The following is a 57,291-nucleotide window of genomic DNA, read 5'->3' as shown; positions in this document are numbered from 1 at the left end:
GTATGTCCTGGCGCCCTCGCTCCACTTTCTGCGCCAGGTAAGCATCGTAAGCCCGGCTCTCGGTCTGGCGCCGGATGTAGTCCCGCATCAGCTCGCGTATTACCTGCGAGGCTGGTCTGTCACTGGCTTTCGCTGCGGCGATAAAGTCTTCCCGCAGCGAGCTTTCCAGCTTCATCGTGAACACCGCTTCTTTAGGCATGGTTCTTTCTCTCATTCCGCTTAAGTACTGACCAAGTATATACCTTATCATTACCTTTACTCCATATTGTCTGGTTTCTCGCTGTCCCCCTGCTCCGCAGGATGCGTACGCGCATGCACCGCCTGCAACGCCCGGATACTCACCTGCGTGTAGATTTGGGTTGATTCAACGCTCCGGTGGCCCAGCATCGCCTGTATCCATCTGAGGTCCGCGCCGTTCTCCAGCATCTGCGTGGCCATCGCATGGCGGAACAGGTGGCAGCTCCCTTTGTCGATACCCGCCGCTCTTAAGTAAGGCACCACGGCCATGGTGATGCCGCTGGCCGTCAGACCTGCCAGACCGTCCATGGCCAGGAACAGCGCCTTACAGTCCGCTGCCGCCAGCAGCTCTGGCCGCACATGATGCAGCCAGCGGTTAAGCCACCACAGCGCCCGCTCACCCACCGGTATCACTCTGTCCTGCTTTCCTTTGCCCTGCACGATGGTCAGTATCTTCCGCCTGAAGTCCACGCTGTATATCTCAAGGCTGGCCACCTCACCCCGCCGGATACCCGTTGACCACAGCAGCTCCAGCAGCGCCCGGTCACGGATACCCTGAAGCGTGCTCAGGTCGCACAGGCTCACGATATCCTCCACCTGTTCCACGCTCAGTATCGTCCGGGGCAGACGTTTCTCCAGTCGTGGCAGCTCCAGGTCGGCGGCGGGATTCGCCAGTATCAGCCCCTGTTTCGCCATCCAGCTGAACCACACCTGAAGCGGCTGGAGCGTGGTGCGCTGCGTCCGGCTGGTAAGCGGTTCGCCGTTGCTCTTGCGGTAGCCGTACAGGTAACGCTGGTAACGCTCCAGCACCGGGCGCGTCACCTCTGCCGCGTAGTGGATACCACGCTCGGCGGCCCACAGGATAAAGCGGTAGCTGTGATGCGTCTGGGTCTTCAGCGTGGTCTCTGACCAGTTCCGCTCACGCCGCCACTTCACGAACCGCAGCAGCAGCGCGTACAGGCTTTTCGGATGCGTTGCCGGACCGACCGGCTGGCGGTAGATTTCATTGACGGTAAGCAGGCGGTTTGAGCTGGGTTTGCGGTTGGCCATGTTGACGCTCCGGTGTCAGGGCTGGCGGCTAAGAAGAGGTTCCGGGTAACGAGGGCGAAGGTGGCAGCACGATTTTATTTTTCTTCCTGATTACTGCGTTTTCGTCAGGGCAGACTTGCGGAGCGCCCGGCCCCTGTGTCATCTGCTCTGAGGCCACTTTTTGCCGGTCAGACTTAGCCCCGACTTGCCCCGGACTTAAGGCAGACTTACTTTCATCTTTATCAGACTTGCCTTTATCAGAGCCAGACTTGCGTTCGTCGCCTTCGTTATTCTCCACATCCAGCAGCCCGCACAGGTGCGCCTCTTCACCGTTACCGCCGTCCCACAGCAGCTCATAGCGCAGCAGGTGCCCGCGACAGCCGCCGTGCAGCAGCAGATACTCCATCTCCGTCAGGCGCAGGCAGTGATTCTTCAGCTGGCTGTCGCTCCAGTTCGTCCACGCCCGGATATCACGCCGCGTGAAGCGTATTTCTGAAGCCGGACAGTTTTGCACGCTGGCCATCGCCTCCACCATTTCGCGTAACAGTATCAACAGCTTCCGGGTCTGTGGCGGCATCTCGTCCAGTGTGCGACCCAGTATTTCATGTGACAGCCGGTTGGCAAGCCGGATGTCTGACGGCTGTACCCGGATGTATTCAATGAACGAACCCCGGTGCTCAGCCCGCTTAACCTCCCGCTGATACTGGTGCAGCAACGCAACGCTCTGTATCAGCGTCAGGTATTTCATATGGTCGCGCCGCGTCCGGGTTTTATCACTGAGGAAGGTGAGCCGTTCAGCATAAGGATTCACCACTTTTAACGGCCTGAGCAACCGCTGCGCGTTCTGGTGCAGCCGGGTCAGATACTGCTTTTCATTCACCGCCAGTAACCCGGCCAGCGTCTGCGCCCTGCGCTGAAGCGCGTGTATTGCCTGCGTCTGCTCCCTGGACTCGTTCACCGTCAGCACCAGGCAGCGGTTCAGCAGCTCTTCGTCCACGTCAGACGCCGTGGTCGTCAGCATCAGCATCACCGGCCCCTTCACGCTGTACTCCCGCGTCACCAGCTCGCCGCTGGACTCATCCTTGCCGGTTGATGCTATCTTCAGCTCCCCGTCACTCTGCAACAGCTTCAGCGCATACGCTGCCTGGCGCACCCCTTCCTCCTCTGCTATCGCCAGGATTTTGTGCTGGAGCGAGGTTTCACCCAGGTAGTACAGGCTCTGCCCGGTCATGGCGCTGTACTGCACCCGCTCTTCCTCCGGCATCAGGCCGAGCACGGCGTCCATCAGCGACGACTTGCCCGCCGCCGAGGAAGACTGGATAAGCACCGCAAGCGGCCTGTCCAGCTTGCGGGACGTCGCCGCCAGATAGCCGGTCAGCAGGTTGGTCGATTCACCCACCACCCCGCAGGCTGCCAGGTCACTGACGATGCGCTCTGCCAGGTCAGGGGATTTCAGCAGCGCAAGGGCTGCGGCTTCATCCTCACCCGATACCGTTAACCACAACAACTATACGAGGTAGTTATCATGGCTGCGCAACATCATAAGTCAGAACACGTTTCAACCAAAGCCCGGCGTTATACCGTGGGCTATATCCGGGATCAGCGGAAGTTTCAGCCGTCACCATCCATCACCCTAAAGGGCCACTGGATGGGGGATCTGGGGTTTGAGACAGGCAGGAAGATTGAGGTGATTTGTGAACAGGGTGAGTTGCTCATCCGGCTGGCTGAGGAGTAAGCGGCGGGTAAAATAATCCCGGCCAGGTTGGCCGGGATTTTCTTGTTTAACCTTTACAACGACTGAGCGCTAACCGTAAGCCTGCGCCGATTTCAGATGGGGAGCTGTCTGAAGAAAGAATAACATCTTCAATCCTATCTCCTTTCGTTCGTCCCCAGGCTTCCAGTTTTTCATGGCGTGTAGGGGAGATAGTGATTGAGTCATTTACCAGATGAATGCCACAGTTTTTCATATCTTTGAAGAGTGCTTTTTTAGATTTATAGCCATATTTTTCCATCAACATAGCTATCCAGGCCGCGTATTGCTTTTTGCCTTTTTCGAGATCAAAAAAATCAACACGCTCTTCCAAAACATTCAATGTACGACTATCAGATAGTGCCTGGAATATTGTCTCTCCAATATCACGTTCATTGGCATCTGGCTGTAATAAATAGGATGGAAAAAGAGGATCTGCCGCAACCATACCCAATCCAGATTGAGTTTCAATAAGCAAAAATTCATTGGTGCAGTAGCAGCTAGCCCAATAATCCTGATCTTTATTAAAGTCCATCATTTCACCTGAGTTACTGTCACTTTGACGCCCTGAGCTTTACCATATTCTATGGCCCGGTTTATCTCTGTCCACTGTGTTTTAGTTGTATTAGCAGGAACAGCAAGTTGGATCTCTCTGTTAGAAATCATAGAAGAATTAATTGTTTTTCTGGAAAGAGTGTATGTTTCAAATTTCGCAGCAGCATTAATATTCCCTTTGATCGAATTGTAAACCTGATTCGGATTAGCCAGTTTCGCCATTGTCTGAGTATCCATTGACTTAGCGCTTACTGCGGTTTTGGTCGCACCGTCATAATAATCAAAGGTTTTAAAGTTCTGGGGCAAACGGGCATCAGCAGGTAGCGATTTACCAACATAATCCTCCCACGGCATTCCCTGTTTCATATTTCCCTGCCCCCACTGCATCCCGACTGCTGAGGCTTTGACTGTAGCAGTTGCGGTATTACGGCTCATAAACGATATAGCCGCTTTGGTTATATCTTTCGCCAGCAGCCCACCGGAGACCAGCATAGCCTGATTATCCGGATCAGATGCGAACGCCGCATATTTCATCCATTCAGGACTATTTTGATCTATTTTCGCCAGGTCATGACCGTTCCACTGCTGAACGTAAGCTTTGGCTTCATCGCTAGTCATTACGTCCACGCCGGGGAAGTTACCCAGCCAGCCGGGGCGCTCTGTCATATCAATGCCGCCCTGCGCGCTGTCTTTATTAACCACAACGGCTTCCAGCGGATTATCCTTCAGCTTCTGATCGGTTTCGGCGCTCTGCTTATCGCTAATAGCCTTCCATTTATCAATAACGCCCTGACAGTCACCACCAGATTTCCGGCAGTCCGACAGCTCTTTATCAAAGTTCAGTGCCTGAGTACTGCTTAAATAATTATTCTCAACCGCATTCTTCCCTGCCTGGCCACCAGCCACCGCGGCCGATGTACTGTCTCCGGCTACGCCGCCGGCCAGTGCTGCGGCCAGCGTGCCCAGGGCACTTATCTTCTGCTTCTCTCCTTCAGTTAGTTTATCATGCGGGACGCCCGGGTAAAGCTGCTGGGCAATATATTCTCCCGCCGCTGCACCTGCCGCGCCCGCCAGCGCTGAGTTACCCTGCGCCTGCGCCACCACCGCGCCCAGTACCGCGTGCGCTATCAGATTCGCCTCGACGTTTATCACGTCCTTGCCGTCGGGGCCCTTTGTCATCGTTTCTTTATGGATAACTTCTGCCAGATACGGTGCCGCTGCACCCGCTATCGCCGCATTCAGGTTACCGCCCGCCAGGCCCTGCACCGCCGCCGTGGCGGCCTGAATACCCTGTTGCAGGCTGCCGCCCGTACCGAACCCGCTTTCTGCGAAAGCCTGATTATAGAAGTTTTGGTAAACCTGTTTTTCTATTTCCTGCGCATCATACTCTTTCGACGGGTCCTGCTTTTTCAAATCGGCCAGGGCTTTATCGCGGTCGTGCTGCGAGGCCCCGCTGATTTTATCATTTGCCGCACGGGTTGCCACTATCTCACCCTGCGTCCGTGCAATATCCCCGACCTGTGACCCTATCTCACCTATCAGCTGCGCCTGCTGTAGCCGCTTCTGCTCTTTCTCTTTGTCGAAGATTTGCTTCAGGCCCGGATTGGCATTCTCCGCATCACGGCTGAGGTTTGCCACGTCCTGCTGCTGGTTCTGCCGATCGCGGATCGCTACCGTGCCGTCCGAGATCGCGGCCTTTGTGGTGCTGGAATCGTGGCCGCTGTTGTTTGCGCCGGTCAGCAGCGCGCTCGCCATATTTCCCGCCAGCATCCCGGCAACGCCGCCGCCGGTGCTGATACCCACGCTCTGGTGTTCGGCTTTAAAGTCCGCCCTGTTGTCGATATCGCTCCAGCCCAGCGTGCCGGTATCAAGTTTATTTTTATCTGCCGCAGCCGTCGACCCGATAACCGCCCCGTCCAGCTGCGTATGGTTGCCCACCGTCACGTCGAAGCCGCCCTGACCGGCAAACAGACCGGTCTGGTCCGTCACGCTGTCGTAGTTGCTGTGCAGTTTGTCACGGCTCAGGTTGACGTTGACCGAGCCGTTCAGGCCCGCGCCCGTTGAGCCCAGCCCGATGCCCACCTGCCCACCGGCGCTGACGCTCTGCTGTTTGCTGTCATAGCGGTCGCTGTCCTGTTCGCTCTGCAGCGACAGGTTGCGCCCGACGTCCGCCGTCACTTTCTCGCCGCTGACCTGCGCCCCTTTCAGCGTGGTGTCGCGGCCGCTGTTGAGCGTAACGGCCTGCCCCGCATCCAGCGTAGTGTTGGTGTGGGTCAGGCCGTTGCCCTTCTCACTGCCCCGCCCCTGGTTGATGCTGGCTGAGACGCTGACGCTGGCACCGCCGGAGCCTATACCCAGCCCGACGCCCGCGCTGCTGCCGTGGCTTTCATTTTTCCCGTCGGTACGTTCGGTGTTCTGGGCTGACAGCAGGGTGATATCGCGCTTCGCATCCAGGCCCAGATTCTGCCCGGCTTTCAGCTGGCTGCCGGTGACCGCGATATCCCCCTGGCTGCCCGCTGCCTGGCCGTTCGCGGTGATTTGCAGATTATTCCCGGCGTTCAGGGTGCTGCCCTGTGCCTGGGTGCTCTGCGTCAGGGTTTCGCTGCGCGAGGACTGACTGCCATAGGTAAGACTGATCCCCACGGTGTCATTATTTTTATTGTCGCCCGCGCCTTTTGCGGCATCCAGCGCCACGGCCTGTGCCGCCTGAACGCCACTCAGGGCCGCTTTGGTCGCCTGCAGGGCCTGCAGGCGGCTGTCGTCGGTATCCTGGGCCTGATGCGCGGTTTGCACCGCCGTGTTGACTGCCGAACCGGCCGCACCGGAGAGCGCCAGCGTAAAGCCGCTCTGTTTCTGTTCGGTTTTAGTCAGCGCGGTGTGGCTGTTTTCCGCCGCGGTGATAGAGACATCGCTGCCGGTGACCGTCAGATCTTTCCCGGCGATAACATCGCTGCCGTGCACCTGCACCTGGTTATTGGCGGTCAGGGTCACGCTGCCGTCGCTGCTGCCCACCGTGCTGCCTTTACTGAGCGAGCCAGTGGTATCGGTGGTCGTCTTCTGCTGCGCCTGGCCGTAAGTGAGGCCGATGCCGCCGGTGCCCATCAGGCCGGTTTTTCTCTCGTCGACGAGATGCGTTTCATCATGCGCCTCAGCGGCGGTGGTCACGGTCAGATCGCGACCCGCCGAGAGGTTAACGTCCTGCGTCCCCGCGACGTTGCTGCCGCTAATGGTGATATCACGTCCGGCCTGTAGCTGCACGCTGTCGCCGCTCAGCGTGGTGCTGAGCGCCTGCTGGTCGTGCGCCTCATCGTGGGTTTCCACGCTGCTGCCCGACATAAACCCTTTGCTGCTCTGCTTACTGTGTTCAGTCAGATCGCTACTGCTGCTGCCGGTGCTAAGCGCAATATCGCGCCCGGCGCTGGCGGTGAGCGCGCCACCCGCGGCCACGTCCGCCGCGCTGGCGCGGATATCCTGCCCGGCGCTGAGCTGCAGGTCGCCTGCGGTCGTTATACGGGTGCCGACGTCGGTCTGCTGAGAGAGGTGACGATAGTTGTCGCGTCCCCAGGTATCGTTTTCACTGTGCCGGGTGGCAACGGTGCCCAGGGTCAGATCGTTCCCTGCCTGTAGCTGCGTGATACCGTTTTTCCCGGCGTTACCGATATCGCTCCCGCTCAGAGTGATATTGTTCATCGCACTGAGCGTCAGCGCACCGTCCGGGTTCTGCACATAGATCCCGGCGGCACGATCCACCCAGCGGTCAGTACCGTCGCTGCGCAGCGTCGTCTGGCTGGTGATATCGCGCCCGGCCAGCAGCGATACGCTATCACCACCGGTAATCTGGCCGCCGAGGTTATTGATGTCCTGACGGGCGGTCAGCGCGACCTGGTTGCCGTTAATATAGCCGCTGTTGGTCAGCGTTTGCGCCGTCAGCTGCGTCACCTCGCGACCCTGAATGGTGCCGCTGTTGGTAATGTCGTTCTGTGCGCTGAGCGCCACGTTATTGCCGCCCATCAGCGCGCCGTCACCGGTCAGATCGCCCTCTTTAACCTTCGCATAGACCTGCGGCACCAGCACCGTCTGCTGCGTGCCGTCCGGCAGCGTCACCATCTGGTTAACCAGCCAGACAATGTCGCTGGTCAGCAGCGCCATCTGGGCAGGCGTCAGCGCCACGCCAAGTTCCAGCTGATACTGCTGACCAAAGGCCACGCCGTTATTCATCAGCGCACGGTACTGCTCTTCATCATTGTTGTAGCCGCTGATATAGCGATTACCGGTCATCTGAATAATCTGGTCGCGCACCACGCGCTGTTCGTAGTAGCCATCGCCAAGCCTTTTGAGCGTCTGCCCGTTGGACGACGGCAGGGCCGTCTGCATGTAGTCGCTGCTTAGCCACTGCTTCTGGTTGGTGAAGCGCGGATCGGTCTCCACCAGATAGCGGCTGTCGCTGGCGGGCTGCAGGGCAAACAGGCTGTTGTCCGGCAGTCGGGTGTCCGGCGAAACCGCGCGGATCACCGGCGTGATGCTCTGCCCGTTGACCACCGTGGCGGGAAGCGTCAGCGAGAACTGCTGCCCGGGCGGCAGAACCAGCGGATGATCCTTGATGCTGCCCAGATTTTCCAGGGTGATGGTGCCGCTGTAGCGCAGCGCGTCGCCGGGAAGCGCCGCGTCCGTGACGTCATGAGACGCCAGCGTCACCGCCTGGGTTGCCTGCTGCCCACCCGCCGCGCCGACCGCGCTGGCCTGGGTGGTAACCGTCTGCTGTTGTCGACTGCCGGTCTGATAGCCGCTCCCCTGCGGGGCCGCGTTAGCCTGCCAGGCGAGGGTTTTCAGATCGATAGTTTCGGTGACCACCGCCGGGCGATAGTTGCTGCTGCTTTTGCCCTGCGACGTCTTGGTGCCACCGAGTTTCTTTTTCTTTTTCTTTGAATACCAGCGTACGACCTTGCCGTCATCGGTGGTGACCCGCACGCCTTTGGTCGCCTGGTTATCCAGTTCGCCTATCTGACCGCCCAGCGTCGCGCCCGCCACAATCTGGCTATCCTGGTTAGCCAGCCGGTTGGCGGTAAAGGTCATGTTGCCGCCGGAGAGGATTTTGCCCGGATCGCTCTCTTTGATCTGGGTTTCGTTGACCACGCGCTTGTAGTTGTATTCGTAGAATTCGCTGCCGCTGGTGCCGTCCGGCATGGTAGCGCTATGCACGCCATATTTGTTTTTATGGCTGGTATTGACCTTATCCCAGTCGTAGCGGGTGGTCTTACCCTTCAGAACCGCCTCATGGTGCTGGGCGTTTTCCGTCATCACCGTCTCGGTAGTAAGCTGGCGGTTGGTGTTGTTCACCTCCGCCATCGCGATGGTCGCATTGCCTCCGGCCTCGATTGTCGCCCCGTGGTTATTAAGCTGACGGCCCTGCCCTGTGGCCTGGTCGTTTTCGTCCAGCTGGCCGCCAAAGCGCATCTCCCCGGCGCTGTAGATCAGCGCGTGATCGCGGTTATTGACCGTGTCGGCGGCGATGTCGAGCCGGTCGCGAGCGGCGATCACCGCTGCTTTGCCATTCGCGCTCAGGTTATTCAGCACCGCCGCCGCAATGGCGATATGGTCGCCGTAGATGCGTCCGGTGCCGGTGTTGTTAAGTACCCCGGCGACCAGATGCGTCAGCCCGCCGTCAATCAGACCGGTATTGTTAAGGGTATCGCCCGCGGTGATATGAGTGCTCTGCCCGCTGATTTCGCCCGTGGCCTGGTTATTGACGTTCTGCGCGGTCAGCCAGAGCGCCTGCTGCCCGGTGATGATGCCGTCGTTGGTGACAGTACCCGGCGTGGTCAGCCGCAGCGAACCGTTAGCTTTGACCTCCGCAAGGTTGTGGAAGTCCTTCGCCAGCGTGATGCCAAGGTCACCCTGCGACAGCACCTGCCCGTCGCCGCTCAGCGAGGCGGCGTTGATTTGCCCCTCCCTGCCGCTGATCATTACGCCCTGGAGGTTGTTTATCGCCAGCGTCTGGCCCTGGGCGGCATCCTGTACCTTCAGGGTATCCGTTGATGAGATAAGCCCGCTAACGTTTTGCAGCGCCTGCCGCACGGTGAGCGCCAGCCTGCTGCTTGCCCGCAGCGCGCCGTGGGTATTGTCCAGCGTGTCGGCTTGCAGGGTCAGGTTTGTCGCCTCTATGCCTTTGCCATCCTGCCGGGTTTCCCGGTTGATCAGCTGCGGCGTGGTGATATCCAGCCCCTGGCCGCCGCGTATCAGCCCACCGGTATTATCAAGCTGCCTGGCAAGGGTTACCCAGCCGTTGCCGACGCTCTGTAGCTGGCCGGACTGATTGTTTAGCTGGTCTGCGGTAAGCGTCAGTGTGCCCGCCGAAATCAGGCTGCCGCCCTGGTTGAGCAGCGCATTTTGTCCGGTGTTCAGCGTCAGGTCCTGGCCGCCCTGAATATGCCCCTGCTGGTTGTCCAGCAGCCCGCTGTTGATGCGGGTATTGGCCGAACCGGCAATGGTGCCGCGCTGGTTGATCAGCGTCTGACCGGCGGTGTCGATAATAATATCGCCCGCCGATTGCAGCCTGCCGTCGCTGTTATTGATGGCTTTGCCATTGAGCGTCAGGCCTGCGTTGCCTGCCACCTGTCCCTGGGCGTTGTTGAGTGCATCCGCCGTCAGCGTCGCCGCACCCTGAGCGGCGATAAATCCGCTCTGATTATTCAGCCCGGCGCTGCGCAGGGTGAGGTTTTTCATCGCGACAATGCCGCGACGATCGCCGCTGTCGGTGTTGATCAGCGCGCCTCCCTGCGTATCCAGCGTCATATCCCCTGCCGCCTGGAGCAGGCCGCCCTGATTCTGCACCTCTCCTACCATCAGGCCGAGCTGCCCGCTGCCGCTGGCCAGCGTGCCGCCGCGGTTGTTCAGCTTACCGCCGGTAATTTGCGTGTCGCCTCTGGCGGTCAGTACGCCGTCCTGATTATCAATGTCGCCGGTACGCAGCGTCAGCACCCCACCGCCCGTCACGCCGCCCGTCGTGCCGCTCTCCCGGTTGATCAGACTGTTGCCGTGGGTGTCGAGCTGCAGATCCTGAGCGGACTGGATCCGTCCGGCACGGTTGTTCAGCGTGCCGCTGTCCAGCTGCAATGTCCCCCGTGCGCCGAGCAGCCCCTGCTGATGGTCAAAGGCCTGCTGATGCGTATCAATAGTAACGTTCTGCCCAATAATCGCGCCCTTGCCGCCGTCAATCTGCCCGGTGGAGAGCCGCAGGTCACCGCCAGCGATAATGCCTGCGGTGTCGCCGCTGTCGGTATTGCTGAGCCGTGCGCCCTGGGTATCCAGCGACAGCGCAGTGCCCGCCTGGAGCAGGCCGCGTTGATTCTCCACCGCGCCGGTCACCAGGTTCAGCGCTTTATCCGATGACAGGATGCCATCGGTATTGGTCAACGTGCCGCCGCTGAGCTGCATATCGCCCGCTGCCGCCAGCAGGCCGCTGCTGTTATCCAGGTCGCCAGCGTTGAGAGTGAGGTCACCGCCGCTCACCAGGCCACCTTTGGTGCCGCTCTGCTGGTTGTTCAGGGCGCTGCCATGGGTATCAAGTTGCAGACTCTCGCCCGACTGAATGCGCCCGGCGCGATTATTCAGCGTCCCGCTGTCCAGTCGCAGCGTACCGCGCGCGCTCAGCAGGCCATTTTGCTGATCGAAGGCCTGCTGATGGGTATCAATGACAAGATTCTGCCCGAGGATTGCGCCCTGCCCACCGGCAATTTCCCCGGTCGCCAGCTGAATATCGCCCCGCGAGACAATACCGCCGTTTTCGCCGCTGTCGCTGTTACGCAGCGCGGCACCCTGGGTGTCGAGCGACAGCCTGTCACCCGCCTGGAGCAGGCCGCGCTGGTTATCCACGGCCCCGGTAAGGAGCGATAGCGCGCCACCAGCAACCATCGTGCCATCGCTGTTAGTGAGTGAGCCACCCCGGGTGTCGAGCGTCAGCGCCTCGCCCGCCTGGAGCAGGCCGTGCTGATTATCGACGTCATCGGTGGTGAGCGTCAGCCCGCGATCCGATACCAGCGTACCACCAGCGTTATTCAGTGCGCCGCTGTTGAGCTGGGCGGCATCTGCCGCAGCAAGGATCCCGCTGCGGTTATCCATATCGCCCGCATCGATCGTCAGCCTGCCGCCGCTGAGGATCCCAGCCTTGCCGCTCTGGGTGTTGCTGAGCGACTGACCGTGAGTATCTATCTGTAGATCTTTACCGGACTGAATGCGGCCCGCGCGGTTATCTACCGCGCCGCCAGAAAGAGTAAGGTCTTGCTGCGCCACCAGATTACCGCTGGCGTTGGCGAAGGGGCCATCCTGAGTATCGACGGCGATCTGCCGGCCCAGCAGGGTTCCGGCACTGTTGTCCAGCCCCTGACTGTGGGCGGTAAGTTGGGCCACGGCCTCAATCCGGCCCTGGCCGTTGTCAATGGCCTGCCGGGTATCCAGCCGGGCGTCACCGCCAGTGGCCGAGATAAGTCCCTGCTGGTTTTCCAGTCGGGCGGCGGAGAGACGCAGGTTTTGCCCCGCCAGCAGCGATCCCTGGCTGTTATTCAGGGCATTATCACTGGTCAGCAGCAGGTCGCCTGCGCCCGCCGCCAGCAGCGTACCGCGCTGGTTATCCAGGCTGCCGGCGGTCAGTCGCAGATTGCCGCCGCTTTCCATACGGCCATCCTGGTTGTTCACCCCGCCGGAGACGGAGAGCGCCATTTCGCCCGTTCCCCGCTGCGAAAGCAGCCCCTGCTGGTGATTGAGACTGTCCGCCGTCAGGCTCAGCGCCTGCGCCTGGGTACGCCCCCCGGAGAGATCGAGCTGCTTACCGGTCAGGCTTAGCCCACCGGCCGACATCAGAGTTCCCTGACTGCCGTTAAGCTGGTCTGCGTTGAGCGTCAGCGCGCCGTCCCCGGCCAGCTGAACGGTGCCCTGCTGGTTATCCAGCCGCTGGGTATTCAGACTGAGGTCGTGGCCGTTTCCGGCAATCAGCCCGCTGCGGTTTTCAATGCTGTCAGCCTGCAGGTAGGTGTCGCCCTGGTTAACAATTGTTCCCTGATTGTTGCTTAGCGTTCCGGTAGTAAGGGTTAACGCCTCGCCGTTTTGCTGGCGCAGCAGGCCGCCGTTGTTACTGATGGTTTTCGCGGCGATATTCAGGCGACCCGCCGAGATCTGTCCACCATCGTTGGTAAGCTGCGTGGCCGCCTGCGCGCTAAGCGCCGTGCCGGTGACCGTTGCGCCTGCGGTAGTGATATCGCCCTGAGCGGAGGTCAGCGCGACCCGCTCCGCCGAGGTCTGGCTTCCGGCCAGATCGACCCGGCTTCCGCGGGCGGCGATACGATCGCGCGCCAGATTTTTGCCCTGCGCTTTAAGCTCGCCCTGGCTGGTCAGTACCAGCTCGCCGGGCTGGGTCAGCGTGCCGCTGTCGTCCACGCCCGCCGCCAGCGTTCCGGCTGCGGTGCCGTCGATGCGGTTGCCCGTCAGGGTGGCGTTACCCTTGGCGCTGACGACGCCGCTGTTGCTCAGGGTGCCGCCGGAGGAGAGCGTCAGGTTCTGCTTAGAGAGCAGTTTTCCGCTGTTATTCTGATCGCCCTGGCTGGCAATTTGCAGGGCATCCTGGCTCTGGATCGTGCCGCTGTTTTCCAGCTGGCCATCCACGGTCAGGCGCAGTTCGCCCGCCCCCGCGCCCAGCTCACCCGCATTGCGCACGCCCACGCCTTTTTCGGTGCCGGTCAGGGTGATTTTATTGGCGTACATCCCGCCCAGGGCCGCCACGTCCAGCGCAAAAGCGGGACGCGTAGCGTCATCACCGGGATTGACGGCAGTGACGCTGCCGTCGGTAGCGACTTTGTTGCGCCCGGTAACCACCTTCAGCTCGCTGGCATGCAGCCTGGCGTTAACCGTTACCGACCGGGCGATAATCTGGGTGTAATCGGCATCGCTGCCGTTCAGGCCTTTGCCTTCGATATTGATCCGGCCACCGGTGACATCAAACCCCTTCAGCTGGCCGTTTTCCATAATGGCCTGGCCGGTCGTGAGGGTATTGCGGCTGGCGTTAATAAAGCCGCAGCCGTTGCAGGTGATGCCGGAGGGGTTGGCGATAATCACCTCCGCGCGCTTGCCGGCCACCTCGATAAAGCCGTTCAGCTGGCTGGGATTGCGGCTGTTAACCTCGTTGAGAATAACGCTGGCTTCATGCTTAGCAAGCCAGGGGTTAGCCGCCACCATCCCCCCCAGCTGGGTCTGGGTATTTTGATGGCTGTTGTTGAGGATCGCCCCCCGCGCATCGACATCAAGCTGGCTGTACTGGTTGCGAGAGACGCCGTTAGCATCGGGCGTCTGGATATTGATCTGCGGCAGTCCGTTGGCCGTTGACATTACCGTTGGCTGACGACTGCCGGGTGCGGAGCCGTCCGCGACAATGTCCGCCTGCGCAGGCAGGCTGACCATGCCAGCCGCCAGCCACAGCGCATAGCAAACCGGGCTGATTCGCACCCGCACCTCTGACCGCGCAGCGCGCTGGCGGCGACGGGCAACGCGGCTGTAGCCGCTGCGGGCAATATCGGGCACCACCATTAGCATGCCGCGAACTTTATTAAAAATAATGCGATAGCAAAGTTTGTTCATAATGCGCTCGGTCCATCGTTAGCAAAACAGGTCGGGATGCGGGGTTGGTCAGTAATTCCAGTTCAGGCTAAAGCCAAAGGTAACCGGATCGGTTTTGAACCCATCGGGCTTAGAGAGGGGGATCCCGGCAAAGAGGTCGTAGCTGACGCTGGCAGGCACGATGCTGCCGCGCAGGCCGGTCACGGCCCCCGCGAGGTGGTTTCCACGCAGGCCGCCCTGCGTGGTGCTGTTGCCTCCCACTTCGCCATAGTCCGCCCCCAGGTAGAGCTCCTGCGCGGGGATCGGCGTGCGCCAGGCCAGCGTGTTTTGCACCGTCCAGCCCCGGCTGGCGCTGAGGGTGCGTTCGCCGTCAAAACCGCGCACCGTCCAGCGGTTGCCAATAGCAAACTCATCCTGCGGCGTCAGCGGGGTGTTACTCATCTGGCGGCGATACTGGGTGCTGAAGCTGAAATTCTGTTTACCGAGGGCAAAGGGAGCGGTCAGTGCCGCATTCCAGCTGAGGATTTTCGACAGCGATGTTGCATAGGTGGCGTCCTGATAAGACTCTTCCCACGCCGGAAGTGCGCCAAACCAGCGCGTGCCCCGCTGATAGCTCACGCCCGCATCCAGGGTGGCCGGACCGATATAGTGCCGGTGCGCCAGCCCCAGCCGCCAGGCGCTGGTGCGGCGCTGCTGGCTGGTTATCTCCGTATCGTTCACAAAGTTGCGCGACTCTTTGACCAGTACGTCGTAAGTGGCGGTGGTTTTAGAGGTGGCATTGCGGTGGAGCACCCGGCTGACCTGAACGTCCAGCGAGCGGCTTTTCCCGGCATAGAGGAAATCCCGGCTGTATCCGGCCACCGTCTGGTGATAATCGTAGTCGTTGGCGGTCAGCCCCAGCTGCCAGTAGCCAATCGGCACCGAGTAGTGCCCGGCAACGCTTTTGCTGCTTTTGCGGCCCGCAAATCCCAGATCGCGGCTGGCGGTGAGATAGAACAGGTCGCTTAGCGAAGTGGGGTTATCCAGCGCCAGCATCACCCCGCTCTGATAGCGGCCGGTGCTTTCGGTGCCGGAGTCATCCAGCCATGCGCCGACGCGCCAGAAGCGCGGCTGGGTGCGCTCAATGACGATATCACTTTCGCCCGGTTTATCACCCGGTCGTAGCGCCATCCGCGCCTGAACGCCGGGCAGGCGCTGCATATTCTCCAGTCCCTGTTCGATATCACGCAGATCCAGCAGCGCGCCTGCATGTGCAGGCATGGTCGGGTAGAGACTGACCCAGGAGGAGGATTCAGGCGTGAGCATCACCCTGCGCACCCTGGCAGGCACGATCAGCAGCTTCAGTTCGCCCTGACGCAGATCCTGCTGGGGGGCCAGCACCCGCGTGGTGACCCAGCCGTGGTTTATCAGCCGGTTTTGCAGCGTACTCATCAGCAGGTTGATGCCCTGAACGCCCAGACAGTGGCCGACCGCCTGGTTTGCAAGTCGCGGTAAGGGAACCCAGTGCGGCAGCGCGTCCCGTCCTTCAAGGGTAACCTGATGAATAACAAAGCAGGGCTTTTCGTCGGGAAAGGCCAGATGCGAGGGAGCAGGCACCGGTTCAGACAAGCGCACGTCTGGCGCCTGCGGCATCAGGGTCTCATTACGCGCTTTTTGCTGTTCCTGCTGATGCTGGATCTGCTCGTCGCCCGGCGCGGCGCTGACGGCGCTGGAGATCGCTGCAATCAGGATGGCGACACCCCGTGCAGACAGGCGGCTGATTTTGTTTCCCTGCATGACACTTCCCGGCTGTGAAAAAATGTAAACAAATGTGTATTGCGTGCTTTTATGCGCACATTATGCACCGGGACAGGAAAACTTCAAGAAGAAAAATGAAGAAAAACTGACGATTCCTTTACATTTGAGAGCCAGGATAAAAATTTAATTCTAAAAAAAACCTTATTATTACTGGCCTGAATGGGATCTTTCCTGGCGAGTTAACAAGGCATACCGGGAGTTAAAATCCTCATACCCCGTTACGTATCTGACTTAGCGCCGCCAACAAATTCTTTTCATTCCACTGGATACGTCATATTTTGTCCTGGGCCTTAGGAATTTACCCAGGGCGCGCTCGCCAGGCGTATTTATTTTATTCAGGTCCAGAGGTGGCTGTTTTTATATTCCCGCTTAAATTTCCATTAAGTCAGAAGGAAGCTTTATGCAATTGCGTAGTCGGACAATAGAACAGCGTCAAGCTCGAAACATCAAATAGGGTAATCAACCTGGGCCTTGCGGTTTTTTTGCACTTCCCTCCGACCTTTTTACCCGGGAGGGCAAAAAAGGGTTTCGTTTCGGGAAAATATGCTTTTGTGCAGCGTCTCGCGGTCCCCTTAATGGGCGACTGGTATGCTCCGGCAGACTTTTTTCACCTGCCCGCAAAGAGGACGTAGCGATGAGCCAGATTAGCTGGACCGATGTGGATAATTTTTTTGTGGATACCCTGGTTGAACAGGATGAGGCACTGCTGGCCGCGCTGGAAAACAATAAAGCAGCGGGGTTACCCGCCATTGATGTGACGCCAAACCTGGGGAAGATGCTGCATATTTTTGCCCGGATGATCGGTGCCAGGCGCGTCCTTGAAATTGGTACGCTGGGTGGCTACAGCACCCTGTGGCTGGCGCGCGCCCTGCCCGCCGACGGCCTGGTGGTGACGCTGGAGTACGAGCCGCGCCATGCGGAGATCGCCAGACAAAATATCCTCCGGGCCGGGCTGGAGGATCGGGTGGAGATTCGCATCGGTGCAGCGCTGGAAAGTCTGCCTGCGCTTGCCGCGATCGCGCCTTTCGATCTGATTTTTATTGATGCCGATAAAAAGAATAATCCGCACTATCTGGAGTGGGCGATAAAGCTGTCGCGCAAGGGGACGGTGATTATCGGTGACAACGTGGTGCGTAGCGGAAGAATTGCCGACCCGGCCGCAGACGATGAGCATTTGCAGGGGCTGCGTCACTTTTTGCAGCTGCAGGCGCAGGACGACCGCCTGACGGTTACGGCACTACAGACGGTCGGCGCCAAGGGATGGGACGGATTTTCCATTGCGCTGGTTGAGAAGTAATCTCCAGGCGGATGTATCACTGGCGTCAGGCGCGCAGCCGCGCGCCTGAACGGGAAATTAGCTCACCAGCATCAGTTCGCGGTCTGCAATCATCGGTTTATTGAGCAGCGACAGCAGGATATTTTTCACCGCCTGGGCCGATGGCGAGAGGGGACGGCGGGCAGAGACGTTCAGCGACAGCGGCAGATTGAGGGTTGGGCTGGTGATGCGCGACATCCACGCATTGGTTGAACTGACCAGCGCGCGCGCGGCGGATTCCGGCAGCACGGTGACGCCCATTCCGCTGGAGACGGCAGAGCTAAGCGTGGCAATGGATTCGATTTCGCCTATTATCCGCGCGCTGAGGCGGCGCAGGGAGAAGGCTTCATCTACGCGCATACGAATAGCGCTGTAGTCTCGCGGCAGGAACAGATTCATCAGGGCCACATCGGCAAGATCGATGTTTTGCCCCGGACAGGTTGTCGCCCCCACCAGATAGAGTTCTTCTTTCATCAGCGGCATGCTGGTTATCCCGGCCGTTGGCGCACGGTCGTAGAGTACCGCCATGTCAAGCTGGCTATTCATCACTTTTTCGTTTAGTGAAGCCCCGCTGTTTTCATGCAGATAGACCAGCACCTCGGGGAATTGCTCGCGCACGCTTTGTAGCAGAGGCATGGTCAGCGATGAGGCTGCCGTTCCCGGTGCCAGGCCAATCGAGACCTGCCCGGTGAGCATCTGTCCGGCATTGATCACCGCCGCCTGAGCCTGTTCGCACTGGCGCAGGATGGTGCAGGCGTGGGAGTAAAGGATTTTCCCGGCTTCCGTGGGCGTCACGCCGCGCTTGGTGCGGATGAGGAGCTGCTGGTCCAGTTCGCCCTCCAGCGTGGCGACCTGCTGACTGAGCGCGGGCTGCGCAATGTGCAGGACTTCAGCCGCCTGGGTCAGGCTGCCGATATCGACGATTTTTACGAAGTATTTGAGTCGTCTTAAGTTCATGTTGCCTCCGTCACGGATCCCCGAATGCCAGACTCACTGGCGAGAAATATAAGTTTTCACTCTGGTGCGAGGGGGTGTTGCAAGCGTCATGCCAGAATGGTCTTAGTCTTTGTCTCCTGTGATGGACGTTGGCTAAGAGGCGGTTAAATAAGAGAATCTGATTACCCCTTTAGGGTTAATCAATTTTATTTATAGAGTGCCAGCAGCAACGTTGCTTACTGACGCACTGCAATGGTGCGGAATATGCTGTATCAGTGTGCATGTAACCGTTTCCAATGTAGCCTGCGTCACGGAGTGGGGGCATTGTGGCCGTTATCGGTTGGCTGCCCTTTATTTTCTGGTGGGTTGTATGGGCTGCGATATCTGCTGTGGGGGTGGATAATCCCTGCGGTTTCCGGGCTGCGGTATCTGACGAGCCGGTGGATAATCCCAGCGTTTGCCGGTGAGTTGTCCGGGCTGCAACATCTGCTGTGTCGGTGGATAATCCCTGCGGATGACGGTCAGTTGTCCGGGCTGCAACATCTGCTGTGTCGGTGGATAATCCCTGCGGATGACGGGCGTCGCAGCTACAGGCTTTGCCTGGTGCCTTTGGCTCCGACTCCAGGCCGGACGGCCCGGTCGCGAGCGGGCATCCCTGCCCGCCGCTCCCTGAGTGCAGCATCCCTGCTGCCCTCGCCTGGCCTTCCGTCTGCGCCGCAGCGCTGCGGATTGCCCGTCATCCGCAGGGATTATCCACCTCTCTGGCTTTTGGGCCGCTTTGAGTAAAACCGTTTATCTGTCCGCAGGCTGCTGAGCTGCTTCCAGTAAAACCGTTTATCTGTCCGCGGACTGCTGAGCTGCTCCGGTAAAACCGTTTATCTGTCCGCAGGTTTCCGAGCCTATCCCAGTTAAGGTTTGCTCTCGGGCAGGATTCAGCTCACTTTTCGATTTAGTTTTGGTGCCGCTATTTAGGTCAATTATCTGCACCACGAAAAAACCAGTCACAATAAACTGTGCGCTCTCAGTCTTCTGATTTTCTTCATATCCCAACTATTTTGGTCATTGCATATTTCCTGTACGCATTCATATCTGGCGAAGAGTTTCCGGGAATCTCCGACACCGCCCTTAACCGCAGCCAGCACAATGCAAAAAGAGCAGGCGGGTGGGGCCCGGTGACAGGCAATCCGCAGCGCTGAGCGTAGAGAGGAAGACCCGGATGGGCCAGCAGGGATGCTGGCACAAGGGCATGCCGGGACAGGGATGTCACGTCATGCCCGGTCCGAAAGGTCGACGAGCGAAGCGAAGGAACCGCGCAACGCGCGGCGCGAGGACCGCCAGGCACCGGGCACCACCCGTTGGCGACGGCACCAGACCTTTTAGCTAGCCGGGTGCCGTCCGTTGGTGACATCACTAGCCCCTGCCGCACCGCGCACCAACCCCTGGCGACATCACCAGCCTTTACCGCACCAGGCATCCCCCTCAGCGCTTCTTACGATTACGGTACATATCAATCGAAACGGCACTCACAATAATGATCCCTTTGATAATGTCCTGCACATAGGCATCGACGCCAACAAAGGTAAAGCCGCTCTTAATCAGCCCCAATATCACCGCACCTATCAGCGTCCCGGTAATGCGCCCCACCCCGCCCATCAGACTGCTGCCACCGATCACCGCGGCGGCAATCGCATCCAGCTCGTAGGAAACCCCCATGCTCGACTGACCGCTACTCACGCGGGCCGCCAACACCACCCCCGCCAGCCCGGACAGCCCACCCGCAAAGGTATAAACGATCACCAGGTACTTATTAACGTTGATCCCCGACACCTTTGCCGAAATCATATTGCCGCCAATCGCATACACATACTTTCCGTAGCGCGTGTACTTCAGCGCAATATGGAAAACAAACGCCACCACCAGAAAAATAATCACCGGCATGCCGCCCTGCCCGATTGAAGTAAAACCATCGGACAGAAAGCTGATTGGATTCCCCTGGGTGTAATACTGCGCCAGACCGCGCGCCGACACCATCATCCCCAGGGTGGCAATAAAGGGTGGAATACCGGTTTTGGTGATCAAAAAACCGTTCACCGCCCCGCAAAGCAGCCCGACCGCCACCCCCGCAACGATGGGCACCACGGCCGGTAAATTCACCAGCGAAGGATACACCGGCGACAGGCTGTCGGAGGTTTGGGCCAGACTGGCCGCCACCACCGCCGTCAGCGCAATCACCGAGCCGGAAGAGAGATCAATCCCGGTAGTGATGATCACCTGCGTGACCCCCACCGCAATAATGCCAATAATCGCCACCTGTAAAATAATCAGCACCAGGCGGTTTGGATTCAGAAGGAACGACTGATCGCGCACGTACCAGCCGAATCCCTCAAAGATCAGCGCAATCCCCACCATCACGATAAAGATGCCGGTATCCTTCGGCAGCCGGGAGGTGAACCTGGAGAGCAGCGCGGGCAGAGTAAGCCGGGGAGTTGTCATTTTTACGTCACTCATAATTTGAACCCTTATTCGGATGCCAGCGACAGAATGGTTTCCTGATCGGCGTCTTCTTTACTGAGGATGCCGGTGATCCGACCGGCGTGCATCACCATCACCCGATCGCTCATCCCCAGAATTTCAGGCAGCTCCGAGGACACCATGACAATCGCCACGCCGCGGTTAGCCAGTTCGCTGATCAGTCGGTAAATTTCCGCCTTGGCCCCCACGTCAATGCCGCGCGTAGGCTCGTCAAGGATCAGCACCTTTGGCTGTGCCAGCAGCCAGCGCGCAATCAGCACCTTCTGCTGGTTGCCTCCGCTGAGGTTATTGATAATCTGATCCATCGTCGGCGTTTTGATATTCAGACGCCGAATCTGCTCCATACAGTCCTTCGCCATCTGCATATGGCTGACAAAGCCTCCCCGACTGCTGTACTCCGGCATATTGACGATGCTCATGTTCTCCATTACCGACAGCACCAAAAACAGCCCGGATTTTTTGCGATCCTCAGTCAGAAACGCCAGGCCTTTGTCAATCGCGGTTGAGGGGGAATCAATGGTGACGGGTACGCCATCAATCAGAATTTCGCCGCCATCAATGTGCGTCATGCCGAACAGACTCTCCATCACCTCGCTGCGCCCTGCCCCCACCAGCCCGGCAACGCCGAGGATCTCACCGCGTCGGACGCTAAAGCTGATCGCCTGAAACACGCCTTTACGTTGCAGATTACGCACCGTCAGCACATCCTGACCGATGTCGTTATTGAATTTTGGAAAGAGCTGGGTAAGTTCTCTTCCTACCATCTGCGTAATCAGCGACTGGCGGCTGTAGCTGGCGGTCGTATCGCTGCCCACCCAGGCGCCATCGCGAAAGACGCTGACCTCATCGGTAATGGCAAAAATCTCATCCATTTTATGGCTGATATAGATGATGGCCTTACCCTGTGCCCGAAGGTCGCGAATGATGGTGAACAGGTGCGACACCTCCGTTTCGGTTAAGGCCGAAGTGGGTTCGTCCATAATCACCACGTCGGCATTCCATGAAACGGCCCTGGCAATCTCCACCATCTGCTGTGAGGCAATACTCAAATCACCCACCATCTTTTCCGGCGTCAGGCGGATATTCAGCTTGCTCAACAGATCGCGGGTCAGCTTATTGAGCTGGCGATGATTGACGAAGCCATACTTCATCGGTTCACGGCCCAGCCAGATGTTTTCTGCCACCGTCATATGCGGCACCAGGTTTAGCTCCTGATGGATCATCGAAATACCCGAACGCAGCGCGTCAAGCGTATCGTTGAACTGCACCGGTTCCCCTTTGACGCGGATAATCCCGTTATCGGGACGATATATCCCGATCAGGCATTTCATTAAGGTGGATTTCCCCGCGCCATTTTCGCCCATCAGTGCATGGACGCTTCCCGGTTTAACGCGCAGAGAGACATTATCTAACGCCCTCACGCCGGGGAAAAACTTGCTGATGCCTTCGGCCTCAAGCGCATATGCGGACATTTTTCACCTCCGGACAGCAGGGTTATTTCTGATTGAGGCTGATAAATTTGGCCATATTGTCTTTGGTGATCAGCTGGTAGGGAATGTCGACCACCTTCTGCACCTGCTCGCCGTTTGCGAGGCTGATAGCCGTTTTTACCGCACCCTCGCCCTGACCTTTGGCATCCTGGAAGACGGTCGCCACCATTTTTCCATTTTTGATCATCTGTAGCGCATCGGGAGTGCCGTCAACGCCGGCGATAAGGATATGGTTAGCGTTTTTACCAAGCGCCTGGAGTGCGCCAATCGCCATTTCATCGTTGTTAGAGGCGATAGCCTGGATATCATCTCCGGCGGTTAGCCAGTTGCTGACCACGTCCACCGCATCGTTGCGCATAAATTTCGCCGTCTGCGCCTGCACCACCTTCAGGCCGGGATACTTCGCTATCACGGCTTTAACGCCTTTGGTGCGTTCACGGGTGGATTCATTGGCCAGGTCGCCCATCAGAATGGCGACGTTGCCTTTGAAATTCAGATCCCTGGCCAGTGCCTCCATTTGCAGACGGCCTGCAAGCTCGGAGTCAGAGCCGACATAGGCCATTTTTCCGGTTAGCTCCGCGGAGGGGCGGCGGTTAACGAAAATCAGCGGAACGCCCGCTTTGCTGGCCTGGTCCATAATCGGCTTAACGGCATTGGTGTCGACCGGATTAACGATGATGGCGTCTACCCCCTGGCCGATAAAGTTCTGCACCTGCTGAAGCTGCTGGGATACATCGCCTTTGGCATCTTCGATTTGCGCCTTAACGTTATCCTTCTGCAACTCTTTCTGCATCGCGGTGCGCACGATGGTCAGGAAGTTGTCATCAAATAACGCCATCGAGACCCCAATCTGCAGGTCTTTGGCAAAGCCCGCGACCGGTAACATACACACTAACAGCGACGCTAAAATCGTTTTTTTCACGTTCATAACTCAGCCCTTTTATCGTTAGTATGCGCAGGCGGGTCGGACGTCGAATGAAAAATATCTTTTACATTCACACAACTTCACCAACGGCATTAGTTAATTCCACAGCCAAAACCATCTGGAAAAACAGCACGTTTTCTTTAAACCATTCACACCTCATCTTCTGTTGAATTAGAAGGTTAAACCAAATCTGCGGACACCTGGCGAGTTAACCCACGGTATTAATAGCAAGTTAAGTTTATTTATTTCATAAACTTACTATTTGAAATTTTCATCATCAAAACACTGGAACGCGCGTTTTAAAATAATCAAATAACAAAATTTTGACATACCTCTAACATCGGCGCGGTAATTGATTTAAATTGAGATCTGGCGCAAGAGATTGCGCGGTATCCTGAAGGCTGGAAGGGGCTAACGGATGAGAAAGAGAGCAGATCGTAGATTTTGCCAGCAAACGCACCACAAAGGTGAAATCGGGCTTTGACATTCCCCTGGGCCATCGTTAATATGCGCCCCGTTGAAACAATTCCTCTGTAGTTCAGTCGGTAGAACGGCGGACTGTTAATCCGTATGTCACTGGTTCGAGTCCAGTCAGAGGAGCCATATTAAAGAAACCAGATGTCTATTGACGTCTGGTTTTTTGCTTTCTATCAATTGGTTATTCCCTTCTTCAGGTTCGCCCTCGTTCACTAAAAACCACTCGGAGCCATACCCTTTTGCTGGTAAAAATACTGGTAAAGCTCACTGACGGGTTCGGCCGCTATCTGCTGGTGCATTCCAACGGCTCCAAATACTGGCAGTTAGGTTATCCCTTTGAAAGAAAACAGAAGGTGTTTTCCATAGGTGTCTACCCTGCTGTTTCTCTTGCTGATGCCAGACAGCGCCGTGATGAAACGAAAAAACTGCTAGCAACTGGAATTGATCCCAGTGCCAAAAAACAGGCAGACAACAAAGCAGTTCAAAAAAGCGCAACAATACCCGTGCATTCAAAACGGTAGCCAAAAGCTGCTTTACCACCAATACATCATTGTCGGAGATTATCAGCGTTCCATCTGGACACAACTGGCAACCTATCTGTTCCCTGACATCGGTGAAAAAGATATTGCCGAATTGGATACGGGTGATCTACTTGTTCCCATTAAACAGGTAGACAAGCTGGGCTATCTGGAAATTGATCTTACCCGCCAATAGTGGACACGCGACTAAGTGAGTAAATTATCAACCAGAGGTAGCTCACATGACAAAAACAGCATCAACCAGCAAAAAGCCCCGTAAACAACACACGCCGGAATTTCGCAACGAAGCGCTGAAGCTGGCTGAACAAATTGTTGTTGCTACCGCAGCCCGCGAACTCAGTCTGTATGAATCACAGCTTTATACCTGGCGCAGCAAACAACAGCAGATAATGAACTCATCAGAGCGTGAAAGTGAACTGGCCGCTGAAAATGCCCGCCTTAAGCGGCAACTAGCTGATAAGTTGATGAAATGTGAGATTAGTTGACTGATTTTGCACTTCGAAAGCAGGCATCTGCTAAATCAGCCTGTTTCTGAACCGGTACTTATCTCAGAACACGTACCTTCCGTAAGTAAATGAAACCTCTTTATAGCAAGCTGTCTGCCCCTGTGGCACACTTAAACCTTCCTGAAGCATACGGAACCTGCTTAATGTCCGAACTCTTGTGTGCATGCCAGCTACCTGCGTGACGATAAACGGGTCTTCCAGCAACAGGCGGTATTTATCACGTCTGAGAACCCTGTTCTGGTGTTCACCATGACCTGCACCGCGATACTGACGGACGGGGAAAATCAACAATTTCAGGCGCTGCTCTCCGGCTTTTGTTTTAACACCTGACAATAAGGAACGTTGTTATGTTTGAAGCGGCACGCGTGGGCGATGATATCGGCCATTCTCATGCGCTGGCAGGGATGATTGCCGGAACGATTGTCGGTGGACTGATTGCGGCTGCCGGTGGCATTGCCGCCGGGGCAATGATGATTGCCGGTCTCGGTGCGTCCTGTCTCGGCACTGGCGTCCTTCTGGTCGGGGCCAGCCTGGCGGTGGGATACCTGACAGGTGAACTGGCGACGGCAGCACGATTTATGGCTATGATGAGGAAGGTCGTCTTCTCAGACACTACGAAGCCCGCCCGGACCACAGCACCCGGACGTTCCGCTACGACGCTGCGGATAACCTCCTGCCGGATAATGACCTGTCTGCCCTGCTGCTGACGGATAACCGCCTGACGCACTGGCAGAGCCTGTTTATGAAATACGACGGGTGGGGAAACCTGGTCAGTCGCCGCAGCGGCCTGCATGAGCAACATTATGAATATGATGCGGAAAACCGGCTGATACGGGCTGAGGGCAATGGACCAGAAGGCCGCTTTACCGCGCACTACCAGTATGATGCCCTGGGCCGTCGCATCCGTAAAACCGTCACCACGCAGCGTGGCATCACTGAGACCCGCTTCCTGTGGCAGGGCTTCCGACTGTTACAGGAGCAGCAGCAGAATGGGCAGTGCCAGACCTGTATTTACGACCCGAATGAAGCATACAGCCCGCTGGCGCGGGTTGATCATTTACGCGACGACAGTCATGGAGATATTCTCTGGTTCAGTACCGACCTTAACGGTGCACCGCTGGAAATTATCGATGAAAGCGGCGAACTGCGCTGGAGTGGGCACTACGGTAGCTTCGGTGACGTCACCCGGCAGACGGAAGGTTTTCACAAAATCGCGCAGCAAACTGCCCTGCACCATCAGCCACTCCGCTACGCCGGGCAGTACGCTGACAGTGAAACCGGGCTGCACTATAATCTGTTCCGGTATTACGACCCGCAGATTGGACGCTTTACGGTACAGGATCCGATTGGGCTGGCGGGTGGCTGGAACCTTTATCAGTATGCTCCGAATCCGCTGGGGTGGATAGATCCCTGGGGGTTGAGTTTTATTGAAATCTTTAAGGGAGCTGCATCTACAACTGGAAAAAAATTTCAGGGCGCTGAGATCTACAAAGTAACCAGTAAAGTCAAGGTTGGAGATATTACCTTTAAAAAAGGTGATTATTTTTATTTAGATAATCTTCATAAAGATCACTACGAAACGTTTTCTTCATTAGATAAATCTAAGGGTGTATTTAATCTGGATGGTTCTTTTAATGAAAGAAAGTCAAACAAAGCCGCTAAGCGAAAAGGGCCTGGGTGTTAATATGACAACTGACTTAAGAAATAAGATTCTCAGTAATAAAGATGACTTAATTGAAGGTACTTTTTGTTATCTCTTATTCGAAGAAGCTATGTATGATGAAAACCTTTTGAGCGAATTCATAGACGACGTTGCAATGCTTTTTGAAAAAGAGAAATACGATGATGAAATCATAAAGCTATTATCATGGATAATAAGAGGGGTTGATATATGTTTTAATTCTCATAACGATAAAGATGACCTATATCATATAGTGAACTATGATGCTGAAAAAGAAAAATACTGGGATGAAATATGGAAGCCTAAACTCATTAGCTTTCAACAGAAACCGGGAGTGTATTGATCTTTTTCCATGTAAAAATTATATGTACATATGAAATAAAAATTCATATTTTGCTACACCAAACAATCCTCCTACATTACAACCAGTACTGCTCTCCTCCGGGCAGTACGCTGACAATGAGATGAGCCTGCGCTATAATCTGTTCCGGTATTACGACCCACAGATGGGACGTTTTACGGTGCACGACCCGAACGCAGGTGGAAACTGTATCAGTATGCGCCGAATCCATTTACGTGGATCAACCCGATTGGTCTATACAAGCGAATGGCAGATCACCAACTAAATAGCCGCGCCGAATACCGCTACACTTTTTCCAGTCCATGTTTTCCTGCGGGGAATGGACTAACGGTTTCCATAAAACGATGCACCTTTCTCAGCAACTGCCATATTGAACGGCACTGGTGGTTACGGGTTATCGTGTGGTGCGGCGCCTGCCATAACTGCTCACATGATTCACCCACGGCGAGTACGCGGGCTAATAAATTTACGTTACCGATTTATTCCCGAAACCATACTCCGCTTTTGCAGCCACGGCTGTCCGGTCTTTATTGCTGCCCGGAGCAGGTTGACGGCCAGTGATTCTGCACAACATGATTGATGAGGGGGTAATGGTCTATCTCTAACAACGATGCGTAAAAATCTGCTCTGGCGGTACGCAAATAATCACGCGCCGCACTCCATCGGGTAACAACACAGGCCAGCATTTCGAGACCACCCGGTGCTTGCGGGCACCAGGCCGCTGATGCCTGGAAAATGTCGCTGAACGTCTCCCACTGCTGATAAAGCTTGTGGGTTGCGCCTTCAGCCAGTGCCTTAAGGGACGCTTTCTGGTTGGAGCCCAGCCATCGCTCTGGATAATCAATCATTCCGATGGACGCATAACAGTTAGTCACTATATAAATCAGACCGCGCAGTTGTTGCGAGCGTACTGAGGCATTCGTCGATAAAATTCCCGCGTCCGGGTATTCAAGCCCGAGGAAGATCATAATTGCTGCGCTTTCGGTCAGGACAGAACCATCGGGAAGGATTAATGTGGGTATCTGGACCAACGGATTGAGACGGCTTAACGCTTCTTCGGCGGTGTTTTTTTCCCAGGAGCTGGCTTTGACCACGCAATATTCCACGCCACAGCGGATAAGCGCCATTTCTATTGCGGCCGATCCGGAATGGTCCGAGCCATAAAGCGTATACATGACATTCTCCACTGGCGGGTGATTATCAGTAAGCATAATAGATTGCCGTGCGACTGCGAGCGCAGGAAGAAACGAGGCAGTACTGTAGACGCCTGCGCTAACCGGAAAATTCCAGGCAACGCTGTGGTTGCCTGCATTCGCAGCAATAATCAGGCGGCCTATGGGCTGCCCGAAATCCTGCCAGTAAAGGGCACAGGATTTCCGCGAAGGTCAGCCGACTATGTTGAGGCCCTGTTCAGTCTGCCCGCACTCAGACTTTAAGCATCTTCACCGTGGCATCCACGTCAATCTCATCTTCTGAGAAGATTAATGTCGTACCCTGGAAGGTGGTGATCGCCAGTTTTTTCAGCGAGCGCATTTCACCCGGCTCAGTGGAGGATTTCGGCCTGATGCTGTTCATCAACAGGCCCACAGAGAGCACTGCATTTTCTTTGTCAATGCGGGCATCAACAGGGACTTCTTCACTGTAAACCAGCCAGGACTTGATCGCCGTGAGCTTGAGACGCTCGCCTGCGATATAAATATAGTTGCTTTCCGGTAGCACCCTGACTGCGTAGGCTGACAAGCCTTTGCTATTGGTGCCAGGTTCGAAAGTCACCGACGCATTTTTGTCAATCAGCTCGGGGTTGGCGACCTTGATCACATGAAAATAACGGTTATCACCGTTCTCATCTTTGATAAATCCAAAACCTTTTTCTTTAAACCAGGTTGTGATCGTTCCGTTCATCGCCTTTACCGCCTACTTTATCGTTAATCTACTCAGTTTTTACAGCGCGCAGTGTAAAGCACAACGGCTGCGTAGACTACGTTTTGGTTTAAGTCTGGACGATAAATCTCTGCTATGCGAGGGGCAGCCAGATAACCTATCCTTTTAGATGCCTGAGAATCACCCTGCCGCAGCGCGCAAATTTGCTCTGGGTGAGAAAAAGTCATTTTACACCTATAAATCATAAAGGGTCTGTCATGAGTGATTCCGCTTGCATATCAATCGGGCTGCTACTGTTTCCGGCACTGACACAGCTTGATCTCACCGGTCCGTATGAAGTTTTTGTCAGAGCCCCTGACACCAACGTCCATCTCATTTGGAAAACGCGGGATCCTGTCGTATCGGACCGGGGAATGGCAATTCTGCCGACTACCACTTTCAGCACATGCCCGAAACTTGATGTCATCTGCATTCCCGGAGGACCCGGACAGATAGAGCTGATGGCGGATCGTCCGGGACCGCAATCGTATTACTGGCGCGGGCGTAACATCCGGCATTGATTTTGCGCTTACCGTTGTGGCAGAGCTGTATGGCAGTGAGATTGCTCAGAATATTCAATTACACATGGAGTACGACCCCGCGCCACCTTTTTCCTGTGGCTCCCCCCGGACGGCATCTCCGCCCCAGCTGCAAAAAGCAAAAGAACAGACGGCGGCATTTATTGAAAAAAGGCGACAGGCGACGGTAAAAGCAGCGTCAACCCTCTTAAAAATGTCGTGATAGCGCACTGTCAGGCCAGGGCTGATCATAAGCGACAACAGCCCCTTTAAGCGTATTCGCTCCGTTTCATTTTTCTATCGTCCGACATCACCTCAGAGCGACCGATCCTGTTGCCACCGCTGAGCTATCCTGTCGGCTGCCTGAGCTAAATCATTTTCGGCTATACCCGAAGGCGGCAGTGAGCATAAAGCGGGCGTAACATAAAATAGCCCGCCCTGAGGAAAATGCATAACATATTGATTTAAATCAATAATTTCGAAAAAAGAAAATTTATGCAGCAAAAGGCGTACTGCGCGCGAGGCAGATCATGAAGATGACTCATGTTGCAGTGAAATTAAATCACTTCCACTCGTCCAGTGTTGATGGCATAAAATATGCATTATTGATTATCAACAATATAAAGACCACTGAATGAGAAAACCGGAAAAGGACGCTGGGAAATAGCGAAGAAATAATAAAAATTCAGGTTTTTATATCAGACATTAGGATCACAGATTATGACGAATAACGATTTCACCTTTGCTGTAAAAAGCATTAATTTTGATGAAAACTATAACCCATCAGAAAGTACGCGCATCACGACCAACTTTGCTAATTTAGCCAGAGGCGAAAAACGTCAGGAGAACCTGCGCAATGCTCTGGCGATGATTGACAATCGCTTCAACACGCTGGCGCATTGGGATAACCCGAAAGGGGATCGTTATTCGGTAGAGCTTGAAATCGTTTCTGTTGAGATGGATGTTGAGGGCAAGGGTAATACCTTCCCGGTGATTGAAATACTGAAGACGAATATCGTCGATAAAAAGACCAATGAACGCATTGAAGGTATTGTCGGCAATAATTTTTCCTCTTACGTGCGGGATTATGACTTTAGCGTCGTACTGTTAGAGCACAACAGGGATAAATCCACCTTCAGCACGCCGGATAATTTTGGCGACTTGCACGGAAAGCTATTTAAATGCTTTGTTAACTCAGCGACTTACAAAGAGAACTTTACTAAAGCGCCGGTGATATGCCTGAGCGTTTCCAGCAAAAATGTCTATCACCGGACGGATTATCAGCATCCTGTCCTGGGCGTTGAATACCAGCAAAATGAACCCTCCATGACCGATCACTACTTCAATAAAATGGGGTTACAGGCACGCTATTTTATGCCAGCAAACAGCGTTGCACCTTTAGCTTTCTATTTTGCGGGTGATTTGACGGGCGATTATACCGATCTTGAGCTTATCAGCACCATCAGTACGATGGAGACGTTCCAAAAGATTTACCGACCTGAGATTTACAATGCGCATGCTGTTGCAGGAAAAGCGTATCAGCCGAATTTGGATCAGCAGGATTATGCATTAACCAAAATTGTTTATGATCGAGAAGAGCGTAGCCGGTTAGCTATTGAGCAGGGTAAGTTTACTGAAGAGCACTTCATTAAACCTTATCGAACTATTCTTGAGCAGTGGTCTGCTAATTACGTTCTTTGATTAACTAAAAATACAAGGCATCTGTTATGAAAATATTGTTACCTACGTCGACCGCGGGCAGTTTACCTAAACCCTCCTGGCTTGCGCAGCCTGAGACGCTGTGGTCACCCTGGAAATTGCAGGGTCAGGAACTGATTGATGGCAAACAGGATGCTCTGCGTTTGTGTCTGGAAGATCAGCTGCAGGCCGGTATCGATATTGTCAGTGATGGCGAGCAAACGCGCCAACATTTTGTCACCACCTTTATCGAGCATCTCAGCGGCGTGGATTTCGAGAAGCGTGAGATCGTGAAAATCCGTAATCGCTATGATGCGAGTGTCCCAACGGTTGTGGGGCCGGTGAGTCGCCAAAAGCCCGTTTTCGTGGAAGATGCCCGTTTTTTACGTCAGCAAACCGATAAACCCATTAAGTGGGCGCTGCCCGGTCCCATGACGATGATTGATACGCTGTATGATAGCCACTATAAAAGTCGCGAAAAACTCGCCTGGGAATTCGCTAAAATTCTCAATCAGGAAGCCAAAGAACTTGAGGCGGCCGGCGTTGATATTATCCAGTTTGATGAACCTGCCTTTAACGTATTTTTCGATGAGGTGAATGACTGGGGGATTGCCGCATTAGAGAGAGCCATCGAAGGGCTTAAGTGTGAAACCGCCGTACATATTTGCTATGGCTACGGCATCAAGGCCAATACGGACTGGAAAAAGACGCTGGGTTCAGAGTGGCGGCAATATGAAGAGATTTTCCCTAAGCTGCAGGCCTCTGATATTGATATTATCTCGCTGGAATGTCAAAACTCGCATGTTCCAATGGAGCTGATTGAACTTATCCGCGGTAAAAAAGTGATGGTTGGGGCGATTGACGTGGCAACCAATACCATTGAAACCCCCGAGGAGGTCGCCAATACCCTGCGCAAGGCGCTTCAGTTTGTCGATGCCGACAAGCTCTATCCGTCAACTAACTGTGGCATGATCCCGCTCTCCCGTCAGGTTGCGAAAGGCAAGCTCAATGCGTTAAGCGCAGGGGCAGAAATCGTTCGCAGAGAACTGCTGGCTAAATAACCTGGCCCTGTCGCGGCAAGGTTAAGTGAATTACCCGCTCGCTCCGATGGTCCGCCGTAAGGCAGGCGATCGGAGTAAGCTTTCCTGCCGCGCCAGTTGCTCGTTCTTCTCTTTTACAAGCCGACCTGCGAAAGCGACGATCTCCTCACTCGTTTTACCGGACAGCTCGCCTTTAAATTCACTTATCTTTTCCCGGGAGCCAGGATTCACGCTTTTGAAATCGTCAGAATTCGTCGGGTTCACCCGGCAGCGATTCTGATAATTCCTGCCCCTCAACGCCCGCATAGGTAATTAACAGCCCGGCAGGTTCATCGGTGGTGTAGCCACGATGAGCGCTGTTAACCGTTTCGTTGATTACCTGCCCGGCGTAGAAGGTATGGCGTTCACCGCTCTCTTTATCCTCAACGGTCAGCGAGCCGGAGACCAGATAGGCAATATTAGGCATGGGATGAATATGCCAGGGTAATGAAGTGTGAGCCGGAAGCGAGAGCTTTATCATTGAGAGCTGAGGCTTGCCAGCCGGATAGGGGTCATAAGGCTGCCCATTCCATGCGCCGTTACACGCCAGCAGCACCTCGCTTTTAATCTGATCGGTATTATTCTGCGGTGCGTTATCGCTGCTCATTCTTTTCTCCTGTTTATTACTGGCCTGAATCAAATAATAACGCAAAGTGACCAGTGAAATATTTTTTGTCATTATGTGGTAATTCATCTAAACCTAATAAAGGTCTAGTTAATAACGCCCGAAAAATCAATGCGCTTCATTCAGGCTGAGCATTAATATGCTTTACCCCCTCTGTTTTAAATCCCGGTATTAAGGAGTCGCTGTTGAACAGAAGAAATTTCATTATTAGCGGACTCGCTGCGGCGGCGCTGGCGCGTCAAAGCCTGGCGGCAGTGAAGTCAGCCTCCCCACTTGAGGTCGCGGTTACCTCCCCCTGGCTGACCAACGGCGCGGCGGTCTCCTCGCAGGGAACAATATTTATTAACCTGCCGCGTTTTAAAGGCCATGAAAACTCCCCTGCGCTGGCGAAGGTCACATTAAACGGCCCGGTGCCCTTCCCCGGTAACGCCTGGAACCAGTGGCGGGCGGGCGACAGCGGCGTGGACCAGCTGGTGAATATTAATGCGGTGCATATATTCAATGATGACCTGGTATGGGTGGTTGATCAGGGGGCACCTGAGGATGGCACTCCCGCGCCGGGCGCGGCGAAGCTGGTCGCCTTTGAAATCGCCACCGGACGCGTCAGCAAAATCGTACGCTTTGATGCACAAAGCCTGCCGCCGGGCGGTGCGCCCAACGATTTGCGGCTGTATGGCGACCTGATATTTGTCACCGATTCGGGCCTGGGCGGCATCATCATCCATAACCTGAAAACCGGGGTGACCAAAAGAAAACTTTCCGCTCTGCCCGAGCTGAAAAAGCCGCCGCAGCTGGCGCAAAAGGGGTTTGGCGGCCGCATCCTGAGCGATGAAAAGGGCAAACGGCCCGAGGTCGAGAGCGATATGCTGGAGGTCAGCCCCGACGGCAAATGGCTCTATTTCTCTACCCCCACCGGCCCGATGCGCCGCATTGCCACGCGCTACCTGCTGGATGATGCGCTGGATGGCGCGACCTTGCAGGGGCACATTGAAAAATACGCGGATATCCCCTCGATCGGCGGCACCGCGATGGATAGCCAGGGTAACTTTTATCTCTCCAACACCGAGAACCGTTCGGTCGAGCGGCTGCTGCCCGGCGGCAAACGCCAGGTGTTAATTCAGGATGACCGCCTGATCTCTGCCGACGCGCTGTTTATTGACCGCAGCCGGAATATCTATATTCCCGCGCCGCAGCTTGAATATCTCCCCTCCTCGAATCAGGGCGTCAACAAAACCGCCGCGCCCTGGTTTATCTATAAATTTCCGCTGCCCTAACGGCTGACGCGCTAGCGATGATTCAGGCGGCGGGACAGCCTGTCGCCAAATAGCAGAAGCAGCGTTACCAGCGCGACCAGCACCACTATCACCGTCAGCCAGGGCCTGCTGCTCACTGAAAATCACCTAAGCTGCGCGACACATTACGCAACCTGCTGGCGGCGCTGGGCAAACTGATTCTCCGGCTCAGCCAGCCCGAGGTTTTCACGCAGGGTCTTCCCTTCGTACTCCTGACGGTAGAGGCCGCGCGCCTGAAGCAGCGGGATCACCTGATCCACAAAGTCTTCAAAGGCACTCGGCGTGCCGCCGCGCACGATAAAGCCGTCGGCGGCCCCGTCGAGGAACCACTGCGCCAGGCCGTCCGCCACCTCTGCGGCAGTGCCGATAAAGCTGGGGCGCGGCGTTGCCTCCTCCAGCGCCACCTGACGCAGCGTCAGGCCCCGCTCGCGGGCGTAGCGCTTGATATTGTCAGTGGTGCTGCGGAAGCTGTTTTCCCCCAGCTCGCCAATCTGCGGGAAGGGTTCATCCAGCGCGTACTGGCTGAAATCATGGTGTTCAAAGTAGCGGCCAAGGTACTCCAGCGCCTTATCGATGGTGACCAGTTCGGCGGTCTGCTGATAGCGGCGTTCAGCCTCCTCTGGGGTGTTGCCGATAATTACGCTGATGCCCTGGAAAACGCGAATATCGTCGGCATTGCGCCCGCGCGCTTCCAGGCGGTGGCGAACGTCTTCGCGAAACGCTCTCGCCTGCTCCAGGCTGTTATGCCGGGTGTAGATGGCATCGGCCGCTTCGGCGGCGAAGGCTTTGCCCGCTTCCGATGCGCCCGCCTGGAAGATAACTGGCCTGCCCTGCGGTGAACGCCCCACGTTAAGCGGTCCCTGCACCGAGAAGTACTGCCCTTTATGGTTAAGGGTATGCAGCTTATCGGCCGCGAAGAATTCACCGCTGGCCTTGTCGCGCACGAACGCGTCTTTCTCCCAGGAGTCCCACAGCCCGGTCACCACGCGCAGATATTCACTGGCGACGCGGTAGCGCTCATCATGTTCAGGGTGCGCAGTGCGCGAGAAGTTTTTCGCCGAGCCCTCCAGCGGCGAGGTCACCACGTTCCAGCCTCCCCGACCGCCGCTCAGATGGTCCAGGCTGGCGAACTGTCGCGCCACGGTAAAAGGCTCGCTGTAAGAGGTGGAGAGCGTCCCCACCAGGCCGATGTTCCGGGTGACCAGCGCCAGCGCAGAGAGCAGCGTGACAGGTTCAAAGCGGTTCAGAAAGTGCGGAATCGACTGCGGCGTGATGTACAGGCCATCGGCGACAAACAGAAAGTCGATTTTCGCCTGTTCCGCCCTGCGCGCCAGTTCGATGACATAGTCCACGTTGATGCTGGCATCCGCGACCGCATCCGGGTGGCGCCATGCTGACATATTGCCGGAAACGCCCTGGATAATCGCGCCCAGCCGCAGCTGGCGTTGTGTCTGACTCATTCTGTACTCCTTACTGTGCGATTGTGGGGCGCAGACCGGGAAGGACCGGCAGCGCCTGTAACAGTTTTTGCGTCCACGGATGCTGGGGTGCGGTAAAGACCTGGCGCAGTTCGCCGCTCTCCACCACCTGACCGTTTTGCATTACCAGTACGCGGTCGGCGAGATGCTGGATCACGCCAAGATCGTGCGAGATAAACAGCAGCGCAGTGCCGTGCGCGGCCTGCATATCGGCCAGCAGATCGAGCACCTGCGCCTGTACCGAGACGTCGAGTGCGCTGACCGGCTCATCGGCCACCAGCAGCGCCGGATTGGGTGCAAAGGCGCGGGCGATAGCGACGCGCTGGCGCTGACCGCCTGAGAGTTGCTGCGGGTAGCGATTAAGGAAGCGGTCGCCGAGCTGTACCTCGTCCAGCAGCTGGCGTACCCGCTGGCGACGTGCGTCGCCGTAAATACCGATGCAGTCCAGGCTTTCACCAATGATTTTTTCCACCGTGTAGCGCGGATCAAAAGAGCTGTACGGGTCCTGCGCAATCAGCTGTAAACGCGCCCGTCGGTCGCGGCGCGCTTTCTCCGGGAGGTGATCCCATCGGCTCCCCTCCAGCAGCAGCGTACCGCTGTCCGGCTCGCTGATGCCCATCACCAGTTTGACCAGCGAGGTTTTGCCGGAGCCGGACTCCCCCACCACGCCGAGGGTTTCCCCGGCGTGCAGGGTAAAGTTGATGTTATTCAGCACCTGCCGCTCACCGTAAGCCTTATGCAGCCCGATCGCCTCCAGCAGCGGCGCCCCGCCAGGCTGGGGTCGCGTCGGCAGAGGCACCGGTTCGGCTGAACTGAGGCGCAGACCGCGCGTGGCGGGTGTCGGCACTGCACGCAGCAGCCGCTGCGTCCAGGCATGCTGCGGCTGGCTGAGCAGCGGCCCGCAGTGGCCCTGCTCCACCACTTCGCCATCGCGCATCACCAGCACGCGATCCGCCAGCGCCGAGACCACCGCCAGATCGTGACTGATCAGCAGCAGCGCCTGGCCGTCGCGCTGTCGCTGCGCCAGCAGCTGGAGGATTTGCCGCTGTACCGTCATATCCAGCGCCGTGGTCGGCTCATCAGCGATCAGCAGCGCCGGACTGCCCGCCAGGGCGGTGGCAATCAGCGCGCGCTGGCGCTGGCCGCCGGAAAGCTGATGGGGATAGCGATCGAGGCGGCTTTCGGCATCGTCAATGCCCGCCGCCTGGAGCAGGGCCACGCTTTTCTCCCGCAGCGGGGCGCCCGGCCGGTAGCCGGAGGCGGTTAGCGCATCGGCCAGCTGCTGCCCAATACGCCGCAGCGGATCGAGCGAGACCAGCGCATCCTGTAGCACATAGCCGATGCGACGCCCGCGCAGCGCCTGCCAGTCGCGACGGCTGGCCTGCAACATGTCGCACCCGTCGATAACAAAGCGATCGGCACTGAAGGTGGCCCCCTCCGGCAGCAGCCCCAGCAGGCTGCGCGCCGTGAGGGTTTTGCCGGAGCCGGACTCGCCAACCAGCGCCACGGATTCGCCCGGCCACACCTGTAGACTGAGGTTTTTCACCACCTGCTGAGGGCCAAAGCGGATAGAGAGGTTGCGAATATCAATTACCGGCTGACTCATTGCGACCTCCCGGCAAAGCGCGTCTGCCAGTAGCGGCCCAGCGTGCTCACCGCCACCACCGTCAGGGTGATAAACACCCCCGGCCAGGCGGCGATCCACCAGGCGTTGCGCAGGTAGTTACGCCCTTCCGCCAGCATCAGCCCCCATTCGGCGGTAGGCGGCTGCGGCCCCATGCCGAGAAAGCTCAGCCCGGCGGTGCCGATAATGACGGTGCCCAGCCCGAGCGTCGCCAGCGCCGGAACCTGCGCCATCGCGTGGGGCAGAATATGCCGCACCGTTAGCCGGAAGCGCGACAGGCCAAAGGTGCGGGCCTGTTCAACGTAGCCGGAGGTCATCACGCTGCGCGTCTGCACCCGCACCACGCGGGCAAAGCGCGGCACCGACGCCACACCCAGCGCAATAATCAGGTTAGCGGTGCCGGGACCGGTAAAGGCGATCAGCATCAGCGCCAGCAGCAGGTCGGGAAACGCCGAGATAACGTCTACCGCGCGGCTCAGCAGCTCATCGATCACGCCGCGCGCCAGCGCCGCGCTCAGCCCCAGCAGCGTGCCGAAGATCACCGCCAGCGCCATCGCCGCCACGCTTATCAGCAGCGAGTAGCGGCTGCCATAGATAATCCGCGTCAGCAGGTCGCGCCCCAGCTGATCGGTCCCCAGCCAGTGCTGCGCCGAAGGGGGTAGCTGGGCGTTAACCGGGTCGGCCAGCAGCGGATCGCCGTGCGTCAGCCACTCAGGCGCCACCACGGCCAGCGCAACCAGCAGCAGAAACAGGCTGGCGCTCCAGACGGAGGCGGGCAGCGTCGGGGAGAAACGTGCGGAGAGAGCTTTCATCATCGGCTCTCCTCCCGCAGGCGTGGGTCGAGCCACAGCGCCAGAATATCCACCAGCGTGCTCATCACCACGTAGATCAGCGCCGAAAGGATCGCTACCGCCAGCACCACCGGCAGATCCTTCGCCAGCACCGCATCCACCGTCAGCTTGCCCAGACCCGGACGGCCAAACACCTGCTCGGTGATCACCGCCCCGCTCAGCAGGCCGCCCACCAGCCAGCCGGTCAGGGTGACGACCGGCAGGGCGGCATGGCGCAGAGCGTGACGCAGGCGAATCGTGGTTTCGCCCACGCCCCACGCGCGCAGCGTCAGGGTAAAGGGTGCCGCCAGCGCGCTTTCAAGCTCGCGCCGCAGCACCTGTGCCAGCACCGCACCCTGGGCCAGCCCAAGCGACAGCGCGGGCAGCACCAGCGAAGAGAGATGCCGGTCGCCCGCCACCGGGAACCAGCGCAGGCTAAAACTGAAGATAAACAGCAGCACGATGCCCAGCCAGAACGACGGCGTGGAAGCCAGCAGCAGCTCCAGCCCGCCTGCCACGCGGCGACCCCAGCGGCGGTTTGCCGTCGCGACTGCCATTACCACGGCGAAGAGGATGCTGACCAGCAGCGCCGCCGCGGTCAGCTTCAGCGTCGGCCACAGCTGAGTGGTCAGCAGCTGGCTTACTTCGGTATTCAGGACGTAAGAGCGGCCAAAATCGCCGTGCACCGCGCGCCACAGATAGTGCAGATACTGCCACGCCAGCGGCTCATTTAGCCCCCATTCACTGCGGATAGCCGCCTCAATGGCCGGCGTGCGCGCCTGTTCACCAATCAGCAGGCTGACCGTATCGCCCGGTGCCAGATGGATGCCAAGAAACGCCAGCGTCACCGCTGCCCACAGCACCAGCACGCCGCCGGAGAGACGCCCGGCGATACGACGCACCAACAGGCTGCGCCACAGCGCGGGACGCGGCGCGCGCGGCGGGTGGGTTAAGATGCTCTCAAGACTCATGCTGGCCTCTCCCGGTTAGTGTTCGCTCAGCCAGATGTCGTAGCTATTTTCCGGCATCTGCTTAAAGCTGCGGAAACCGACGCCGTGGACATAGCTGGCCGCCGCAATCTGATCTTCCGGCTCATAGAGCGGCACCGCCAGCGCCTGCTTAATGAGTGCGTATTGCTGAAGATCGCTGTAGTTCTGCCGCTGCTGCGCCGCATCGAGCGTCGCCGCCGCGCGGTCCAGCCAGCCATTGATCTCCGTGCTGTTGACGCGGCTGTAGTTGATTGCCCCACCCGCGTTGACCGGGCGATAGTGATTTTCAATATCAATGCCGTCGGTATCGGTGTTCGAGTTGGCTATCGAGCCAAATTTTCCGCTGTTGCGTACCTCAACGTAGGTGCCTGCATCGACGTAGCGCAACTTAAGCTCCACGCCAAGACGCTGCCGCGCCTGAGCCTGAAGCGCCTGAAGCAGCACGTCGCGCTGATCGCGCACCGTCGCCTGGGCCTGGATCACCTCGATGCTCAGCCGCTGACCGTTTTTGCTGCGAAAGCCCTGGCTGTCGCGCATGGTCCAGCCTGCCTCATCCAGCAGTGAGTTAGCGAGCGCGGGCTGGTTGCCATATTTGCCCTCCAGATCCTTGTTATAGAGCGGATCAACGGGTGAGGTGATGCCCCAGGCGCGGGTGCGCTCACCGCGATAGACCGATTTCAGGATCGGATCGATATCCAGCCCCTGTAGCAGCGCCTGGCGCACTTTCAGCTCGCGGGTCGGGCCGTAGTCGACGTTCAGGAACAGCGAGTAAGGGGTTCCGGTGTTAAGCGCATGCTGATAGGTAAAGTCGGCGTTATCCTTAAATTCCCCGGCATCGTTGCCGGATATCCCTTCAATCACGTCGACCTGTCCCGAAAGCAGCGCGCCGGTGCGCACCGAAGACTCCGGCAGAAAGCGATAGGTCACGCTGTCGAGATAGGCCGGTCCCTGATGCTGTGCAGTGGCCGGTGCCCAGTGATAGTTCGGGTTGCGCACGAAGGTCGCCTGCTGGCCTTTCTCATAGCTTTCGAGGATAAACGGCCCGGTGCCGGCAATCTCCGTACCTCCCGACCTGAGCTGCGATGAATGCCAGCTGGCGGGGGCCAGGATCGGTAATTTCGCGGCGAAGGCGAGAAACGGGGCAAAGCCCTGTTTCAGCGTAATGGTCACGCTGTGGTCATCCGGCGTGTCGATGCGGGCAATGCGCACGCCCATCGCGCACAGGCTGCTGCCGGCACAGTATTGTGCATCCTGCAAATGGTGGAAATTTTCAGCTACCGCACTGGCGGTCAGTTTTTCGCCGTTGGAAAAGGTGACGTCGGGGCGCAGGGTGAAGGTGAAGCTTTTGCCGTCCGGCGAGGCCTGATAGCCCTGTGCCAGCCAGGGAACGTAGCTGCCGTCCGGGCGGCGCGCCAGCAGCGATTCCCAGACGTTGCGCAGCACCACTTCCGCCTTCGACTGGCCGTTAAGCTGCGGGTTAAACGGAACGGGCTCAGTCTCGACGCCCCAGGTCAGGCTGCCGCCACGGTGAGGCTGTGCGGCGGCAAGGGCAGAGACACTGCCCAGCAGGCAGGTAAAACTCAGCGCAAGGGCGAGCGAATTCACTTTCATATTATTCCCGGTCGTTGCAGGTGTTATTTTTAAGGCCCTGAATCAGGCAGGCTGTATAATTTCAGCGACCTCTGGGGACGCAATGGCGATAAACTCTTTTTTCAGAAAAACCAGTTCCTCGCCTAATTTATTGGTGCGATAACAGAAAGGCTGGTAGCCACGACGTAAATAAAGTTCGCTAAGCCAGGGATGCTTAATGGCCGTGGCTAAATAGACGCCCGGTGCTTTTAGCGTCTCCTGCAATAAACGGCGTTCGGCCCAGTCAATTATTTTTCGGCCATAGCCCTGACCCTTATAATCCGGGTCGACGGCAAACCAGTGAATAAACGGCAGTGCCGCAGGCGCGCTGGCGTCCTGCGCCCAGGGCAGGCGCACGGTTACGGTGGCGACCGCACGCTGCCATTTGCGCAATACCAGCACCGTCTCCTGCTCGATGGTGGCGCGTACCTCGGCCACCGTCCCCTGCGTTATGGTAAAATGGATATTCTCACGCAGCAGTGATGCATAGGCGCGTTGTAATAAAGCGAATATTTCTTCCGCGTCGTCGGGTTTTGCCACCTGAACAGATTGACTCATAGCTGCCGCTTCCTGAATTCATCACCGCTAAATTATTAGAATTCGGCGAAATGAATGTAAACCGACAATAATGACAATCGTTTTGTTGAATATGGGAATAAACGCCTGCCCGGGACCGGTCAGGCGGCATCTACCCCGCTGGCTGCGACGGTGGCAATAGGGTCGCGCTGGCTCTGATTCACGCTGGACTCTCCTGCGGGGCTTGCGGGTATGCCGGACATTCACGGCAGGCAGCAGAAAAAGCGGCATAAACAGCCCCTGTCTGTATGCAGAGTAATAAGCGAGCCGGGTTTTACAAGGGACAGCAGGGGATTCTGTGATCGCCTGCAAAGCGTGGCGTGTTAGCTAAGCAGCTGCATCAGCGCGGCGATCATCGGCTGCATCTCTTCGGGCGTCGCGCCCGTTTTCCCCAGCACCCGCATTCCCTGCTGGAGCGTGAGCAGCAGCTTAGCGATAACGGCCGCCTCCAATCCGCTGTGCAGCGAACCGTCGCGCTGCGCTTCCGCCGCCAGTTCGCAGAGCTGCGCTTCACGTTTGCGATGCTGCGCCGCAATGCGCCCGGCGATCTCTTCATCGGCCACGGCCAGCTCAGCGGCGGTTTCAACCACCATGCAGCCCGTCCGACCCGCCGCCCCGGTACTGTCCCGGGCATAGTGCTGCAACAGCGCCTCGATTTTGTTACGGCCGCTGCTTTGCTCCGCCAGGCAGGTGCGGATTGCCTCCGCCCGCAGCAGCATATAGCGGTCCAGCGCCGCCAGAAACAGCCCGCGCTTGTCGCCCCAGGCCTTATAGATGCTGCCGGACGTCAGCCCCAGCGCGCCATTGAGATCCGAGATGGACGAGCCATGGTAGCCATATTCGCTAAAGCGAATGATGGCCTTATCCAGTACCGCGTCCCCGTCAAATTCACGGGGACGGCCAGGGCGAAGAGTCAGTGCGGTTTTCGTATTCATGCGAATCATTATAGAGAACGCTCGTTTCCGAAGGAACAGGTTCCGGCTAAGTAATCCGTCGGCAACACCATCCCGTCAACGTTGGGATAGTCTGCCAGCCGCTCTGCGGTGTAATGGGATGGACCCGTTTCCCCTTCAGGCCGCATTAATCAATGACGATATTCATGCGGGCGGCCAGGCGCAGGAGGATCTCAAGCGTCTTTCGGTCATGAATAACAGCCCGGGTTTCCACTATCGCCAGCGCGCCGTGTTGAATGCGATCGCCAAAGAACACCCAGGCATTGCCCTGATGCTGACGTGATGGCCACTCCAGCCCCTGAATATCCGTATGCTGCTGATAAATGTGTTCAGCCCACTCCCGGGTAAAGGCATATTCATCGGCCTCACAGTGGATCAGCTTCTTACCGACGCGCATTTTCACCACCGAGGTGTGATCTATACGAGCCACGACCAGATCCTGCTGGAGGATAAGCTCGCTGTGGCTTTTATCGATCAGGTTTTTCTGCTCAAAGACGATCTTGCTTTGTGAGACGTCGACATCATGAAAGAGGACTTCACAGATGGCGACCGCGGTGCTTTCACCGGCGTAGAGGGTGGGGATAACGCGCTGCGTGACGCTGTTGCCGATTGGGCTGAAACGCGCATCGCCGTTAAGCGTATTATTAAAGCCGTTTCCCTGATAGAGGGAGGGATGGAGCCGAAACAGATGCATCCCTGCATCAAGGGTTTTCCTTTCAATCTCCAGGTTGCCATGGGGTTTGGGAAAGGGTGTGGACAGACCCTTTTTAGCCATGCTGGATGCCATCCTTAGCCGCCAGGGCTGCGCGTATAACCTGAACTTTGTCGCGGGTTAGCAGATCCTTTGGCTCCTGCCCGCCCAGCCAGCTGTTACCGCTGCTGAACCAGTATGCCAGCGACCAGCCACTTTTCTCATCGCCAAAAATATCCAGTATCTCTTTTACCACCGGCAGCGGCTGATAAGCATCGTCAAGACAGTACCGGGGATACAGGTTTTTCCCCCGCCACGAGATAGCAAAGATTTTGTTTCGACGCTTCCAGGTATTCGGTCCGGCGCTGCGGTTTTTGTTTTCAAACCCCACGGCATCAGAAAGCTGGCTGGCATCCAGCCACTCGGTTTCCGCGACGATCTGGTTTCTCAGGTTCTCCTTACGCTGGTTATTCTCAGCGCGATACTCCTCAAACCCGGCAAAAATATCAAAGGCGGCGTCTTGCTTCGCGTCAGGGGTCGCCTTGACCTCGCCCTCTTTCACGCTGGCAAAGGCATTGCTCAGCCCCAGCGAGGCCAGGAAGGCGTTAGTTTTATCTTTAACACCCTTTTCATCCGGCAGTTGCGCGTCAGGCTTACGCCCGGAACGGTTCCTTACCGGGATAACCAGGTATTGCACGTCAGTATCGGTTTCAAGCATCCGCATAGCGCGCGCATCCACCAGTACGGGCCACTGATAGCGCACGGTCGGCGCGACCCTCTTCTCTTTCGCTGGCATAACCCACTCCTGATAGACTGATGATGTTGTGTATATTGAGTATATAGCATACTTTTTAAACATCAAGCGAGGCGTGTAGGTGGTGAGCCAGGAATGGGCGAGCCGTTCCGGCGGCTGGCGTACAGTCTGAAATTCCCCCTCTGAGCCGGTATCCGTCAGGCGTTTCTGACTGTTATCGGCTAACATACTGTAAAGCCACCAATTAAGAGCGGGACAAAACCATGACTCAGCCTGTTGCTCCGCAGGGCCTTAGCGTTAATGAGGCGCTGGATAAACTCGATTCACTCTATGAACAGGCGGTAACCGCGCTGCGCGAGGCGATTATTGACTACGTCAGCAGCGGCACGCTGCCGGATGAGGCGCAGCGTGCCAGCGGACTGTTTGTCTACCCCGAACTGCGCGTCAGCTGGCACGGCGACGGCCCCGGACACCGGCTGTCGCGCGCCTTTGGCCGCTTTACCCAGCCAGGCCGCTATACCACCACCGTCACCCGTCCGGCGCTGTTTCGTCACTATCTGACCGAACAGCTGGAAATGCTGGCCAGCGAATACCCGATCACGCTTGACGTTCGCCCCTCACAGCAGGAGATCCCCTACCCCTATGTGATTGATGGCTCCAGTATGGCGCTGGATCGATCCATGAGCGCCGGGCTGGCCAGACACTTCCCGAATACCGAGCTGGCACAGATCGGTGATGAAAATGCCGATGGCCTCTATCAGCCCGGCGAACAGTTTCCGCTGTCGCATTTCGATGCGCTGCGCACCGACTTTTCACTGGCCCGGCTGCGCCACTATACCGGTACGCCGGTAGAACACTTCCAGCCGTGGGTGCTGTTTACCAACTACACGCGCTACGTGGACGAATTTGTGCGCTGGAGCTGCGAGCAGATTGCCGACCCGAACTCTCCCTATGAGGCGCTCTCCTGCGCGGGTACGGTTTACCTGACCGCCGACACGCCGAACCCTCAGGAGACGCTCTCCGGCCTTGCCTGGAAGAATCATCAGATGCCCGCCTGGCACCTGATTGCGAAGGAGGGTAAAGGAATTACGCTGATCAATATTGGCGTTGGCCCGTCTAACGCCAAGACCATCTGCGACCATCTGGCGGTGCTGCGCCCGCATGCCTGGCTGATGATCGGCCACTGCGGCGGGCTGCGCGAGAGCCAGAGCATGGGCGATTACGTGCTGGCCCACGCCTACCTGCGCGACGACCACGTTCTTGATGCGGTGCTGCCGCCGGATATCCCGATCCCCAGCATTGCCGAAGTGCAGCGCGCGCTGTACGACGCTACCCGGCACGTCAGCGGCAGGCCGGGCGAAGAAGTTAAGCAGCGGCTGCGCACCGGCACGGTAGTGACCACCGACGACCGCAACTGGGAGCTGCGCTATGCGGCCTCGGCGCGGCGCTTTAACCTCAGCCGCGCGGTGGCGGTGGATATGGAGAGCGCAACGATCGCCGCCCAGGGCTATCGCTTCCGCGTGCCTTACGGCACGCTGCTTTGCGTCTCCGATAAGCCGATTCACGGCGAGATCAAACTGCCGGGCCAGGCGAATCGCTTCTATGAGGGCGCCATCTCAGAGCACTTACAGATCGGTATCTACGCTATCGATCTGCTGCGCGCCGAGGGTGACAAGCTGCACTCCCGCAAGCTGCGCACCTTCAACGAACCGCCCTTCCGCTAACGGCGCTCAGGGCGGCTGGCTGTCGCCCTGATGATCGCGGTGCCGATCCGACTTTACGTCGGGCGGCGTCCCCTATACGCCGCCAAGATAAGCGCTGCGTACCGCCGGATCCATCAGCAGCGCCTGCCCGCTGCCGCTTAGCTGGATCTGGCCGTTAACCATCACGTAGCCACGATCGGAGAGCTTCAGCGCGTGGCTGGCGTTCTGTTCCACCAGAAACAGCGTCATGCCTTCGCGGGTGAGATCGCGCAGTATCTGGAAAATCTGCTTTACCACAATCGGTGCCAGCCCCAGGCTCGGCTCATCCAGAAGCAGCAGTTTGGGTCGGCTCATCAGCGCGCGGGCTATCGCCAGCATCTGCTGTTCGCCGCCGGAGAGCGTCATCGCCCGCTGGGCGCGCCGCTCCTCCAGTCGGGGAAACAGCCCATACATTCGGGCCTTGTCGGCGTTCTGATAGCGGCTACCAATCGGGATAGTACCCATCAGCAGGTTCTCCTCTACCGTCATATCCGGGAATATCCGCCGCCCTTCCGGCGCCTGAGCAATACCGTTACTGGCGATAAAGTGGGTCGATTTGCGGCTGATATCTTCACCGCGATAGAGGATCTGACCGCCAGCAATCCGGGGCTGACCAAAGATCGACATCAGCAGCGTGGATTTTCCGGCCCCGTTCGCCCCAATCAGCGCTACCGTCTCCCCTTCGTTTACCGTCAGGGAAACGGCGTTCAGCGCCTGAATCTGGCCATAAAACACATCCACCTGGCGGAATTCGAGCAGCGTCTGACTCATGGATTGAGATCCTCTTCATCAGCACCCAGATAGGCGGCTATGACCCGCGTATCAGCCTGGATTTCACGCGGCGCGCCGCTGGCAATCACCTCGCCGTGGTCAAGCACAATCACCCGATCGGAGATCGCCATCACCATCCCCATATCATGCTCAATCAGCAGTACCGTTACGCCATGCTGCTGGCGCAAAAAGCGTACGATACGGGCGAGCGCCTCGGTTTCAATCGGATTCAGCCCGGCGGCGGGTTCATCAAGACAGATAATCTCTGGCCCGGTACACATGGCGCGCGCGATCTCCAGCCTGCGCTGCTGCCCATAAGAGAGGGTGCCCGCCAGCCGGTTTGCGCAATCCTCCAGCCCCACCACCTCCAGCCAGTAAAATGCCCGATCCAGCGCCTGGCTTTCCGCCTGACGATAGCCGGGGGTATTGAAGATACCGGCGATCAAATGGCGATTGGCCTGCATATGCTGCGCAACCAGCAGGTTTTCAATCACCGTCATCTCGCGAAACAGGCGGATATTCTGGAAGGTTCGCGCCAGGCCAGCGCGATTAACCAAATGCGCACCGCCAAACATTTTGTACCAGATGCGCGATCCCAGCCGCGCCGGATTAATCAGGTCGGCCGGACGGATTTTCTGACCCAGAACCTGGACCACATCGGTCAGCTTTGCCTGCGCGTTCAGCCGAATTGAACCCCCGGAAGCGCGGTAAAAACCGGTCAGGCAGTTAAATACCGTGGTCTTTCCGGCCCCGTTCGGGCCAATCAGGGCGGTTATCGACCCCCGCTCCACCTCAAGGCTGACGTCGTTTAGCGCTTTGATCCCGCCGAAGTGCATCTTCAGGTGCGACACCTGTAAAATCGCATTGCTCATGGCGCCTCCCCTTTGCGCACGGCTACGCCCGCCCGGCTGGTGCGCACCAGCCCGCGTGGTCGCCAGATCATCATCAGCACCATCAGGATGCCAAACAGCAGCACGCGATACTCTGCAAAGCTGCGCAGCAGCTCCGGTGCCACGGTCAGCACGAAGGCCGCCAGCACCACGCCGAGCGTTGATCCCATACCGCCCAACACCACAATGGCGAGGATCAGCGCCGACTCAAAAAAGGTAAAGGAGGTCGGGTTAACAAACCCCTGATAGCTGGCAAAAAATACTCCGGCAATACCGGCGGTAGAGGCACCGATCATAAACGCCGACAGCTTCACCAGTACGTGATTCAGCCCCAGCGACCGACAGGCAATTTCATCCTCCCGCAGCGCTTCCCAGGCACGACCAATCGGCATGCGCGTCAGCCGGTGCTTAATAAACAGCACCAGCAGCACCACCAGAATCAGCACCGTGTAGAGGAAGATAAACTTCAGGTTAGGGTTGAACGCAATATGCAGAAATTCATGGATCGGCGTACCGCCCTCCTTCGCCCGTCGGCCAAACTCCAGCCCGAAAAGCGTCGGGGCGGGAACGGAGACGCCGTTTGGTCCGCCGGTGAAACTTACCCAGTTGGTCAGCACCAGACGGATAATTTCACCAAACCCCAGGGTGACAATTGCCAGATAATCCCCGTGCATGCGCAGTACCGGGAACCCAAGCAGCGCGCCCGCCAGCGCCGCCATTAAAGCCCCCAGCGGCAGCACTGACCAGAACCCCAGCCCCAGATACTGGTAGCCCAGCGCCAGCCCGTAGGCTCCGATGGCATAAAAGGCCACGTAACCCAGGTCAAGCAACCCGGCCAGGCCCACCACAATATTCAGGCCCAGGCCCAGCAGCACGTAGATCAGCCCCAGGATCGCCACGGTCAGCAGATACTTTGTGGCAACAAACGGGAACAGCAGCGCCAGTACCAGCAGCAGCGGTAGTGCCCAGCGCAGCGGCGAGCGGTGGCTGGCCGGACGCACGTAGACGCCATCGTTTGTCCCTTCAAAGCGCATAACAAATTTACGTCCCGCCGCGCTTTGCAACAGCAGGCTGAGCAGCAGCCGACCCGCCATAACGATGGCGACCAGCAACGCCACGCGTCCCGGTGCAAGGGTGAAGCTGTAGCCTTTCAGGACAATCCCCACGATCGGACCAAATACCACCAGCGCGCAAAGACCGGCCAGCACGGACTCCGTCAGGATTTGCCTGACGGCCAGCCCTGGATGCATTGAAGCGTCTGACATGCTCATCCCCTTACACCTTAGCGACCAGTGGACGGCCCAGCAGCCCCTGAGGGCGGAATATCAGGATCGCCACCAGCAGAGCAAATGAGAACACATCCTTATAATCAGAGTTGACCAGCCCGGCGAACTGCGCTTCCGCCACCCCTAACAGCAGGCCGCCCAGCATAGCCCCCGGCAGCGATCCAATTCCGCCCAGCACCGCCGCGGTGAACGCCTTGATGCCGATAATAAATCCGGCATAAAAATCAAAGGTGCCATAGTTCATGGTGACCAGTACGCCAGCCAGCCCCGCCATCGCCGCACCGATGACAAACACCAGCGAGATAACCCGATCGGTATTTATTCCCAGGATGGCTGCCATACGGCGATCCTGCTGCGTGGCACGACAGATGCGCCCCAGCCGGGTGTACTGAATTATCCAGGTGAGAACCGCCATGCCGATAATGGCCGCCGCCAGAATAAAGACTTTGGTCCAGGTTATCTGCACCAGACCCTCGCCGACGTGCAGGCGCAGCACGCCGGTGAGCAGCGTCGGGATCCCCTGCTGGTTAGGACCCTGGCTAATCTGCACGTAGTTTTGCAGGATCAGCGACATACCAATGGCTGAAATCAGCGGGGCCAGCCGGGTGGAGTTGCGCAGCGGCCGGTAAGCAATGCGCTCAATCGCCCAGCCATAGACGCTGGTCACAACGATGGTAAACAGCAGCGTCCCGAAGATCAGCAGCGGAAAGGAGTGGATGCCAAAGTAAGAGAGCAGCGCCAGACCGATGGCGCAGAGATAGGCCGAGATCATATAGACCTCGCCGTGGGCGAAGTTAATCATGCCGATAATGCCGTACACCATGGTATAGCCGATGGCGATGAGGCCGTAGACGGCCCCCAGCGTCAGGCCATTGATCAGCTGTTGCAGAAAGAATGCTTCCATTTTAAAGGGTCTCGCCAAAGGCCAGGCCGCGCCGGAAATCTGTTCCAGCGCATCACCTGAAAGGGTGCCATATCCCGCCCTTTACGGGCGGAACGTTGATTGAAGCATTAATACCGCATCGCCTTAGCCTGCTCAGAGCGCGTGGTATTTACCCTTGTCATCCCACTGATAGACCACGTAATCAGAGACCTTCAGGTCGCCCTTGCCGTCCCATGACTTCGGCCCCATCACGGTGTCCACGCTGTGGCTTTTCAGCCATTCGCTGGCTTTTTCATTGTCTTTACCGGCGCCGTTGTAGGCCGCGGCGATGGCCTGAATGGATGCATAGGCGTAGAGGGTGTAACCTTCCGGCTCAAAACCCGAGGCGCGGAATTTATCAATTACCGCTTTACCGCTGGGCAGCGTGCGGGGATCCTTACCGAAGGTCATCAGCACGCCGTTGGTGTACTGCGGGCCGCCCGCTGCCGTGACCAGCTCCTCGGTGACCACGCAGTCGCCGGAGAAGAATTTCGCCTGCACGCCCTGCTCGCGCATCTGCCGTACCAGCGGCCCGGCCTCGGGGTGGCAGCCGCCAAAGTAGACGACGTCCGGCTTCAGGGAGCCGATTTTAGTGACCAGCGCATTAAAGTCCTTCTCGCCACGGGACAGCCCCTCATACAGCACTTCCTTCGTACCGCGCTTTTCCAGTGCGGCCTTCGTCGCATCCGCCAGGCCCTGGCCGTAGGTATCCTTATCGTGGATCACCGCGATTTTCTTCGCTTTCAGCACGTCCAGCATATAGTTTGCGGCAACGCCTCCCTGCTGGTCGTCCCGGCCACACATGCGAAACAGCGTTTTCATTCCGCGTTCGGTAATTTGCGGATTGGTGGAGCCCGGCGTAATGCTTAACACGCCCGCCTCGTCATACACTTCTGAGGCAGGCATGGTGGATGAGGAGCAGAAGTGGCCGACCACGGCAGAGACTTTTGACTGATCGACCAGGCGGTTTGCCACCGCTACCGCCTGCTTGGGTTCACAGGCGTCATCGCCCTGTACCAGGACAATTTTCTCTCCCTTAATACCGCCCGCAGCGTTGATATCCGCCGCCGCCTGCGATGCACCTTTCCAGTACTGCGCACCGTACGTGGCGTTAGGCCCGGTAAAGGGGCCTCCCACGCCAATCACCACATCCGCCTGAGCATAAAACGCCGTGCTCAGGCTGCTTGCCAACAAAACAGAAAGAGACAACCTGTTAAATTTAAAAGACATTGCGATAATCCTCAACGGTAAAAACCTTGAGCCACCGGGTGGCATGGGAGAGATCATTGTCATTATTTTCCCCTGCACAGGCATAAGCTGCGCCAGGGACGCTTTTATTAAGCAAAAAACCCGCCAGTCGTTAACAGCAGGCGCTTTTTATTGTCGATTGATGACCAGGCTCACACCGCAGTGACGTTCCAGCACCGAATTAACCCGCAGCGCGCAGCAAGCGCAGAGCCGGTGGGAATAACGTTGCCACTGCGTGGCGAAGGGAGAAATCCAGCATCCGTGCCGACCGCATAATCAACATAGTTGCACCTTTATCCGGGTGCGCACCCGGCTGGTGCAAAAGTGCGAGGAGGATCGCATGTGATGCAGCGGTTATGTGCGGGTTCGCATACTGTGGGTAAGCATGCGTTGATAAAAGGGTATAATTAATCATTTGCGGAGAGCAGGACAAGATTTGCGGAGAGCAGGACAAGGCAACACCTGTCGGGTTAAGTCAGGAGATAGCAGACCTGATGCCTGAAGCCGATTTGCTCATTCTTGCTGGAGCCGGCCACCATCCACCGACTGAAGCAGCGCAGTCCGTCACGGATGCGATTACTGAATTCCTGGGAATACGCCTACTATTAAAGTGAACACTTTTTGTTCGCCCCAATTCTTAATATCATGAATCGCGCGATGCCTTAAGTCGTCCGGGAGGATATGAAGACTGCTCAGTACGAAACCGGACAATAACGCTTTCGGCTCACACAGGCAGTGAGCAAAAGTATAAATATGATAACGTGTAATTTCATAAAGTCTGCTGAGGTGACGCTGTATGTTGAACGGGCTGAACCACATAACAATCGCTGTAAATGACGTTTCAAGAAGCTTTATTTTTTACTCCAAAACACTTGGTTTCACACCTAAGGCCAGATGGAGCCGTGGAGCTTACCTTTTTCTGGGTAATCTGTGGCTGTGCCTCTCTGCTGACTCAGTCGATAGACGAGAAGATTACACTCATTACGCATTCAGCATCCGAAGCGAAGATTTCGATGAGTTTGTTAATCACCTGAAATCCTCGGGCGTTACTGAGTGGAAAACAAACCAGAGCGAAGGAAAATCATTTTACTTTTTAGATCCCGATGGACATAAGCTGGAAGTGCATGCCGGCGATTTAAATAGCCGTCTTAATGCTTGCATGCAGCATCCTTATGAAAATATGGAGTTTTTCTAGCCCTGTACAACAGAGAGGGTCAGTGATAATCGGTGAACCTGAATATACCGTAATGGTCAACCATGACACTTGCGAACCAGTTCAATCCTGGATCTCTCCTCTAATATAAATTCCGCTCCTTGCTCGTAGCTAATCTAAGCGACTGTTGCTACGAGATTTTCCCCAGAAGCGGATAGCCTTCTAACGCTATTTCTTCTTATTCAGCATCGACTTTAAATCGGCAAAGGGACTGTAGGTGGCGGCCTCAACATCGTTTTGCGCATCCTCCCCTGCCACAACGGTACTGCCGTACTGGTCTGCTTCTGTGTACTTCGAGTGTTCGTGGTCATGGCAATACAGGCACAACAGCTCCCAGTTACTGCCGTCTGCTGGATTATTGGTATGGTCATGATCGATATGGTGAACCGTCAATTCCCGCAGGTTTGAATAAACAAACTCTCGCGAGCAGCGCCCACACACCCACGGATAGATTTTAAGCGCTTTCTCACGGTATCCGCTTTCCAAACGCGTGTAGTTTTTAGGGATCAGAGCCATTGACGATGTTACCTGTGATCAAGAAAATTTTCGTAGTGCACCAATATATCCCAAAATGACATTAAAGCGTCAGCGGATTTCGGTAAGCTCAGCAACCGCGGCGCGGCTGCATGAAGACAAGAACATCTGCCAACGCTTACTCCCTGTGCAGACCCCTCTTTTTAGCTAACAGCGCAATAATCGTTACGGACACATGCGTGAAAGCGTAGAAAGTGGACAGGGTGACAATAAAGTTGGAGAGCGTCTGCGGAAATGAGAACAGTGCACCATACCCCACACCTGCGCCCTTTAAAAAACCCGATGCAATGATAACAGCCATGCATGCGACCAGCGGCCAGAAAAATTTCATGGTAATACTCCTTGTTAATATCCTCTAATCGGATAGAGGATTAATCCCTTAAGCCATCGCCTTGATACCCCTCGTGCTATATCCGGCACAGGTTATCACACGCTCATCCAGCGTCGCTGCTGCGCGGACAGGGCGATGGCTTCCAGCACCCGCGATACCTGTAAACCCTCGGCGAAATCCGGCCACATGCGATCGTTAGCCGCAACGCCATTAATCAGGTCGCGAATTTCCACCGTCTTCTGATCGTTGAAGCCAATTCCATGACCCGCCGTAATGCAAAAGGCGGCATAGTCCGGATGCGCCGGGCCGGTCAGCAGCGTTTTGAACCCCTGCCGCCCGACCGGATCGTCGTGTCGGTAGACAGCCAGCTCCGCCATACGCTCCTGGGTATAGCGCAAAGCGCCACGGGTACCGGTAACCACGTAGGTCAGCCCCATTTTGCTGCCGCAGGCGATACGCGATGTTTCAATCACGCCGTGCGCACCATTCGCAAAACGCAGCAGCGCACTGGCCTGATCCTCATTTTCCACCTCACGCATCAGGGAGGGATTAGCAGCGTCGGGTCGCTGCTTAATCACCGTCTGCATATCGCCGGAAACTTCGCTGATGCTTCCCACCAGATAGTGCGCCATATTCACGATATGGGCAGCCAGATCCCCCAGCGCCCCCAGTCCCGCCCGTGATTTCAGGCAGTGCCAGTCCAGCGGCGTGAGCGGGCTGGCCAGATGATCTTCGTTATGGGTGCCATAAAAGTGCACCACCTCCCCGATCTCCCCCCGCGCTATGATCTCTTTTGCCAGCTGGCTGGTGGGATTCTTCATATAGTTGAAGCCCACCAGCGTTTTCACACCGGCCTGTTCCGCGGCGCGCGTCATCTCTTCCGCATCTGCGGCATTCAGCGCCAGCGGCTTTTCTGAGTAAACATGCTTACCGTGACGGATCGCCTCCAGCGCCATCTCCTTATGCAGAAAATTAGGCGCACAGATATCTACCACGTCAATATTCGGGTCGGCCACCAGCTCGTGCCAGTCTCCCGTGGAACGGTTAAAACCCAGCGCGGCGGCCTGAGCCTTTGCTATTTCCGGGTCGATCTCCGCGACCATTTCACGAACGACCTCTCCTTTCAGCGCAAAAACGGTGGGGGCCTGAGCATAGGCTATCGCATGACAGCGTCCAATATAGCCTGTACCAATCAACCCAATTCTGACCTTTACCATCGGAGTTTCCTGCGCATTAATAAGGGGTGAACTGGAATGTATATTTCAAAAACAGCCTCAGCAATCAACAAATGAAATAAACGTGACCATTCTGGCGAAAGTTACTGTAACGGATGCTGTTTCTTAATACCGCTTTGCGAGAGCGCCAGCAGTGAATGTGAAAGCGCCCGAATAGCTTCAGAAGCCCATCCCCGCCCGTCAACCCGTGAAAATTCAGCAAAATGCTGTTTTATTCAGCAGTTAATCAAAAAGGTGAAAACAGGCTTTGACATCCCCGGCCCGGGTCGATAACATGCGCCCCGTTGAAACAATTCCTCTGTAGTTCAGTCGGTAGAACGGCGGACTGTTAATCCGTATGTCACTGGTTCGAGTCCAGTCAGAGGAGCCATACATAGAAAAGCCCGCTTAGGAAACTAAGCGGGCTTTTTGCTTTTTGGCGCGATTTGTGGGGGTCTGCGAAGAGTGGAAGTGTACAATCGCTCTTATTGCTGATGACGGCCGCAACCGTGGCAGGATAGGAGGTGTTGCCACTCAATCTATCGGGGGTACAGGTTCACCAATATAAGTGTGCGTGCAGCAGCGGCAAGTCACCATAACGTCCTTGCTCGTAATTAAAGGGTTTACCTGTTGCAGAATTCCATTCTCATCAACAAACAGACCCGGATAAAAACTGCTTTCGCCAATGCAGACTAAATCCCTTCGCTGATGCTCATGTAGCGCGACCAACCAGAATACAGGCTCGGTAGTATCAAGACGTCCACATACTTCGCTGAATATTGCATCCCACGGTTTGCCAATCTGTTTGATCAGAAAATAAAACAATGGAGTGTAGTCTCTGCCACGCTTCTGTCTGCCATGCATTGTCTCGCGCTTTGCCAGTAGCTCATCTCCGACTTTTTTACGATTGCGTTCCCAGCGATACTCAGCACCTGGATTATTAGAATGGTGCCGCGTAGTCGTGTTGACGCTGCGATACAGTTTACGGGACTTATTCAGTTGATGATTACGCATAGCTCGATCTGGTACATCCTTTATTCTGTGAGTCAGTAACCCCTGCCGGAGCCAGATTCAATAGTTTGTGACTGCATAAAAAATGGTCATGCTTTAAGGCAGTTTCATTCTGCTGAAATACCTTTCCACTGACAACTACCAAAAAGTTTGCTTCTGGCACGAAGCGGACAGGCCCGAAACCGCATGACGTCTGCAATAGGCGGAAAGCGAGATTAGCTGTGGACGTTCAGAACGCCGACTCAAGGTTATGGACCATTTTTTTGTCCGCAGTATTATGCCGCCTGTGCCATCAGATACCAAGTGCCGTGAACGCATCAAAAGCTGCTTTTTCTTTCAGGCTATGCTGCTTCTTAATGTCTTAAAAAGTGCCCTATTTGCATCTGCCGGACAGGAAACGCAGCATGTCGGCAGGCGCGGTGATCGCCGCCAGACTGACGACTATCAGGGCAACGCCGGCCCATCCATACGTCGGCAACCTTTCTCCCACCAGCATTACCGCCAGCAGCGCAGCAATGACCGGTTCCAGCAGGGTGATTGTCGTTGCCATGCTGGCCGGGATGCGTGCCAGCCCGAAGCCATAGCAGACGTACCCTACAAACATCGGTACCAGCGCCATGTAGATTCCTGTTGCGGTATTATTCCAGGCGGCCAGCAGCGGCGCGCCCGTCATCAGCAACACGGGCATCAGCATCAGACCACCTGCCCCAAACGTGGCACCCATCGCCGCGCGTGGGCGCACACCGCCCTGCATTAATCGCCTGGCTGACCACGAGTAAAGGGCATAGGTGAAGCCAGCCAGCAGGCCGAGGGCAATGCCGGCCATCGCCGATCCGCTTCCTGAACTGTGGCCACCGCTTTTTGCAATGCACAGCAATGCCATTCCGGCTACGCCAACCAATGCACCACTCGCCCACTGCTTTGTCAGGCGCAGCCCGTCAAGACGGATCTCGATCAGCGCGGACAACAGTGGCGCCGAGCCGATAGAGATAACGGTGCCAACCGTCACCCCGGCATAGCGCATCGAGGTATAGAAGGCGAGAGGATAGATAGCCACCGAGAGTGCGCCAGTCAACAAACCAGGCCAGTGCCGCGCAATCAGCCGGCGCTGACGAAGGATGGTGGTTGCGGCAATCAGCCCCTGAAGCAGCCCGCCAACCCCCATCGCCACAGCCCCCACGGCCAGCGGGCTCAGGTCGGGCGCATAGGTGGCAGCGGTACCGGTGGTTCCCCAGAGAATTGCCGCGACAAGTACGCCAGCCATGCCGCTCAACTGTTGTCCTGATGCCACTATCAGTATGCCTCCATTATTTTACCGGCCATGACGTCGGCCTGGGTTACACAGTCACTGTTACCTCCCAGGACGGCGCGTGAGATGCTGCCTGGCCCCCACAGTCACCAAACACAGCCCGTACAGGTTCTTATTGGCCACACCTGCGCGTTTCACGATGCCATCAATGCCGGCACCCTTGAGGCTATGGTTGAAAAAAAAGACCCGAGCCGCACTGAGCAGTTTTTCACCGGTGGATTCGGAACCCCCAGGAAGGGTAGACATCCCTATCCCACAGAATGAAGGGTTCGAATTACCGAAAAACTTAGCTTTCAAGTGCAGCAAGGATGGCGGCTTCCATTTTCTCCGGGGTGGTGATCGATGCAAAACGCCTGAGCGGTTTACCGTCGCGTCCGATCAGGAACTTAGTGAAGTTCCACTTGATCCGCCCACCCAGCACGCCGGGCAATTCGTTTTTCAGATAACGAAACACCGGGTGCGCTGCGGCTCCGTTGACCTCTACTTTCCCGAACATCGGGAAGCTCACACCGAAGTTAATGTGACAGGTCTGCGCGATTTCGTCGGCATCGCCCGGTTCCTGCTTACCGAACTGGTTGCAGGGGAAACCAAGCACTACCAAACCCTGGCCGGCGTATTTCTTGTAGAGTGCTTCAAGGCCGCCGTATTGTGGCGTGAAGCCACAATGGCTGGCGGTATTCACTACAAGAACGACCTTACCAGCGTAGTCGACCATAGAGATAAGCTGGCCGCCAGGGCTGGTGGCGGTAAATTGATAAAAAGTGGTTAGCACAGGTTTCTCTTTTTTAATTAATGGCAACGTGTTTGACTTTACGCCATGCTGGCATGATAACGTCAATTTTCATCAGGATGAAAGCAGACATGTTTATCAGGCCCGCTCCAGTCTCTATGGATTTGCTCAACTGCAGTTACAATAACACCTCCCCCAGCCAGGCAGACTTCTGGCGTGACTCGACTACGGGTTATGTGGAAAGTCGTCGCGCCTGTAACAGCCGCGCGTGTTATAAACCACACAGTCACCCGACCTTTTCAATTGGCGCAGTTGATGCAGGCGGTAGCACGTTTTCAGGAGCATCAGGTGGCCCTTGCGCTTTACGGCCGGGAATGATGGTTTTCATTCCTGCCGGCTGCGTTCATGCCTGTAATCCATTGCCCGACCGGTGCTGGAGCTACCAGATGCTGCATCTCGATGCTGCATGGTTAACTGCTTTAGTGGCCGAAATAAGCCCCACGCCATGTGGCTTCATCAGTGAAAGTGAAATTCGAATCTTTGATAATGAAGATGTGTATGGCCGTTTTTGTGAAATGAATACCACCCTGTTTTCGACGTCCAGTGCAGAAGACAAAAATGCGGCGTTGATAGAGTTTATTGGCGACTGTGATTATGGCATTAAACTGGTGGAAACATTTCCTGTATTATCGCCTTGCGTCA

The 57,291-nt window shown here is 56.8% G+C and carries 43 protein-coding genes, 2 tRNA genes and 9 pseudogenes (2 of these 54 only partly in view); 19 read left to right on the top strand and 35 right to left on the bottom strand.

The features are described from left to right. The 3 genes and pseudogenes from AC4PCC_RS07885 to AC4PCC_RS07875 form a co-directional block, all read right to left on the bottom strand. On the bottom strand, window positions 1–199 hold the 5' portion of the coding sequence (locus AC4PCC_RS07885; RefSeq protein WP_492124953.1) for an antitoxin of toxin-antitoxin stability system. The gene continues 80 nt to the left of window position 1, outside the view; only the first 199 of its 279 coding nucleotides appear in the window; the start codon lies at window positions 197–199; its stop codon lies off the left edge, out of view. A 56-nt stretch (window positions 200–255) separates the two neighbouring features. Beyond that, a complete protein-coding gene (xerC, locus tag AC4PCC_RS07880; RefSeq protein WP_492126980.1) occupies window positions 256–1,287 on the bottom strand; it encodes a site-specific tyrosine recombinase XerC in 1,032 nt (343 codons plus the stop codon). A gap of 28 nt (window positions 1,288–1,315) precedes the next feature. Next, window positions 1,316–2,764, bottom strand: a pseudogene (locus AC4PCC_RS07875) (MTBMA_p00010-related P-loop-containing protein); the annotation flags it as partial. A gap of 27 nt (window positions 2,765–2,791) precedes the next feature. Between AC4PCC_RS07875 and AC4PCC_RS07870 the strand changes: the two are divergent. Beyond that, window positions 2,792–3,001: a SymE family type I addiction module toxin gene (locus tag AC4PCC_RS07870; RefSeq protein ID WP_492126979.1), complete on the top strand. Its 210-nt coding sequence runs from the start codon at window positions 2,792–2,794 to the stop codon at window positions 2,999–3,001. Between the two features lie 46 nt (window positions 3,002–3,047). Here the strand turns inward: AC4PCC_RS07870 and AC4PCC_RS07865 are convergent, their stop codons facing one another. The 3 genes from AC4PCC_RS07865 to AC4PCC_RS07855 are packed head-to-tail and all read right to left on the bottom strand — an operon-like array spanning window position 3,048 to window position 15,949. Beyond that, a complete protein-coding gene (locus tag AC4PCC_RS07865) occupies window positions 3,048–3,551 on the bottom strand; it encodes a contact-dependent growth inhibition system immunity protein (RefSeq protein WP_492127471.1) in 504 nt (167 codons plus the stop codon). Next, window positions 3,551–14,194: a hemagglutinin repeat-containing protein gene (locus AC4PCC_RS07860; protein WP_492126978.1), complete on the bottom strand. Its 10,644-nt coding sequence runs from the start codon at window positions 14,192–14,194 to the stop codon at window positions 3,551–3,553. The genes AC4PCC_RS07865 and AC4PCC_RS07860 overlap by 1 nt, the downstream gene beginning before the upstream one ends. 48 nt (window positions 14,195–14,242) lie before the next feature. Continuing rightward, window positions 14,243–15,949 (bottom strand): ShlB/FhaC/HecB family hemolysin secretion/activation protein, encoded by a 1,707-nt coding sequence (locus AC4PCC_RS07855; RefSeq protein WP_492126977.1) that lies wholly within the window; start codon window positions 15,947–15,949, stop codon window positions 14,243–14,245. Between the two features lie 655 nt (window positions 15,950–16,604). Between AC4PCC_RS07855 and AC4PCC_RS07850 the strand changes: the two genes are divergently transcribed. After that, entirely contained in the window at window positions 16,605–17,267 is a 663-nt protein-coding gene (locus AC4PCC_RS07850) for an O-methyltransferase (RefSeq protein ID WP_492126976.1), read from the top strand. 57 nt (window positions 17,268–17,324) lie between these two features. Here AC4PCC_RS07850 and nac read toward each other — a convergent pair whose 3' ends face one another. The 4 genes from nac to AC4PCC_RS07830 form a co-directional block, all read right to left on the bottom strand. After that, window positions 17,325–18,242 (bottom strand): nitrogen assimilation transcriptional regulator NAC, encoded by a 918-nt coding sequence (gene nac, locus AC4PCC_RS07845; RefSeq protein WP_492126975.1) that lies wholly within the window; start codon window positions 18,240–18,242, stop codon window positions 17,325–17,327. 1,458 nt (window positions 18,243–19,700) lie between these two features. Then, a complete protein-coding gene (locus AC4PCC_RS07840) occupies window positions 19,701–20,729 on the bottom strand; it encodes an ABC transporter permease (RefSeq protein WP_492126974.1) in 1,029 nt (342 codons plus the stop codon). 11 nt (window positions 20,730–20,740) lie between these two features. Next, on the bottom strand, window positions 20,741–22,225 hold the full coding sequence (locus AC4PCC_RS07835; RefSeq protein ID WP_492126973.1) for a sugar ABC transporter ATP-binding protein: 1,485 nt from the start codon (window positions 22,223–22,225) through the stop codon (window positions 20,741–20,743). Window positions 22,226–22,247: 22 nt separating this feature from the next. After that, window positions 22,248–23,171, bottom strand: coding sequence for a sugar ABC transporter substrate-binding protein (locus AC4PCC_RS07830; RefSeq protein ID WP_492126972.1), 924 nt, complete (start codon window positions 23,169–23,171; stop codon window positions 22,248–22,250). A 524-nt stretch (window positions 23,172–23,695) separates the two neighbouring features. Between AC4PCC_RS07830 and AC4PCC_RS07825 the strand changes: the two genes are divergently transcribed. The 8 genes and pseudogenes from AC4PCC_RS07825 to AC4PCC_RS07790 form a co-directional block, all read left to right on the top strand. Beyond that, a tRNA-Asn gene (locus AC4PCC_RS07825) sits at window positions 23,696–23,771 on the top strand. A 113-nt stretch (window positions 23,772–23,884) separates the two neighbouring features. After that, window positions 23,885–24,341: pseudogene (locus AC4PCC_RS07820) on the top strand (integrase arm-type DNA-binding domain-containing protein); the annotation flags it as partial. A gap of 64 nt (window positions 24,342–24,405) precedes the next feature. Further along, window positions 24,406–24,645 (top strand): annotated as a pseudogene (locus tag AC4PCC_RS07815) (transposase); the annotation flags it as partial. 204 nt (window positions 24,646–24,849) lie between these two features. Then, window positions 24,850–25,020, top strand: coding sequence for a DcrB-related protein (locus AC4PCC_RS07810; protein ID WP_492126971.1), 171 nt, complete (start codon window positions 24,850–24,852; stop codon window positions 25,018–25,020). Window positions 25,021–25,037: 17 nt separating this feature from the next. Further along, window positions 25,038–25,157 (top strand): annotated as a pseudogene (locus tag AC4PCC_RS07805) (hypothetical protein); the annotation flags it as partial. Between the two features lie 98 nt (window positions 25,158–25,255). Then, window positions 25,256–26,113, top strand: a pseudogene (locus AC4PCC_RS07800) (RHS repeat-associated core domain-containing protein); the annotation flags it as partial. 211 nt (window positions 26,114–26,324) lie between these two features. Further along, on the top strand, window positions 26,325–26,714 hold the full coding sequence (locus AC4PCC_RS07795) for a hypothetical protein (RefSeq protein ID WP_492126970.1): 390 nt from the start codon (window positions 26,325–26,327) through the stop codon (window positions 26,712–26,714). A 52-nt stretch (window positions 26,715–26,766) separates the two neighbouring features. After that, window positions 26,767–26,969 (top strand): annotated as a pseudogene (locus AC4PCC_RS07790) (RHS repeat-associated core domain-containing protein); the annotation flags it as partial. Between the two features lie 47 nt (window positions 26,970–27,016). Here AC4PCC_RS07790 and AC4PCC_RS07785 read toward each other — a convergent pair. The 3 genes and pseudogenes from AC4PCC_RS07785 to AC4PCC_RS07775 all read right to left on the bottom strand — a co-directional run. Then, a pseudogene (locus AC4PCC_RS07785) lies at window positions 27,017–27,189 on the bottom strand (IS630 family transposase); the annotation flags it as partial. Window positions 27,190–27,259: 70 nt separating this feature from the next. Continuing rightward, entirely contained in the window at window positions 27,260–27,907 is a 648-nt protein-coding gene (locus AC4PCC_RS07780; protein ID WP_492126969.1) for a glutathione S-transferase, read from the bottom strand. 250 nt (window positions 27,908–28,157) lie between these two features. Beyond that, window positions 28,158–28,634 (bottom strand): cold-shock protein, encoded by a 477-nt coding sequence (locus tag AC4PCC_RS07775; RefSeq protein ID WP_492126968.1) that lies wholly within the window; start codon window positions 28,632–28,634, stop codon window positions 28,158–28,160. A 236-nt stretch (window positions 28,635–28,870) separates the two neighbouring features. On the opposite strand from AC4PCC_RS07775, the pseudogene AC4PCC_RS07770 reads away from it, so the two are divergent. The 3 genes and pseudogenes from AC4PCC_RS07770 (at window position 28,871) to AC4PCC_RS07760 (ending at window position 31,929) form a co-directional block, all read left to right on the top strand. Next, window positions 28,871–29,393: pseudogene (locus AC4PCC_RS07770) on the top strand (DJ-1/PfpI family protein). A gap of 497 nt (window positions 29,394–29,890) precedes the next feature. Then, complete coding sequence (locus tag AC4PCC_RS07765; RefSeq protein WP_492126967.1) at window positions 29,891–30,871, top strand: DUF1852 domain-containing protein; 981 nt, start codon at window positions 29,891–29,893, stop codon at window positions 30,869–30,871. Between the two features lie 26 nt (window positions 30,872–30,897). Then, a complete protein-coding gene (locus tag AC4PCC_RS07760; protein ID WP_492126966.1) occupies window positions 30,898–31,929 on the top strand; it encodes a methionine synthase in 1,032 nt (343 codons plus the stop codon). 223 nt (window positions 31,930–32,152) lie between these two features. Here the strand turns inward: AC4PCC_RS07760 and AC4PCC_RS07755 are convergent, their stop codons facing one another. After that, window positions 32,153–32,554, bottom strand: coding sequence for a cupin domain-containing protein (locus AC4PCC_RS07755; RefSeq protein WP_492126965.1), 402 nt, complete (start codon window positions 32,552–32,554; stop codon window positions 32,153–32,155). Between the two features lie 203 nt (window positions 32,555–32,757). Between AC4PCC_RS07755 and AC4PCC_RS07750 the strand changes: the two genes are divergently transcribed. After that, window positions 32,758–33,846: an SMP-30/gluconolactonase/LRE family protein gene (locus tag AC4PCC_RS07750; RefSeq protein ID WP_492126964.1), complete on the top strand. Its 1,089-nt coding sequence runs from the start codon at window positions 32,758–32,760 to the stop codon at window positions 33,844–33,846. A gap of 11 nt (window positions 33,847–33,857) precedes the next feature. Here AC4PCC_RS07750 and AC4PCC_RS07745 read toward each other — a convergent pair. The 10 genes and pseudogenes from AC4PCC_RS07745 to AC4PCC_RS07700 form a co-directional block, all read right to left on the bottom strand. Next, a pseudogene (locus AC4PCC_RS07745) lies at window positions 33,858–33,944 on the bottom strand (ABC transporter permease); the annotation flags it as partial. A gap of 45 nt (window positions 33,945–33,989) precedes the next feature. After that, complete coding sequence (locus tag AC4PCC_RS07740) at window positions 33,990–35,324, bottom strand: LLM class flavin-dependent oxidoreductase (protein WP_492126963.1); 1,335 nt, start codon at window positions 35,322–35,324, stop codon at window positions 33,990–33,992. Window positions 35,325–35,334: 10 nt separating this feature from the next. Next, on the bottom strand, window positions 35,335–36,948 hold the full coding sequence (locus AC4PCC_RS07735; RefSeq protein WP_492126962.1) for a dipeptide ABC transporter ATP-binding protein: 1,614 nt from the start codon (window positions 36,946–36,948) through the stop codon (window positions 35,335–35,337). Continuing rightward, the gene (locus tag AC4PCC_RS07730; protein WP_492127470.1) at window positions 36,945–37,778 is read right to left on the bottom strand and encodes an ABC transporter permease; all 834 of its coding nucleotides are present in this window, start codon (window positions 37,776–37,778) and stop codon (window positions 36,945–36,947) included. The genes AC4PCC_RS07735 and AC4PCC_RS07730 overlap by 4 nt, the downstream gene beginning before the upstream one ends. Next, entirely contained in the window at window positions 37,778–38,767 is a 990-nt protein-coding gene (locus AC4PCC_RS07725) for an ABC transporter permease (protein WP_345828037.1), read from the bottom strand. Before AC4PCC_RS07725 ends, AC4PCC_RS07730 begins: the two co-directional genes overlap by 1 nt. Window positions 38,768–38,782: 15 nt before the next feature. After that, window positions 38,783–40,396, bottom strand: coding sequence for an ABC transporter substrate-binding protein (locus AC4PCC_RS07720; protein WP_492126961.1), 1,614 nt, complete (start codon window positions 40,394–40,396; stop codon window positions 38,783–38,785). Window positions 40,397–40,438: 42 nt separating this feature from the next. Then, window positions 40,439–40,972, bottom strand: coding sequence for a GNAT family N-acetyltransferase (locus AC4PCC_RS07715; protein WP_492126960.1), 534 nt, complete (start codon window positions 40,970–40,972; stop codon window positions 40,439–40,441). Between the two features lie 341 nt (window positions 40,973–41,313). Then, complete coding sequence (locus AC4PCC_RS07710) at window positions 41,314–41,925, bottom strand: TetR/AcrR family transcriptional regulator (protein ID WP_492126959.1); 612 nt, start codon at window positions 41,923–41,925, stop codon at window positions 41,314–41,316. Window positions 41,926–42,070: 145 nt separating this feature from the next. Next, complete coding sequence (locus AC4PCC_RS07705) at window positions 42,071–42,718, bottom strand: RES family NAD+ phosphorylase (RefSeq protein ID WP_492126958.1); 648 nt, start codon at window positions 42,716–42,718, stop codon at window positions 42,071–42,073. Beyond that, window positions 42,711–43,430 carry an integrase gene (locus AC4PCC_RS07700; protein ID WP_492126957.1) on the bottom strand — a complete coding sequence of 240 codons (720 nt, stop codon included), beginning with the start codon at window positions 43,428–43,430 and terminating at the stop codon, window positions 42,711–42,713. The genes AC4PCC_RS07705 and AC4PCC_RS07700 overlap by 8 nt, the downstream gene beginning before the upstream one ends. A gap of 221 nt (window positions 43,431–43,651) precedes the next feature. Here AC4PCC_RS07700 and AC4PCC_RS07695 point away from each other — a divergent pair, with 221 nt between their 5' ends. Next, entirely contained in the window at window positions 43,652–45,112 is a 1,461-nt protein-coding gene (locus tag AC4PCC_RS07695) for an AMP nucleosidase (protein ID WP_492126956.1), read from the top strand. Between the two features lie 72 nt (window positions 45,113–45,184). On the opposite strand, the gene AC4PCC_RS07690 is transcribed toward AC4PCC_RS07695, so the two are convergent. From AC4PCC_RS07690 to AC4PCC_RS07670, 5 genes are all read right to left on the bottom strand, one after another. Then, a complete protein-coding gene (locus AC4PCC_RS07690) occupies window positions 45,185–45,901 on the bottom strand; it encodes an ABC transporter ATP-binding protein (protein WP_067707227.1) in 717 nt (238 codons plus the stop codon). Then, window positions 45,898–46,773, bottom strand: a complete 876-nt coding sequence (locus AC4PCC_RS07685; protein ID WP_492126955.1) for an ABC transporter ATP-binding protein — start codon at window positions 46,771–46,773, stop codon at window positions 45,898–45,900. The genes AC4PCC_RS07690 and AC4PCC_RS07685 overlap by 4 nt, the downstream gene beginning before the upstream one ends. Beyond that, window positions 46,770–48,056 (bottom strand): high-affinity branched-chain amino acid ABC transporter permease LivM, encoded by a 1,287-nt coding sequence (gene livM, locus AC4PCC_RS07680; RefSeq protein WP_492126954.1) that lies wholly within the window; start codon window positions 48,054–48,056, stop codon window positions 46,770–46,772. The genes AC4PCC_RS07685 and livM overlap by 4 nt, the downstream gene beginning before the upstream one ends. A 10-nt stretch (window positions 48,057–48,066) precedes the next feature. Continuing rightward, on the bottom strand, window positions 48,067–48,981 hold the full coding sequence (locus tag AC4PCC_RS07675) for an ABC transporter permease subunit (RefSeq protein ID WP_067707238.1): 915 nt from the start codon (window positions 48,979–48,981) through the stop codon (window positions 48,067–48,069). Between the two features lie 132 nt (window positions 48,982–49,113). Continuing rightward, the gene (locus AC4PCC_RS07670) at window positions 49,114–50,229 is read right to left on the bottom strand and encodes a branched-chain amino acid ABC transporter substrate-binding protein (RefSeq protein WP_492126953.1); all 1,116 of its coding nucleotides are present in this window, start codon (window positions 50,227–50,229) and stop codon (window positions 49,114–49,116) included. 512 nt (window positions 50,230–50,741) lie between these two features. Here AC4PCC_RS07670 and AC4PCC_RS07665 point away from each other — a divergent pair. Together AC4PCC_RS07665 and fos are read left to right on the top strand one after the other, a co-directional pair. Continuing rightward, a complete protein-coding gene (locus tag AC4PCC_RS07665) occupies window positions 50,742–50,861 on the top strand; it encodes a hypothetical protein (protein ID WP_231877633.1) in 120 nt (39 codons plus the stop codon). A 182-nt stretch (window positions 50,862–51,043) separates the two neighbouring features. Further along, window positions 51,044–51,442 (top strand): fosfomycin resistance glutathione transferase, encoded by a 399-nt coding sequence (gene fos / locus AC4PCC_RS07660; RefSeq protein ID WP_492126952.1) that lies wholly within the window; start codon window positions 51,044–51,046, stop codon window positions 51,440–51,442. Window positions 51,443–51,628: 186 nt separating this feature from the next. On the opposite strand, the gene yajD is transcribed toward fos, so the two are convergent. The 3 genes from yajD to AC4PCC_RS07645 form a co-directional block, all read right to left on the bottom strand. Beyond that, on the bottom strand, window positions 51,629–51,976 hold the full coding sequence (gene yajD, locus AC4PCC_RS07655) for an HNH nuclease YajD (protein ID WP_067707249.1): 348 nt from the start codon (window positions 51,974–51,976) through the stop codon (window positions 51,629–51,631). A 136-nt stretch (window positions 51,977–52,112) separates the two neighbouring features. Next, window positions 52,113–52,325 (bottom strand): hypothetical protein, encoded by a 213-nt coding sequence (locus AC4PCC_RS07650; RefSeq protein ID WP_492126951.1) that lies wholly within the window; start codon window positions 52,323–52,325, stop codon window positions 52,113–52,115. A gap of 95 nt (window positions 52,326–52,420) precedes the next feature. After that, entirely contained in the window at window positions 52,421–53,542 is a 1,122-nt protein-coding gene (locus AC4PCC_RS07645) for a Gfo/Idh/MocA family protein (protein WP_492126950.1), read from the bottom strand. A 312-nt stretch (window positions 53,543–53,854) separates the two neighbouring features. Between AC4PCC_RS07645 and AC4PCC_RS07640 the strand changes: the two genes are divergently transcribed. After that, window positions 53,855–53,930 (top strand) — tRNA-Asn (locus AC4PCC_RS07640). 143 nt (window positions 53,931–54,073) lie between these two features. Here AC4PCC_RS07640 and AC4PCC_RS07635 read toward each other — a convergent pair. From AC4PCC_RS07635 to AC4PCC_RS07625, 3 genes are all read right to left on the bottom strand, one after another. Next, on the bottom strand, window positions 54,074–54,553 hold the full coding sequence (locus AC4PCC_RS07635) for a hypothetical protein (RefSeq protein ID WP_492126949.1): 480 nt from the start codon (window positions 54,551–54,553) through the stop codon (window positions 54,074–54,076). Between the two features lie 370 nt (window positions 54,554–54,923). Further along, window positions 54,924–55,844 carry a DMT family transporter gene (locus AC4PCC_RS07630; RefSeq protein ID WP_492127469.1) on the bottom strand — a complete coding sequence of 307 codons (921 nt, stop codon included), beginning with the start codon at window positions 55,842–55,844 and terminating at the stop codon, window positions 54,924–54,926. A 301-nt stretch (window positions 55,845–56,145) separates the two neighbouring features. Next, window positions 56,146–56,574, bottom strand: a complete 429-nt coding sequence (locus AC4PCC_RS07625) for a glutathione peroxidase (RefSeq protein ID WP_492127468.1) — start codon at window positions 56,572–56,574, stop codon at window positions 56,146–56,148. A 77-nt stretch (window positions 56,575–56,651) separates the two neighbouring features. Between AC4PCC_RS07625 and AC4PCC_RS07620 the strand changes: the two genes are divergently transcribed. Continuing rightward, window positions 56,652–57,291: the 5' portion of an AraC family transcriptional regulator gene (locus AC4PCC_RS07620; protein ID WP_492126948.1), read on the top strand. The gene runs 305 nt beyond the window's last position; only the first 640 of its 945 coding nucleotides appear in the window; the start codon lies at window positions 56,652–56,654; its stop codon lies beyond the right edge, outside the window.

This window comes from Erwinia sp. L03-1 (assembly GCF_058686115.1).
This window is presented reverse-complemented; position numbering and strand designations above follow the sequence as displayed.

Bases quoted from the DNA above. Each gene is read 5' to 3' on its own strand.
- AC4PCC_RS07765 (WP_492126967.1), top strand. From the start codon at position 29,891: ATGACGAATAACGATTTCACCTTTGCTGTAAAAAGCATTAATTTTGAT.
- AC4PCC_RS07635 (WP_492126949.1), bottom strand. From the start codon at position 54,553: ATGCGTAATCATCAACTGAATAAGTCCCGTAAACTGTATCGCAGCGTC.
- AC4PCC_RS07780 (WP_492126969.1), bottom strand. From the start codon at position 27,907: ATGTATACGCTTTATGGCTCGGACCATTCCGGATCGGCCGCAATAGAA.
- AC4PCC_RS07725 (WP_345828037.1), bottom strand. From the start codon at position 38,767: ATGAGTCTTGAGAGCATCTTAACCCACCCGCCGCGCGCGCCGCGTCCC.
- fos (WP_492126952.1), top strand. From the start codon at position 51,044: ATGTTGAACGGGCTGAACCACATAACAATCGCTGTAAATGACGTTTCA.
- AC4PCC_RS07685 (WP_492126955.1), bottom strand. From the start codon at position 46,773: ATGAGCAATGCGATTTTACAGGTGTCGCACCTGAAGATGCACTTCGGC.
- AC4PCC_RS07850 (WP_492126976.1), top strand. From the start codon at position 16,605: ATGAGCCAGATTAGCTGGACCGATGTGGATAATTTTTTTGTGGATACC.
- AC4PCC_RS07730 (WP_492127470.1), bottom strand. From the start codon at position 37,778: ATGAAAGCTCTCTCCGCACGTTTCTCCCCGACGCTGCCCGCCTCCGTC.
- AC4PCC_RS07665 (WP_231877633.1), top strand. From the start codon at position 50,742: ATGCCTGAAGCCGATTTGCTCATTCTTGCTGGAGCCGGCCACCATCCA.
- nac (WP_492126975.1), bottom strand. From the start codon at position 18,242: ATGAACTTAAGACGACTCAAATACTTCGTAAAAATCGTCGATATCGGC.
- AC4PCC_RS07865 (WP_492127471.1), bottom strand. From the start codon at position 3,551: ATGGACTTTAATAAAGATCAGGATTATTGGGCTAGCTGCTACTGCACC.
- xerC (WP_492126980.1), bottom strand. From the start codon at position 1,287: ATGGCCAACCGCAAACCCAGCTCAAACCGCCTGCTTACCGTCAATGAA.
- AC4PCC_RS07795 (WP_492126970.1), top strand. From the start codon at position 26,325: ATGAAAGAAAGTCAAACAAAGCCGCTAAGCGAAAAGGGCCTGGGTGTT.
- AC4PCC_RS07740 (WP_492126963.1), bottom strand. From the start codon at position 35,324: ATGAGTCAGACACAACGCCAGCTGCGGCTGGGCGCGATTATCCAGGGC.
- AC4PCC_RS07690 (WP_067707227.1), bottom strand. From the start codon at position 45,901: ATGAGTCAGACGCTGCTCGAATTCCGCCAGGTGGATGTGTTTTATGGC.
- livM (WP_492126954.1), bottom strand. From the start codon at position 48,056: ATGTCAGACGCTTCAATGCATCCAGGGCTGGCCGTCAGGCAAATCCTG.
- AC4PCC_RS07675 (WP_067707238.1), bottom strand. From the start codon at position 48,981: ATGGAAGCATTCTTTCTGCAACAGCTGATCAATGGCCTGACGCTGGGG.
- AC4PCC_RS07870 (WP_492126979.1), top strand. From the start codon at position 2,792: ATGGCTGCGCAACATCATAAGTCAGAACACGTTTCAACCAAAGCCCGG.
- AC4PCC_RS07720 (WP_492126961.1), bottom strand. From the start codon at position 40,396: ATGAAAGTGAATTCGCTCGCCCTTGCGCTGAGTTTTACCTGCCTGCTG.
- AC4PCC_RS07645 (WP_492126950.1), bottom strand. From the start codon at position 53,542: ATGGTAAAGGTCAGAATTGGGTTGATTGGTACAGGCTATATTGGACGC.
- AC4PCC_RS07735 (WP_492126962.1), bottom strand. From the start codon at position 36,948: ATGAGTCAGCCGGTAATTGATATTCGCAACCTCTCTATCCGCTTTGGC.
- AC4PCC_RS07695 (WP_492126956.1), top strand. From the start codon at position 43,652: ATGACTCAGCCTGTTGCTCCGCAGGGCCTTAGCGTTAATGAGGCGCTG.
- AC4PCC_RS07855 (WP_492126977.1), bottom strand. From the start codon at position 15,949: ATGCAGGGAAACAAAATCAGCCGCCTGTCTGCACGGGGTGTCGCCATC.
- AC4PCC_RS07700 (WP_492126957.1), bottom strand. From the start codon at position 43,430: ATGCCAGCGAAAGAGAAGAGGGTCGCGCCGACCGTGCGCTATCAGTGG.
- AC4PCC_RS07775 (WP_492126968.1), bottom strand. From the start codon at position 28,634: ATGAACGGAACGATCACAACCTGGTTTAAAGAAAAAGGTTTTGGATTT.
- AC4PCC_RS07860 (WP_492126978.1), bottom strand. From the start codon at position 14,194: ATGAACAAACTTTGCTATCGCATTATTTTTAATAAAGTTCGCGGCATG.
- AC4PCC_RS07625 (WP_492127468.1), bottom strand. From the start codon at position 56,574: ATGGTCGACTACGCTGGTAAGGTCGTTCTTGTAGTGAATACCGCCAGC.
- AC4PCC_RS07830 (WP_492126972.1), bottom strand. From the start codon at position 23,171: ATGAACGTGAAAAAAACGATTTTAGCGTCGCTGTTAGTGTGTATGTTA.
- AC4PCC_RS07835 (WP_492126973.1), bottom strand. From the start codon at position 22,225: ATGTCCGCATATGCGCTTGAGGCCGAAGGCATCAGCAAGTTTTTCCCC.
- AC4PCC_RS07705 (WP_492126958.1), bottom strand. From the start codon at position 42,718: ATGGCTAAAAAGGGTCTGTCCACACCCTTTCCCAAACCCCATGGCAAC.
- AC4PCC_RS07670 (WP_492126953.1), bottom strand. From the start codon at position 50,229: ATGTCTTTTAAATTTAACAGGTTGTCTCTTTCTGTTTTGTTGGCAAGC.
- AC4PCC_RS07710 (WP_492126959.1), bottom strand. From the start codon at position 41,925: ATGAATACGAAAACCGCACTGACTCTTCGCCCTGGCCGTCCCCGTGAA.
- AC4PCC_RS07715 (WP_492126960.1), bottom strand. From the start codon at position 40,972: ATGAGTCAATCTGTTCAGGTGGCAAAACCCGACGACGCGGAAGAAATA.
- yajD (WP_067707249.1), bottom strand. From the start codon at position 51,976: ATGGCTCTGATCCCTAAAAACTACACGCGTTTGGAAAGCGGATACCGT.
- AC4PCC_RS07760 (WP_492126966.1), top strand. From the start codon at position 30,898: ATGAAAATATTGTTACCTACGTCGACCGCGGGCAGTTTACCTAAACCC.
- AC4PCC_RS07755 (WP_492126965.1), bottom strand. From the start codon at position 32,554: ATGAGCAGCGATAACGCACCGCAGAATAATACCGATCAGATTAAAAGC.
- AC4PCC_RS07840 (WP_492126974.1), bottom strand. From the start codon at position 20,729: ATGAGTGACGTAAAAATGACAACTCCCCGGCTTACTCTGCCCGCGCTG.
- AC4PCC_RS07650 (WP_492126951.1), bottom strand. From the start codon at position 52,325: ATGAAATTTTTCTGGCCGCTGGTCGCATGCATGGCTGTTATCATTGCA.